Annotated in this window: 48 protein-coding genes and 2 pseudogenes (2 of these 50 cut by a window edge); 29 read left to right on the forward strand and 21 right to left on the reverse strand. The window is 58.4% G+C overall.

The window, feature by feature from the left end:
* The 3 genes and pseudogenes from K787_RS0103930 to K787_RS25455 all read left to right on the forward strand — a co-directional run.
* On the forward strand, nt 1-316 hold the end of the coding sequence (locus K787_RS0103930) for a cation diffusion facilitator family transporter (RefSeq protein ID WP_022961490.1). Its footprint begins 593 nt before the window's first position; the window shows 316 of its 909 coding nt (coding positions 594-909); its start codon lies off the left edge, out of view; the stop codon is at nt 314-316.
* A 99-nt stretch (nt 317-415) separates the two neighbouring features.
* Nucleotides 416-723, forward strand: a pseudogene (locus tag K787_RS25450) (transposase); the annotation flags it as partial.
* A gap of 77 nt (nt 724-800) precedes the next feature.
* Nucleotides 801-1,554 (forward strand): annotated as a pseudogene (locus K787_RS25455) (transposase); the annotation flags it as partial.
* Here K787_RS25455 and K787_RS24225 read toward each other — a convergent pair.
* Nucleotides 1,526-1,729, reverse strand: coding sequence for a hypothetical protein (locus K787_RS24225; protein ID WP_052185307.1), 204 nt, complete (start codon nt 1,727-1,729; stop codon nt 1,526-1,528). The pseudogene K787_RS25455 and the gene K787_RS24225 overlap by 29 nt on opposite strands.
* A 247-nt stretch (nt 1,730-1,976) precedes the next feature.
* Nucleotides 1,977-3,407: a tyrosine-type recombinase/integrase gene (locus K787_RS22095; protein ID WP_022961494.1), complete on the reverse strand. Its 1,431-nt coding sequence runs from the start codon at nt 3,405-3,407 to the stop codon at nt 1,977-1,979.
* Between the two features lie 638 nt (nt 3,408-4,045).
* On the opposite strand from K787_RS22095, the gene K787_RS0103965 reads away from it, so the two are divergent.
* The gene (locus K787_RS0103965; protein ID WP_201765092.1) at nt 4,046-5,056 is read left to right on the forward strand and encodes an SLAC1 anion channel family protein; all 1,011 of its coding nucleotides are present in this window, start codon (nt 4,046-4,048) and stop codon (nt 5,054-5,056) included.
* A gap of 77 nt (nt 5,057-5,133) precedes the next feature.
* Here K787_RS0103965 and K787_RS0103970 read toward each other — a convergent pair whose 3' ends face one another.
* A complete protein-coding gene (locus K787_RS0103970; RefSeq protein WP_022961496.1) occupies nt 5,134-8,637 on the reverse strand; it encodes an AAA domain-containing protein in 3,504 nt (1,167 codons plus the stop codon).
* Between the two features lie 281 nt (nt 8,638-8,918).
* On the opposite strand from K787_RS0103970, the gene K787_RS0103975 reads away from it, so the two are divergent.
* Together K787_RS0103975 and K787_RS0103980 are read left to right on the forward strand one after the other, a co-directional pair.
* A complete protein-coding gene (locus K787_RS0103975) occupies nt 8,919-9,566 on the forward strand; it encodes a c-type cytochrome (protein WP_022961497.1) in 648 nt (215 codons plus the stop codon).
* Nucleotides 9,563-10,480, forward strand: coding sequence for a c-type cytochrome (locus K787_RS0103980; protein ID WP_022961498.1), 918 nt, complete (start codon nt 9,563-9,565; stop codon nt 10,478-10,480). Before K787_RS0103975 ends, K787_RS0103980 begins: the two co-directional genes overlap by 4 nt.
* A gap of 194 nt (nt 10,481-10,674) precedes the next feature.
* Here the strand turns inward: K787_RS0103980 and rnk are convergent, their stop codons facing one another.
* Nucleotides 10,675-11,082 (reverse strand): nucleoside diphosphate kinase regulator, encoded by a 408-nt coding sequence (gene rnk, locus K787_RS0103985; RefSeq protein WP_022961499.1) that lies wholly within the window; start codon nt 11,080-11,082, stop codon nt 10,675-10,677.
* Between the two features lie 372 nt (nt 11,083-11,454).
* Between rnk and K787_RS25945 the strand changes: the two genes are divergently transcribed.
* Complete coding sequence (locus tag K787_RS25945; protein WP_442345781.1) at nt 11,455-11,541, forward strand: small membrane protein YohP; 87 nt, start codon at nt 11,455-11,457, stop codon at nt 11,539-11,541.
* Between the two features lie 7 nt (nt 11,542-11,548).
* On the opposite strand, the gene K787_RS0103995 is transcribed toward K787_RS25945, so the two are convergent.
* Nucleotides 11,549-12,475: a LysR family transcriptional regulator gene (locus K787_RS0103995; RefSeq protein WP_022961500.1), complete on the reverse strand. Its 927-nt coding sequence runs from the start codon at nt 12,473-12,475 to the stop codon at nt 11,549-11,551.
* Between the two features lie 116 nt (nt 12,476-12,591).
* Between K787_RS0103995 and K787_RS0104000 the strand changes: the two genes are divergently transcribed.
* The 4 genes from K787_RS0104000 to rfbC are packed head-to-tail and all read left to right on the forward strand — an operon-like array spanning nt 12,592 to nt 16,379.
* Nucleotides 12,592-13,638, forward strand: coding sequence for an NAD-dependent epimerase/dehydratase family protein (locus tag K787_RS0104000; RefSeq protein WP_022961501.1), 1,047 nt, complete (start codon nt 12,592-12,594; stop codon nt 13,636-13,638).
* A gap of 45 nt (nt 13,639-13,683) precedes the next feature.
* Complete coding sequence (rfbF, locus tag K787_RS0104005; RefSeq protein ID WP_022961502.1) at nt 13,684-14,457, forward strand: glucose-1-phosphate cytidylyltransferase; 774 nt, start codon at nt 13,684-13,686, stop codon at nt 14,455-14,457.
* A 30-nt stretch (nt 14,458-14,487) separates the two neighbouring features.
* Nucleotides 14,488-15,795, forward strand: coding sequence for an NAD(P)H-dependent oxidoreductase (locus tag K787_RS0104010; protein ID WP_022961503.1), 1,308 nt, complete (start codon nt 14,488-14,490; stop codon nt 15,793-15,795).
* 35 nt (nt 15,796-15,830) lie between these two features.
* Nucleotides 15,831-16,379, forward strand: coding sequence for a dTDP-4-dehydrorhamnose 3,5-epimerase (gene rfbC, locus K787_RS0104015; protein WP_022961504.1), 549 nt, complete (start codon nt 15,831-15,833; stop codon nt 16,377-16,379).
* Here the strand turns inward: rfbC and K787_RS22100 are convergent.
* Nucleotides 16,323-17,387, reverse strand: coding sequence for a glycosyltransferase family 2 protein (locus tag K787_RS22100; protein ID WP_022961505.1), 1,065 nt, complete (start codon nt 17,385-17,387; stop codon nt 16,323-16,325). The genes rfbC and K787_RS22100 overlap by 57 nt on opposite strands.
* 446 nt (nt 17,388-17,833) lie before the next feature.
* Between K787_RS22100 and K787_RS0104025 the strand changes: the two genes are divergently transcribed.
* Complete coding sequence (locus K787_RS0104025; RefSeq protein WP_022961506.1) at nt 17,834-19,582, forward strand: sulfatase family protein; 1,749 nt, start codon at nt 17,834-17,836, stop codon at nt 19,580-19,582.
* 27 nt (nt 19,583-19,609) lie between these two features.
* A complete protein-coding gene (locus tag K787_RS22105) occupies nt 19,610-19,876 on the forward strand; it encodes a DUF1145 domain-containing protein (RefSeq protein WP_022961507.1) in 267 nt (88 codons plus the stop codon).
* A gap of 199 nt (nt 19,877-20,075) precedes the next feature.
* On the opposite strand, the gene K787_RS25460 is transcribed toward K787_RS22105, so the two are convergent.
* The 11 genes from K787_RS25460 to K787_RS0104085 all read right to left on the reverse strand — a co-directional run bounded on the left by K787_RS25460 (nt 20,076) and on the right by K787_RS0104085 (nt 30,140).
* The gene (locus K787_RS25460; protein ID WP_022961508.1) at nt 20,076-20,207 is read right to left on the reverse strand and encodes a putative transporter small subunit; all 132 of its coding nucleotides are present in this window, start codon (nt 20,205-20,207) and stop codon (nt 20,076-20,078) included.
* Nucleotides 20,208-20,261: 54 nt separating this feature from the next.
* Nucleotides 20,262-21,914 (reverse strand): sodium:solute symporter family protein, encoded by a 1,653-nt coding sequence (locus K787_RS0104040; protein WP_022961509.1) that lies wholly within the window; start codon nt 21,912-21,914, stop codon nt 20,262-20,264.
* A gap of 320 nt (nt 21,915-22,234) precedes the next feature.
* The gene (locus K787_RS0104045; protein ID WP_022961510.1) at nt 22,235-23,887 is read right to left on the reverse strand and encodes a complex I subunit 5 family protein; all 1,653 of its coding nucleotides are present in this window, start codon (nt 23,885-23,887) and stop codon (nt 22,235-22,237) included.
* Nucleotides 23,884-25,395 (reverse strand): proton-conducting transporter transmembrane domain-containing protein, encoded by a 1,512-nt coding sequence (locus K787_RS0104050; RefSeq protein WP_028614565.1) that lies wholly within the window; start codon nt 25,393-25,395, stop codon nt 23,884-23,886. The genes K787_RS0104045 and K787_RS0104050 overlap by 4 nt, the downstream gene beginning before the upstream one ends.
* A gap of 2 nt (nt 25,396-25,397) precedes the next feature.
* Nucleotides 25,398-26,822: a complex I subunit 5 family protein gene (locus K787_RS0104055; RefSeq protein WP_022961512.1), complete on the reverse strand. Its 1,425-nt coding sequence runs from the start codon at nt 26,820-26,822 to the stop codon at nt 25,398-25,400.
* Nucleotides 26,819-27,103, reverse strand: coding sequence for an NADH-quinone oxidoreductase subunit K (locus K787_RS0104060; protein WP_022961513.1), 285 nt, complete (start codon nt 27,101-27,103; stop codon nt 26,819-26,821). The genes K787_RS0104055 and K787_RS0104060 overlap by 4 nt, the downstream gene beginning before the upstream one ends.
* The gene (locus K787_RS0104065; RefSeq protein ID WP_022961514.1) at nt 27,100-28,011 is read right to left on the reverse strand and encodes a hydrogenase subunit MbhD domain-containing protein; all 912 of its coding nucleotides are present in this window, start codon (nt 28,009-28,011) and stop codon (nt 27,100-27,102) included. Before K787_RS0104065 ends, K787_RS0104060 begins: the two co-directional genes overlap by 4 nt.
* Complete coding sequence (locus K787_RS0104070; RefSeq protein ID WP_022961515.1) at nt 27,998-28,315, reverse strand: cation:proton antiporter; 318 nt, start codon at nt 28,313-28,315, stop codon at nt 27,998-28,000. Before K787_RS0104070 ends, K787_RS0104065 begins: the two co-directional genes overlap by 14 nt.
* A complete protein-coding gene (locus K787_RS0104075) occupies nt 28,308-28,556 on the reverse strand; it encodes an MrpF/PhaF family protein (protein ID WP_022961516.1) in 249 nt (82 codons plus the stop codon). The genes K787_RS0104070 and K787_RS0104075 overlap by 8 nt, the downstream gene beginning before the upstream one ends.
* Nucleotides 28,553-29,071: a Na+/H+ antiporter subunit E gene (locus K787_RS22110; RefSeq protein WP_022961517.1), complete on the reverse strand. Its 519-nt coding sequence runs from the start codon at nt 29,069-29,071 to the stop codon at nt 28,553-28,555. Before K787_RS22110 ends, K787_RS0104075 begins: the two co-directional genes overlap by 4 nt.
* 211 nt (nt 29,072-29,282) lie before the next feature.
* Nucleotides 29,283-30,140, reverse strand: a complete 858-nt coding sequence (locus tag K787_RS0104085; RefSeq protein WP_022961518.1) for an acyl-CoA thioesterase — start codon at nt 30,138-30,140, stop codon at nt 29,283-29,285.
* On the opposite strand from K787_RS0104085, the gene K787_RS0104090 reads away from it, so the two are divergent.
* Complete coding sequence (locus K787_RS0104090) at nt 30,139-30,375, forward strand: hypothetical protein (RefSeq protein WP_022961519.1); 237 nt, start codon at nt 30,139-30,141, stop codon at nt 30,373-30,375. The genes K787_RS0104085 and K787_RS0104090 overlap by 2 nt on opposite strands.
* Before the next feature lie 27 nt (nt 30,376-30,402).
* On the opposite strand, the gene K787_RS0104095 is transcribed toward K787_RS0104090, so the two are convergent.
* Nucleotides 30,403-32,040, reverse strand: a complete 1,638-nt coding sequence (locus K787_RS0104095; protein WP_022961520.1) for a methyl-accepting chemotaxis protein — start codon at nt 32,038-32,040, stop codon at nt 30,403-30,405.
* Between the two features lie 383 nt (nt 32,041-32,423).
* Here K787_RS0104095 and K787_RS0104105 point away from each other — a divergent pair, with 383 nt between their 5' ends.
* The 13 genes from K787_RS0104105 to cydC (K787_RS22115) all read left to right on the forward strand — a co-directional run bounded on the left by K787_RS0104105 (nt 32,424) and on the right by cydC (K787_RS22115) (nt 48,462).
* Nucleotides 32,424-33,602, forward strand: a complete 1,179-nt coding sequence (locus K787_RS0104105; RefSeq protein WP_022961522.1) for an acyl-CoA dehydrogenase family protein — start codon at nt 32,424-32,426, stop codon at nt 33,600-33,602.
* Between the two features lie 19 nt (nt 33,603-33,621).
* A complete protein-coding gene (locus K787_RS0104110; RefSeq protein ID WP_022961523.1) occupies nt 33,622-34,764 on the forward strand; it encodes an acyl-CoA dehydrogenase family protein in 1,143 nt (380 codons plus the stop codon).
* A 136-nt stretch (nt 34,765-34,900) separates the two neighbouring features.
* Entirely contained in the window at nt 34,901-35,263 is a 363-nt protein-coding gene (locus K787_RS0104115) for a CidA/LrgA family protein (RefSeq protein WP_022961524.1), read from the forward strand.
* Complete coding sequence (locus tag K787_RS0104120; RefSeq protein ID WP_022961525.1) at nt 35,260-35,982, forward strand: LrgB family protein; 723 nt, start codon at nt 35,260-35,262, stop codon at nt 35,980-35,982. Before K787_RS0104115 ends, K787_RS0104120 begins: the two co-directional genes overlap by 4 nt.
* Nucleotides 35,983-36,165: 183 nt before the next feature.
* On the forward strand, nt 36,166-37,566 hold the full coding sequence (locus K787_RS0104125) for a cytochrome ubiquinol oxidase subunit I (protein WP_022961526.1): 1,401 nt from the start codon (nt 36,166-36,168) through the stop codon (nt 37,564-37,566).
* 8 nt (nt 37,567-37,574) lie between these two features.
* Nucleotides 37,575-38,576, forward strand: coding sequence for a cytochrome d ubiquinol oxidase subunit II (gene cydB / locus K787_RS0104130; RefSeq protein WP_028614568.1), 1,002 nt, complete (start codon nt 37,575-37,577; stop codon nt 38,574-38,576).
* Nucleotides 38,560-40,242 (forward strand): thiol reductant ABC exporter subunit CydD, encoded by a 1,683-nt coding sequence (gene cydD / locus K787_RS0104135; RefSeq protein WP_022961528.1) that lies wholly within the window; start codon nt 38,560-38,562, stop codon nt 40,240-40,242. The genes cydB (K787_RS0104130) and cydD (K787_RS0104135) overlap by 17 nt, the downstream gene beginning before the upstream one ends.
* The gene (gene cydC, locus K787_RS0104140) at nt 40,235-41,914 is read left to right on the forward strand and encodes a thiol reductant ABC exporter subunit CydC (RefSeq protein ID WP_022961529.1); all 1,680 of its coding nucleotides are present in this window, start codon (nt 40,235-40,237) and stop codon (nt 41,912-41,914) included. Before cydD (K787_RS0104135) ends, cydC (K787_RS0104140) begins: the two co-directional genes overlap by 8 nt.
* A gap of 386 nt (nt 41,915-42,300) precedes the next feature.
* Nucleotides 42,301-43,857 (forward strand): cytochrome ubiquinol oxidase subunit I, encoded by a 1,557-nt coding sequence (locus K787_RS0104145; protein WP_022961530.1) that lies wholly within the window; start codon nt 42,301-42,303, stop codon nt 43,855-43,857.
* Complete coding sequence (gene cydB, locus K787_RS0104150) at nt 43,857-44,996, forward strand: cytochrome d ubiquinol oxidase subunit II (RefSeq protein WP_028614569.1); 1,140 nt, start codon at nt 43,857-43,859, stop codon at nt 44,994-44,996. Before K787_RS0104145 ends, cydB (K787_RS0104150) begins: the two co-directional genes overlap by 1 nt.
* 10 nt (nt 44,997-45,006) lie before the next feature.
* Nucleotides 45,007-45,120, forward strand: coding sequence for a cytochrome bd-I oxidase subunit CydX (gene cydX, locus K787_RS24230; RefSeq protein ID WP_022961532.1), 114 nt, complete (start codon nt 45,007-45,009; stop codon nt 45,118-45,120).
* A complete protein-coding gene (cydD, locus tag K787_RS0104160) occupies nt 45,098-46,816 on the forward strand; it encodes a thiol reductant ABC exporter subunit CydD (protein WP_022961533.1) in 1,719 nt (572 codons plus the stop codon). The genes cydX and cydD (K787_RS0104160) overlap by 23 nt, the downstream gene beginning before the upstream one ends.
* The gene (gene cydC / locus K787_RS22115) at nt 46,813-48,462 is read left to right on the forward strand and encodes a thiol reductant ABC exporter subunit CydC (RefSeq protein ID WP_022961534.1); all 1,650 of its coding nucleotides are present in this window, start codon (nt 46,813-46,815) and stop codon (nt 48,460-48,462) included. Before cydD (K787_RS0104160) ends, cydC (K787_RS22115) begins: the two co-directional genes overlap by 4 nt.
* On the opposite strand, the gene K787_RS0104170 is transcribed toward cydC (K787_RS22115), so the two are convergent.
* Nucleotides 48,463-51,756: a carboxyl transferase domain-containing protein gene (locus K787_RS0104170; protein WP_022961535.1), complete on the reverse strand. Its 3,294-nt coding sequence runs from the start codon at nt 51,754-51,756 to the stop codon at nt 48,463-48,465.
* Nucleotides 51,756-53,462 (reverse strand): AMP-binding protein, encoded by a 1,707-nt coding sequence (locus tag K787_RS0104175; RefSeq protein ID WP_022961536.1) that lies wholly within the window; start codon nt 53,460-53,462, stop codon nt 51,756-51,758. Before K787_RS0104175 ends, K787_RS0104170 begins: the two co-directional genes overlap by 1 nt.
* Before the next feature lie 168 nt (nt 53,463-53,630).
* Here K787_RS0104175 and K787_RS0104180 point away from each other — a divergent pair, with 168 nt between their 5' ends.
* Nucleotides 53,631-54,551, forward strand: a complete 921-nt coding sequence (locus tag K787_RS0104180) for a LysR family transcriptional regulator (RefSeq protein ID WP_022961537.1) — start codon at nt 53,631-53,633, stop codon at nt 54,549-54,551.
* Here the strand turns inward: K787_RS0104180 and K787_RS22120 are convergent.
* Nucleotides 54,536-56,947 carry a penicillin-binding protein 1A gene (locus tag K787_RS22120; protein WP_052185309.1) on the reverse strand — a complete coding sequence of 804 codons (2,412 nt, stop codon included), beginning with the start codon at nt 56,945-56,947 and terminating at the stop codon, nt 54,536-54,538. The genes K787_RS0104180 and K787_RS22120 overlap by 16 nt on opposite strands.
* Nucleotides 56,948-57,132: 185 nt before the next feature.
* Between K787_RS22120 and K787_RS0104190 the strand changes: the two genes are divergently transcribed.
* Nucleotides 57,133-57,671 carry the 5' portion of a pilus assembly protein PilM gene (locus K787_RS0104190; protein WP_022961539.1) on the forward strand. 526 nt of this gene lie beyond the right edge of the window, so the window shows 539 of its 1,065 coding nt (coding positions 1-539); its start codon is at nt 57,133-57,135; its stop codon lies beyond the right edge, outside the window.

The raw sequence follows: 57,671 nt of genomic DNA on the forward strand, positions 1-57,671 counted from the left end.
CGAAATTGGTGGCACAGTCCGGACGCTGATGCTGGGAGTCCCGGTTGATCTGGATGTTGAGGTTGTCATTACCGCGCTCTCAAGGGTCGATGGTGTTATTGATCTACACCATGTGCATTTTTGGCAAATGGAGGAGCACAAGGCATCGCTGGAAGCTCATGTGGTCATCGAACAAAATGCATGGAATCACTTTGAAGAGATAAAGCGCGAGATAAAACAGCTTTTGAAGCAGGATTTCGATATAAAACACTCTACGCTGGAGTTCGAACATTCCGGCCATGTCGATATTGATTCGGAATTTTGTGAGCACGGTTAATCCGGCAGACTAATTGAAATCCGGAGCGCTGGTCGCCAAATAGCCATGTAAACTGCGCCCTGGCAGCAAACGCTCAGGCGCTGTAGTTCCCGTTACAGGCTGTTCAAGGCACTGTCCTGCGATACGGTCCCGCACTTCACTTCGCTAGCGAGCTTTCTCAGCGAAAATGCCGGAGCTATCGAAGCCGTATTTGAGCAGGTGCTACTGGTTTGTCATCAGCGGGTTTGCTGGGTAACGAGCTGTTTGCCATCGACAGTTACAAGACCTCATCCAATGCCGCCAAGGAGTGGTCAGGCACCTTCAAGGTATTGAAGGCCAAGCGCGACAAGTTACGCAAGCTGATACGCCACAATTTGGATGAACATCGTCAGCATGACTCCGCCGAGACGGAGGCCGAGATGGAACGGGCCTGACCTTTCCCCCAAAATCCGCGCCATGAACTCGATGAGATTTCCAGCTAACCTAGCAAGATGGAGATCTCGATATGAAGAAGACGCGATACACCGAAGAGCAAATCATTGGCGCTATCAAGGAGCATGAGGCCGGCGCCAAGGTCGACGACATCTGCCGCAAGCTCAGCATATCCAGTGGCACGTTCTACAACTGGCGGAGCAAATACGCCGGTTTGGAAGTGAACGAAGCGAAACGGTTGCGCGAGCTGGATTCAGAGAACAACAAGCTCAAAAAGCTCTTGGCAGACAAGCTGCTTGAAGTTGAGGCGATGAAGGACGTGCTCTCAAAAAAGTGGTAACGGCTGCAGGCCGAAAGGTAGCCGCCCGGCACTTGATTGAGCAGCACCGAGTCAGTGACCGGAGCGCCTGCCAGCTTGTAGGCATTTCCCGTAGCGCGTTTCGGTATCAAGCCAGGGCCAGGAATGACCATGCCTTGAGAGCGCAGCTCAGAGAGCTTGCTGCGCAGCAGTCAGCCTATGGCTATCTGTTTCTGCACAGCATGTTGAAGACCGAGGGCTTGGTGATCAACCGCAAGCGAACGTACCGGATATATACCGAGGAAAACTGCAGGTCCGCACCAGGCGACGTAAGAAGCTGCAGCGTCTTCGGCAACCACTTGAAGTCCCTAGGGCCGTCAACGAGCCTTGGTCTATGGATTTTGTCTCTGATCAGTTGGCTAATGGCCGCCGCTTCCGAGTGTTGAACGTGGTGGATGATTTCCTCCGCGAAATGATCGGACAGCTGGTAGCAGTATCAATCAGTGGGCGCCACGTGGCGCGTTTCCTGAGGTGTAGCCGCCAAAATCCGCAGCTATTTTTTCAAACCAATCGGCGTTGTCTCGGTTGAAACGCGCTTTATCTTCTGCCGTCATTGACGCCAGCAGCGCAATTTTTCGAGCTCGGTTTTCAGCCTTAATGCGGCAGCCCGCTTCAAAGCCAGCGGGAATCTTTTCAAATTTCACCGGTGCCGTCCCCCAACTCCTAACGTCCATCTCGGAATGTATTGCTGTTGTGGTTTTCGTATGCCGCTATGAGTTCTTGCGTTTGATGTCGAGCAGCCCGCTCAGCATAACCCTCATTGAGAGTAGCCGCGTGATCAAAGTGCAGGATGCTGCACTTTTCTTGATGAAGTGAATGGAAAGTGCAGCATCGTTCACATTCCGGTTCGTATGGGGTGTGAAAGCGGTTGCTGATGCGTTCTGGCAGCTTTCAACTGATCTTAGGCTCTGACAATACGACTTCCCGGCCTCCGACCATGATGGTGCGAGGCGTATTGGGCTCGATCTCAGCGGGTTTCGCTTTGCTTTTATTAACCTGAGGCGCTTCTTGGCCGTAAACCTTGATCCAATTCTTGTGGCCAAAGGCCTCTTTGAACAGATCGAGCAAGTATGCGTGCCAGTCGTTCAAGGCAGTCGCTTTTTCGTCGAAGTAGGCATACCTGTCGTAAATCGCGTCCACGCTCAAATCGGCGTGGTTCAGAATCCTGCCCCTTATATCTTTGCCTAGGCCCCGGCCGGACATATGGGTTGTAGCGGTTCTGCGTAAATCGTGAGCAGTGGGCCTTGGGTATCCTTCAGCAATGCGCAGCAAGCCTTCCGATTTTACTAGGTCGGAGTTGGCGACATAGGTGTCATAAAGCCTGCGCATTGCTCGGTTTAAAGAAGGCTGGGTCTGGTGGGATGTCCGGTCTCTTCCAGGTAAAACCCAGGGGCTCGGTTCTTCGATATTGCCGTTCTTTTCAAGTTTTACCGCTTGAAGATGATGGAGGTGCTGCAGGATCTTGCTCACAGGGAAGGATAGGGGAGTCGCGATTGGGTTGTTGTTTTTCTCGAAACTGCCGGATCTGTCCCAAATCCCTTGGTCAAAATCCAGGTCTACCCAGCGCATGGCCGCGATAGTCCCCGAACGCTGCGCAAGCATCAATGAAAGCAATAGCGCGAAACGAGTGGCGACGGTGATCGTGGGGCTCGCTAAACGTTTTAAAAACCACACAATTTCATGCCGGTTGAGAGCTCGCTCTCTGGGCGTTTCTTTCGCGATGCTTTTCATCTTTACCAGTGGTGTGGCTTCGATAATGTCGCGCTCTACGCAGAAATTGAACAGCTTCCGAACTACTGCTTGCAGGCGGTTCGCTGCGACTGGAGCGGTTTTGGCCTTGTCATCCAGTAGAGCCAGAATCTGTTTGCGTTTAACGTCTTGGAGTTTCATGTCCCCAATCGACTTTACAAAATCGTTTTTGAGCATTCGCTCGTCTTCTTTCCAAGATTTTTTGTTGGCTTTGGCCCATACGAGGTAAGTATCCACCGCATCAGCTACGGAAGGGCTTGTGCGGTACTCGAACAGTTCGAGAGTTTTTTTCTTACCCGGATCGATACCTTGCTCTACCAACTGGGCAGCATGCGTTGACTTCGCTCGGGCATCCGCCAATGACATTTTTGGATAGGAGCCTAAAGTCAGCCTCCTTGGCTTGCCATGAAAGCTGTATAGCAGAATGTACGCAATTGACCTCTTGTTAACCCGTACGCCAAAAGTCCCCTGGCCATAAACAGGAGGGTCGAGGAATTCTTGGCGGGGGTTCTTCGGGTCATATTTCAGCCGCTTCAGAAAATGTTCTTTCAATGCAGAGCGATTGCTGCTCATGGCCGATCCTTTTTGGGGTAGGTTTCGGGTAGGAGTTTAGCGTTTCGGGTAGGATTGGGGTAGGAGTTTGACCATTTTTCTTTCGTGGTTATATATTGCCTGTTTTGGGCGTTACGGCGAATAAATCGTTTAGGAACATGAGGTTGGGATGGATTGATTTTGGGATATGGTCTCTAAGAGCCTCTGATTCCGTAGCAATAACACTGACTTGTAATCAGTAGGTCCCGAGTTCGACTCTTGGTGCCGGCACCATTTTGAAAGGCCCTCTCGAAAGAGAGGGCCTTTTTTTTGCTCACAGTTTCACCTTTTACCTGCACGAGCTTGGGTAGGGGGGTATGGCTAGGATAACGCGCCGCGCTCTGGCAAGTTTGGCTTTAAGCCCGCAACGGGTCTGGTCCTCAATGTAAATTTAGTTGGTGAACTGTTTCTTCGTCAGCAGGAAAATACAGCTGTCCGGTTTTTAATCCCTGGAGGTCGCTGCCAGGGAATGAAAGTGACTTTGTCACTGAAGGACACTCTGTAGTGGAGTAGCTTGGACATGGGATTTATCGATTAACGAACGACGTCACGCCCGGTCAGACACTGAACCCCGAGATGCGCACGTTCACGTTATGAGTGTGTAGGCTTGAGTTGGTCGGGTGGCCTCTGGACAACTCGGGTCGATTCCAGGAACTGGAGGTGAACGGATGACCAAGATACAGCCTTCCCGATTGCAGAATTTTCCGATCTCGTGGTTCGCGGTGGTGATGGGGATGAGCGGTTTCAGCATCGCCTGGCACCGTGCGGAAACCTTGCTGGGACTGTCAGTGAGCCCGAGCCCGATTCTGCTCGGGGTGACCATTGCTGCGTTTGTCATTCTCTTGGTGCTCTACCTGAGCAAGATCCTGAAGTATCCCGAGCAGGTAAAAGCCGAGTTGGCCCATCCGGTGAAGCTGAACTTTTTCCCTACCATCTCCATTGGCCTGATTTTAATAAGCGTTGCTCTTCTGCCTTACACTAACGAGCTTTCCCTGATGTGTTGGGCTATTGGCGCAGCACTGCATCTTGGCTTTACGCTTTATGTCCTATCGGCCTGGCTACACCAGACCCACTTTGAGATTACCCACATTAATCCGGCCTGGTTTATCCCCATCGTCGGCAATATTCTGGTGCCCATTGCAGGCGTACGGCATGCATCTGCGGAAATCTCGTGGTTTTTCTTCAGTATCGGGCTGGTGTTCTGGCTGGTGCTGCTGACCATCATTTTTTACCGGATGTTCTTTCATCAGCCGCTGCCGGCCAAGCTATTGCCGACACTGTTCATCCTGATCGCACCACCAGCGGTGGGTTTTATCTCGTGGTTCCAGCTTGTCGGAGAGATCGATTCCTTTGGTCGCATTCTTTACTACGTGGCAATCTTCCTGACGTTGATGTTGTTGACCCAGGTGAAAAGGTTTCTACGGCTGGAGTTCTTCCTGTCATGGTGGGCTTACTCTTTCCCCATGGCCGCGATCACCATTGCGACTTTTCTCATGTACGAGCAGTTGCAGCTGCCCTTCTTCAAGTGGCTCGGCGTAACACTCTTGGGGCTGTTAACGATCCTCATCGCTATGTTGATCGGCAAGACCGCCAAGGCGGTGCAGCGCCGGGCGATCTGCATTGAGGATTAGCGGGCATCTTCTATGGTCAGCCCCCATGTTTAATCGCAGTTGAACAGTGCGCTGTCAGCCCTGATGCGGCCTCAACATCAGGGCGGCCCGTGCGTCACCCGTTGAGCTAAACTAGTGCGGTTGATTGCAAGTTCTCCGTTTACATCCGGGCCACGATAGACCATGGATGTTTCATGGTGCACATAGTCGCCGTAGCGTTGCGCGCTCAGCCAGTTGAATGAGCCGATACACAGCAGCTCTTCATCGGCCATAACGATTTTGCTATGCACCTTGTTGACCACGCACACCTGAACATTAGATGCTTTCAGCGTGGCGATCGCCTGCTTGAATTCGGCAATTCTCTGGGGGTCACCCTCAGGCTGGGTGCGCTTGATGCCCGTGTTGAAACCCAGGTCGGTATACACCACCACCTGGACGCCACGTTGCACGGTATTGCCCATGAGTTCCAGGGCACCGCTTTCCTGCATCCAGCGCAACACCACCCAGGGCGTCACGATCTGAACCTGATGGCGAGCCGTTTCCAGCGTTTGCATTAGAAACTGATCATGCTCTTCAACGTCATGCAGGTAACTCAGCCCAGTACTCGGCGTTTGTAAGTCTTGCCTGGGTTGATAATCGAAAATCAGTTCGTTCGCCGAATCCGAGAACAGGAACTGGGACAGTCGACCGCGCGGCTTGCTGATGGGCAACTGGCTGAACAAGTCCATGTCGCCGAATACCAGGAAGCTGTCTTTGGCCCGAGAGACGGCCACGTTAAGCATGCTGTCCTTGCGGTCGATGAACGCACCGTCGGCATGTTTGGAATAGACCGCCGAGAAGATCACCACCGGCCGCTCGGCACCCTGGAAGGAGTGAACCGTGCCGACAGTCATCTGGCCATCGCCTTTACCGGTGTTGATGCCTAGTGCTGCGCAGGCCTGGACGATGGCTTGCGTCTGTGCGCCGAACGGCGTGATCACGCCAATGATTTCCCATAGCTCTTTGTTGTAGTGATCTTTCAGCTCGGCTTGATTTGCTTGAATCCACGCAGCGATCGTCTGCGCCTCCAGCAGGTTCTGACGGCTACCGCCATTGCTCTGCTGACACATGCCGTCCACATGCAGGTAGCCCAGGCCTGGCAAACCCCCGTTCGGTTTTGGACCTCGTCGCGGTTGCAGTTTGCCCTTGTAGCAGAGGGCATTGCAGTACTCGATGATCGAGTCGTAGCAGCGGCGGTGCTCGTACAGATACATGCCCCGCGCGAGGTCAGGATCATAGTGATACCGGCTGGTAGCCTGGGCGATGGCCATGACGCTGCCGTTGGCCGCGCTACGGCCGCTAGCGCAAAAGGCAGCGTAGTCGTCATCGACGTTGTCGTGCGAGAGCAGGCCGGCGCTCATCAGGTTGCCGATATCAACCGCAGCGGGGATCGACCAGATGGGTTCGATCTGCTCGGTGTCGCCGATCACCAGGGCCTGCTTGGCGAGTGCGAACGATGCTGCGGCGACTTCAGGCAGAACTTGGCCGGCTTCATCGACGATTAGCAGATCAATTAAATTCAGTGCGTAATCATCGACGAAGCTATTACCATCGTGCCGCTTGCAGTGCAGTTCCTTCGGTAACCTGAAGAAGGTGGCGACCACGCAGGGTGTGAGCTTCATCCAGCGCCGCCAGTTCTTTTCCAAGGTCTTGCGCCCCGTTTTGCCACGGCTTTTGAGAATCTCTGGTAGGCTTTCGGCGACCTCCATGAGCCAGCGGCCTTCCCAGTAGTGGGTGGTTAGCAGGAAGATTTCAAACCGCAGAGAAGTGTCCGCCCAGCCGTCGCAGTCGTTGAGGGTGATCTGCGCAGCAGGCTTGTCGGCCGGGGTCGGCAGAGCAGCGATCGCGGTCTGCCAATTCAATAGCTGACGTTGCTCGGTCTGCAGCCGTTCTCGCGCTTGCTGCAGCTGGGCTTCGAGTGTTTTCTGGGTTTTGCTGGCTTGCGCGACAGTGGTTGTCAGTCGGGTTTCGATTTCGCCAACGCTGGTGGCGTCTTGCAGTTCGGAGTCGATTTCGTCGAGGTGTAGTTTCGCCAGGCGCAGACGTTTGGCCGCGACCGGACCTAGCCAGCCAAATAGCGTGTAGAGCAGCGGTTCATGGGCCAGGTGGTGCTTAAATATGTTCAGACGCGCTTGCGCGTTTGCAAGTTGCTTGGCCTGGTTAAGGTGCTGTTCGTCGAGACGCGCAATGCCTGCCTGCGGATCGTCGCCGAGCCGCTCCTGGACAGCCTTGCGGGCGCTGGTCAATTCGGTCCAGGCATGCTCGATGTTGGTCAGTTGCTGCTGCCTTGAGCGGATTGCGGCCTGGAGCTGTTTGACCGTGCCGTGGACGCTTGGGCTTGGATCTTCCGGGAAAGCGCAAGCGGCGTGGGCGAGATAGGCTTGTTGCGCCTTGTCCAGATAGTCTTGCGACTCGAGCCCAGTGAAAAAGCTTTTGGTCTGGTAGCTGCGCGCCATGTCTGCTTCGGCCGAGGATTTGGGAAAGTAAGCGCCAAAGCTTTTGATATCTGGCAGCCAGCGCCCGGCAAAGGGGCCGCTACCTTCTGAGAAGTCCTTGCCAAAGGCTTTGATAATGTTGGTCACAGCCTGGTTGTTGGTGGAGCTGGCGACGATGACCGGTGGCTCCCCACCGGCTGCGGCGGCCTTGGCCCAGAGCGATGCGACAACCGAAAGCAGCAAAGTGGTTTTACCGGTACCCGGCGGCCCGTTTACGGCCAGTACATCCCCCGCCTGAGCGACGAGCAGGTGAGCCAAGCCATCACGCTGGGCAGGCGCCAAAGCATATAGGTCCCCGGCATGGCCAAGGCGCGTGGCGAACTGGCTGTTGCCCGGCAAGCAGGGTTCGTCGGGGCTAGGCTCACGCTGTGCGAAGCGCTCGAATAGCGGGGCCTTGGGCTTGCTGTCACGCAAGTGGTCATACAGACAGACGATATTGCGACTGAAGCCGTCCGCTTGTTCTTCCTTGAACAGATAGCCGAAATCGGCTAGTTCGAAGCCATTCTCCGCCCCATCCCAACCACTGCTGACCTGGCGGAACATCTTCATGCAGAACTGCAGATAGGTATTCCACATGGCGCGCTGCTCGTCGGCGCTTAGTTCTGCCCCTTCGGCGGAAGAATCGAACTGCGAGACGTTTTCGGCGGACAAGAACGTGTCCAGGTCGGCTTGGGTGCCAATGGCGAAGCTGTCGCGGTCCAGTGGTTCGAGAATGTCGCGGGGCATCAGCGTTTGTGCGGTTGGATAAAGACGACCATCGCGGGTAACTAATACTCGGCAGACAACCGGAGTTATTACCGCAGGTACACCGTTGCGGGCTTTGCGGTGCTCCAGGCGTGACTGGTAAACCCAGGGGCGCAGGGTGATTTCAACGCTGGGCAATTCAGCGGGTTCGTTGGCGAATAACGGACTCACCTGCTCTGCTGGTACGCAGCCTGCAGTTAAGGCCTCAGGGGTTAAGGCCGTTAGCTTTTCGGCTTGGCTGGTGGATAAGGCACCGTTGCCATTTTCGGCATCGGCTAGGGAGTTACGCCAGTAGTTTGCGAGCTTGAAGGTATAGTCGTTCATCATCCTGAATCAATGCAGACCGTGACTCACTGTAACGGTCGATGGGTGAAAAATGGGCGGCTAGGGTAGCCTGTTAGGTAGGGCTGGCCAACCAGGGGCATGCTGCGGGTCGGTGACTGCTAAGCGCCGTCTGGGCGAAAGGGCTATGCTACAAGTTATAGGGTCAAGTCTGCACTCCTGCATGCCAAATAAATTACCCAGTCTTTATCAGTTGAACCTTGGCTAATAGGCGGTAGAGCGGGTGTGGGCACTGAAGTTAAAACAAATAACAAGAGGCTTTTATGAACGTCTTTCGCGGGTTCTTCGGGTTGCTCTTTGCGGTAGCAACAGTCCAGGCCCACGCCGTCGATCCGGCATCTGTGTATATAAAAGGCGGAGCCAATCCCGCTGCGATGGCATGTGTCACCTGTCATGGAGCAGATGGCGAGGGGCTGGCTGCAGCGGGATTTCCTCGGCTTAGTGGCCTGTCCGCCGAATACATGAAAAAGCAGCTGGCCGATTTCGCTTCTGGTAAGCGCGCTAACCCGATCATGCAGCCTATCGCGGCCGCCTTGAGCGCTGAAGAATCACAGGCCGTTTCGGCTATGCTGGCCGACAAACCAGGGCCGGCAGTCGAACGAATCGGCCGCGCAGCTTTGGTTGAGGGGCTTGGCGAGACCCTGGCATTGCGCGGCGCCTGGGAACGCAATATTCCTGAGTGCGTCGCCTGCCACGGACCGAGCGGGGTTGGCGTCGGCGATGCCTTTCCTCCGCTGGCTGGGCAGTCGACCCAGTATCTGTCCGCGCAGCTTAATGCCTGGCGCCAGGGTACTCGCAAGAACGATCCCAACGACTTGATGGGGCACATTGCCCGCAAGCTGAGCGACGCCGAGATCAAGGCGGTCTCGGACTACTTTGCCAGCTTGACCGAAACAGGAGCTGGAAGATGAAAGCTTATTCAAGCGCCTTTCTGCTGCTCGCGCTGGCGATGCCCGCTTATGCTGATGACATTGCCATGGAAGATCAGTCGCAGATCCCTACCGCTGCGGCGGAACTGGCGAGCGAGCATTATTTCCAGCCCCCGCTAGAAAGTGAGCTGCCAGACAACGCCTATGGAAAGCTGGTTCAGGAAGGGCGGGCGCTATTTGTGGATACTAAAAATCGAGCCCCGGAACACGTAGGCAACGGTCTCAGCTGCGCCAACTGCCACCTTGATCAAGGGCGCAAAGCCAACTCCGCGCCGCTCTGGGGGGCATACACCATGTACCCGGCGTATCGGAGCAAGAACGATAAAGTGAATAGCTACGCTGATCGCATACAAGGTTGCTTTCAATTCAGCATGAATGGGAAAGCACCGGCAGCTGATGGGCCCATTATTGCAGCGCTGTCGGCGTATTCGTACTGGCTTGCTACGGGCGCACCGACCGGCCAGGAGTTGCCGGGGCGTGCCTATCCGGAAGTACCTGAGCCCGAGGGGGGATATGACCTTGTAAAGGGCGAGCAGATCTACGCGGCACAGTGCGCGGTCTGTCATGGAGAAAGTGGCGAGGGACAGAAGTCGGGCGAAGACTTTGTTTTCCCGCCGCTGTGGGGCGCGGATTCGTTCAACTGGGGCGCTGGCATGCATCGGATTAACACCGCCGCTGCCTTTATCAAGGAGAGCATGCCGTTGGGCAAGGGCGGCACCTTGTCGAATGAAGACGCCTGGCACGTGGCGGCTTTCATGAATAGCCATGAACGGCCACAGGATCCGCGGCTGGTTGATGGATCGGTGGAAAAAACCCGCGATAAATACCACGCCAATGACGGGGTGAATTTATATGGCAAGACCGTAAACGGGCAGATGCTCGGCAAAGGTCTATAGCTTGGCTGAGGGGGTTGCCCGTTCGATCTGGCTCTTGGTTCTGCCCTGCTGGAGCCAATTGGCAGGGCGGCGCCGAATCATTCCCCGCAAAGGCTTGCGGATGACAGGGCGCTGCTGCTTGGAGTCAAGACGCTGACAACGGAGCCCCTGCTGGCGCAGACCGAGTCAGTCACTTTGCGTTAGCCCTAGCCCGCTTAGAGATCATATTCCTGGTGGGCCTCAGGCTGGTAAGGGATATCCAATACTTTCAGCTTCAGCGGCCGGCATTGGGGTGACGTCCATTCAATACTCTGACCAATCTTGAGCCCGAGGATAGCCGTGCCGACCGGGGCGAGAACGGAGACGGTATCAGGATTGCCAGCGTTGTGTGGGTACACCAGCGTTACCAGAAATTCACGCGCAGTAGTCTCATCCAGTAGGCGCACGGTGGAGTTCATGGTTATGACGTTGGGCTGGATGCGCTTATGGCTGACGATGCGTGCGCGGGCGATTTCGTTTTCCAGTGTTTCCAATATATCCACCGGGTATTTCATCGGATCCAGCAGTTTGTCGAGACGCTGAACGTCCAGTTTGGTCAGGGTGATCTGGGGCATGGTATTCATGGTGTGGCTTCTTCTTTAGTCTGTTACGGCTTGATTCAGGCAGGCGCTCAGGCTGCGTGCCCTAGTGGCTGAGCGCAGGTTCTGGAGTGTCTGATTCTGATAGGACAATACGGGAGTGGCGCAGCCGGGTACGCGAACGCGCCCCGGCTTAAATGAGGAAGTCCTGAGGTGTTCTGTGTGCAATCAGGGGGTAATTCATGTCTGTGGTGCGTGTTCCTGTAGTAGTAGCTCTACCATAATCAATCTGCCGGTGAATGCAAGCCTGGCGCAACAGTGGCATCGCCAGTGCCCGTACTGCCGTTCGGGAGCTGGGGAACGATGGGTCTTATAGCGAGTCCTAATGAAGAGCCATTAAAAACCAGGAGTTTGATTATGTTGAAGTTTCTTGCCAGTACAGTCGGTATCATTTTTCTGATCGGCCTGGCCGTTGTCATCGGTTTGTTGATGTTGATTTTCTGAGTTCGGATTAGACGTTTTGCGGCACGGAGTGCCGCTCTTCTGCCACGCGCTCATCTTCCAGCACATGCCTGCGCAGCATCTGCGCTGCTGGTGAGAGCGTATGGCCCGCTCGGCTTACCAGCCCATAGGCGGAGGTCTGTTGGAAGATGCCAATCTCTAGCGGCAAGATACTTAACCTACCTGCAGCTACGTCCTCTGCCACCACGTCCCAGAAAGCCATGGCGAGTACGTCGCTCTGCGCGACCAGCGCCTTGAGCACCATAAAATTATCGCACTGAATACTGATCGGCTGTTCTCGCCCGCTAAGGCTATTCAGTTCGTGGGCTATTTTGTGTGGCAACTGGGTCGCGGCGAGTGGGTAGGCGAACAGCTCTTCAAGCTTGAGTGTGGAGCGCTTGGTCAGCGGGTGATCAGGTCGGCAGCAGATTACGCCCTTGTGCCGGCTGAGTGCTTCGATATGCAGCAGCGGGTCGTGCTCCAGATCGCGGATATCCGCAACAAAGAGTTCCAGGTCGTCATTCAACAGACGCGTACGCAGCCCCCTCCAATTATCGATCAGCAAGGTCATCCGTACCCGTGGATAGGCTCGGGCAAGCTTGCCCATCGCTTGGGGCACCAGGCGAGCCGCAGGATAGGGCCCGCTACCCAGCAATAGTTCGCCTGCTTCCAGATTACCTAGTTGGCTCACAGCATTTTTCAATGCGTGGCTGCCTGCCAATAGCCGTTGCGCATGCTCGAGTACCAACTGGCCATGCGCTGTCAGGCTGATGCCGCGGCTGTGGCGGTCAAGCAGGCGGCAATCCAGACTCGATTCCAGCGCTTGTATGCTGCGGCTTAAAGCGGGTTGGCTAAGATGCACCGCTTCGGCGGCGCGGGCGAAGTTGCCATGCTCTGCCAAGGCGGCAAAATGACGTAACTGCTGTAAGTTATTCATGCATTCTATGCCTTTCGTCGGAAATTGCTTTGTTCATAAGATAGCTCTTGACCTAAATGGATTGTTAGATTCATTTATAAGATGTTTCAAAATATGAACTGCTCAAGGAAGGCTGCATGAAAATGCTAGTGCTGGGTAATCTAGGATACGTAGGACCTTCGGTGGTACGGGAATTGGCTCAGCGTCATCCCCAGGCGCAGATCGACGGGTACGACAATGCGTATTTTGCGCACTGCCTGACCGGTGCTATCAGTGCACCCGAGCGTTATCTGAGTCAACAATTCTTTGGTGATGTGCGCTCCATAGCGGCAGACATGCTGCAAGGCTACGATGCTGTCGTGCAACTGGCTGCCGTATCCAATGATCCGATGGGCAACCGCTTCGCAGCCGTGACTCAGGAGATCAATCAGGATGCCACCCTGGCTATTGCTCGTGCCTGTGCTGCGGCAGGTGTTGGCAATTTCGTTTTCGCTTCCAGTTGCAGCGTGTATGGCGTAGCCGACGGCGCGCCGCGCCGCGAGACCGATCCGGTTGCACCTATGACCGCTTACGCCAAGTCCAAGATCGGCTCCGAACAGGCGCTGGCTGAAATAGAGAGCGACATGGTAATCACCTGCCTGCGCTTTGCTACCGCTTGCGGCATGTCCGACCGCCTGCGGCTGGATCTGGTGCTCAATGATTTCGTTGCCTGTGCACTAAGCGAAGGCCGGATTACGGTGCTCAGTGATGGCTCACCGTGGCGACCTTTGATCGATGTTGCGGACATGGCGCGTGCGATCGACTGGGCTGTGCAGCGTAAAGCCGATACCGGTGGCCGGTTTCTGACCGTCAACACCGGGTCCGATTCGCGCAATCATCAAGTGCGTGATCTGGCGGCGGCGGTGGCTGACGCAGTGCCTGGCACTACGGTCAGTATTAATACCGATGCGCCAGTCGACAGCCGTTCCTACAAAGTCGATTTCAGCCTGTTCGCCCGTCTGGCGCCGGATCATCAACCGTTGATGAGCTTGTCCGACTCGATCGAGCGTCTGGTCGAAGGTCTCACGCGCATGAAGTTCAACGACGCTGACTTTCGCTCATCACCGCTGATGCGCCTGCATGTGCTGCAAAGTCATATTGCACAACAGCGGCTGTCAGAGGATCTGGTCTGGCTTAAGCAATAACCGTTCTATCTTCTCCACCGCGTAGCAGCCAAGGAGTGTAGCTATATGAAAGTAGCGATTTTTGCAGGTGGTTTTGGCACCCGATTGAGTGAAGAGACAGCAGTCAGACCCAAGCCGATGGTAGAGGTGGGTGGAATGCCGATCATCTGGCACATCATGAAAATGTATGCGCATCACGGGTTCGATGAATTTGTTGTGCTGGGTGGTTACAAGGTCGATTTCATCAAGGATTACTTTCTCAACTACCGGGGTATCCGCAGCGATTACACCATTGATCTGCAGAGCGGCAGTATCGAATGGCATGACAAGCTGAAGGAACAGTGGAAGGTCACCGTGCTTGATACCGGTGGCGAGACCATGACCGGGGGGCGCCTCAAGCGCGCTCAGCAATACCTTTCTGACGGGCCCTTCTGTTTGACCTATGGTGACGGTGTGAGTGATGTGGATATCACTGCGTTGGTAGAGGCTCACCGGCAGTCGGGGCATTGGTGCACCTTAACGGCGGTGACGCAGCCCGGCCGTTATGGCGCGTTGCGCCTGAACGAAGAAATGACTCACGTGGAGGGCTTCCGTGAAAAGGGCGCCGCTGATGGCGGCCTGATCAACGGTGGCTTTTTTGTCTGTGAACCAAAAGTGTTCGACTTGATTGACGACGACCAGACGGTTTGGGAAAACGAGCCCATGAATCGCTTGGTCGACGCGGGCAAGTTGGGCAGTTATCACCACAAGGGGTATTGGCAAAGCATGGATTCGCTGCGCGACAAGGTGGTGCTGGAAGAGACCTGGTCCGCAGGGGCGCCCTGGAAGCTCTGGAACTGAGAACGTCAGCGCGGCATTCGGAGAAATACAATGATCATTGTCGATAACGCCTTGGCCAAGCGTCAGGCAGAAGGGCGGCCCATTCGCGTGGGCATGATTGGTGCAGGTTTTCAGGCTAGCGGTATTGCCCTGCAGATCATGACCGCCACTCAAGGAATGCAGCTGTGCGCGGTAGCGAACCGACACTTGGCGCCAGCCATTGCGCTTTATGGCCAGGTTGGGGTCGATCCGCTCTGTTGCGATACCCAGGCGCAATTGGAGAATGCCATTGCCGCTGGTCGTCCGGCGGTCACTGAGGATGCTCAAGCGCTGGCCAGAGCCGAGGGGCTGGATGCAATTATCGAGGTGACCGGATCAATCGAGTTTGCTGCGCGAGCCATTCTGGCGGCACTGGAGAGCGGCAAGCATGTCGTGCAGATGAACGCGGAGCTGGACGGCACCATAGGGCCCATTCTCAAAACGCGTGCCGAGGCCGCCGGAGTGATCTACAGCTTTTCCGACGGGGATCAACCTGGCGTGCAGATGAACCAGTACAGATTCGTTGCTGGTCTCGGCCTGAAGCCGGTGTTGTGCGGCAATATCAAAGGGTTGCATGATCCCTACCGGAATCCGACGACGCAGGAAAGTTTTGCCAAACGTTGGGGGCAAAAGCCAGCGATGGTTGCTTCCTTTGCCGATGGCACCAAGATTTCCTTCGAGCAGGCCATTGTTGCCAATGGAACCGGTATGCAAGTGGCGCGACGTGGGATGCTGGGGCCGGACTTTTCGGGAGGTGATCCCGGTGCGCCGTTGGTGCCCATAGAAGACACAATCGTAGCGTTCGAGCCGTATTTGGACCCCACGGGCCCTGGATTGGTAGATTACGTGGTCGGTGCGCGACCCGGGCCTGGGATCTTTGTTCTGGGCACTTTGGATAACCCCCGGCAGCGTCATTATCTGGAACTCTACAAGCTCGGCAAGGGGCCTTATTACTGCTTTTATACGCCTTATCATCTGTGCCATTTCGAGGTGCCGAACTCGGTCGCCCGGGCGGTGTTGTTCAATGACGCAGTGCTGACGCCACTCGGCGGGCCTAAGGTAGGTGTTATTGCGCTGGCCAAGAAAGATCTTTCGCCAGGCGAGGTGATCGAAGACTTCGGCGGATATGAGGTCTACGGCGTGGCGGAGAATATGACAGTGGTGCGTAGCGACAAGCTGCTGCCAGTTGGCTTGGCCCTGGGGTGTACGGTGCTAAGGCCTGTAGCAAAGGACAGGCCACTGACCTTCGACGATGTCAGCATTCCGTCAGGTCGTCTGGTTGATGCTCTGTATGCCGAGCAGGAACAGCTGTTCGCCTGAGTCGCTTTGCTCTTGTCTACGAAAAGGAGTTTTCCATGATCTACCGAGAGACCACTCTAAAGGATGCCTGGTTGATCGAGCTTGAGCCGCGCGGCGACGAGCGCGGCTCTTTTGCGCGCAGTATGTGCCGCGAGGAATTTCTTCAGCACGGTATGCAGGGTGATTATGTGCAGCAGAATACCTCGATATCTGTCCAGCGCGGTACGTTACGGGGGTTGCACTATCAGATTCAGCCTTACGCCGAAGCCAAGCTCATTCGCTGTATCAGAGGCGCTATCGTGGATGTGATTGTCGATCTGCGAGAGGACTCACCCAGTTATCTACAGCATGAGGCATTCGAATTGAGTGATCGCAATCGACATCAGCTCTATGTGCCGCCGGGTTTTGCGCATGCGTTTCAGACCTTGATGGACGATACCGAAGTCAGTTATCTGGTCTCGGCGCCCTACACGCCCCAGGCGGAGCGTGGTTTGCGCTATAACGATGAGCGTCTGGCGATCGCCTGGCCTTTGCCGGTCAGTACCCTATCAGACAAGGATGCGACCTGGCCCTTGATCAGTGAGCGAGTCGACAAGCTCTTCTGAGGTCAGCTGCAGGGAGTCGAGCGCAAAATCCCTCTGCTCGACTTCCTTGGGTTTTAAATAGGACGTCGGCGAGCGTACGGTCACGCCCAGATCCTCAACCGGCGCGGCAGCCGACTCGGCCGTTGGGAAGAACCGCCAGCTTTCAAGCAACCCCTGAAACACAATCCGAGCTTTTGTCGTCTTGCGCATGCGCAGTAATCTGAAAATCAATACCAACTGATTGAACACGGACATGATCAGGCGACGAGTGCGGTAATACTTGCGCGCCACAAAGATCTCATTGCGAAAGTAGTGCCGATGGTATTGCAGCCGCGAGGGACTGTTTTCGGCCATGATGCTGATCGCACCGTTTTCCTGCCGCAGATGCTGTACCTTGCTGTTCCCCACAATATAGCCGGGCACCTTGCTGGTGACGCGCAGAGTGAATTCGGTATCCTCTCCCCAGATGAACATGGACGCGATGGGTAGGCCGTATTCCTCTAGCGTGGCACGAGGTACCAGAATGGAGACGAAGGTCGCGCGACGGACCGGCAGAATTCCGAGCTCAAGCGTCAATGGCCAGTTTTCGTAATCTATTTTATTGCGGCGGTTATCGATGCTGGGCGAATTGGTCACCAGCCCGTTCTCGGTAAAGGCTGTGGACAGCAGGAATGCGCGTTCTTCAGTCCTGCTCTCTAGCAGCGCGTCGGCCTCCAGTAGCCGTTGCAGTGCATCGGGCGCGGCAATTACATCATCGTCCATCATCCAGACAAGGTCTGCTCCTTCCTGGAAGGCCATGCGAAAGCCGACGTTGAAACCGCCGGAGGCACCCAGGTTGTGGGACAGAACATAGAGTTGCAGGCCGGGATAACCTGCTTCCAGCAGCATGGATTCAGTTCCATCACTGCTGGCGTTATCAATGACAATGACCCCGTCGCAACGCCGAGTCTGGGCGTAAATGGCATCCAGGCTGCGCTCGAGCAGGTCCTTTCGGTTGTAGGTGAGAACGACCGCAAATACCTTCTTCATGTCGGATCCTTGAGAGCTAACTGTCTTCCTTAGGAGCATAAAGAGCAGATTACAGCGAGCAAATCAAGAGGCTGAAAAGGCACTGTGCGGCGAAGCTGGAGTGATGCAAATAAATATCCTAGTGCCTGCTAATTTTATTTTTGAATACATACAAATAGTTGCTGAATATTTCTAAATACTAGCTATATGCCTTTATAGTAATTTCATCTGTTTACTCCCTCGCATATGAATAAATGATTTTTCAAACCTTATTGGCCCGGTAAGGTTTCAACCCTATTTATCTGCCACCCCCCACCCAAAGAACTGAAACGGCTAACTGACTCGATGCGAAAACCGCATCAATTCTTTGAATAAAATGCATTGGAATTATTCTGAGCTAGTTGTCAGCCTGTTGATGTACTTCAAATAGTCATAATAAGAGCACCACGAGGTGCAAGGAGCCGTGGATGAAGCGCCGTGATTTATTGAAATGGGCAGGTGTCGTATCGGCTACCAGCTTGACGCCTTCATTGGTCGCGCAAACCGGTAGTCCGAATGCCACGGTGCCTTACGCCAGCAGCGCAGCCATTGGTTCGCGCAGCGCCGGCCGCAAGCTGAACATTCTGCTGATCGTCACCGACCAGGAGCGCGCCATGGCCGATTTGCCCCGCGTGCTGCATTTGCCGGGCCATGAAGCCTTGATGCAGCGTGGCGTGAGCATGGGCAATTTCCATGTCAATACCACGCCCTGTTCGCCATCGCGGTCGGTGATTTTTACCGGCCAGCATACCCAGAAGACCGGCATTGTCGCCAATCTTGGGCTGCCGCCGTTCAGGGAGTTGTCTTCATCGTTACCAACGCTGGGGCACATGCTCAGTGACCTGGGTTACCACACCGCCTACAAGGGCAAGTGGCATCTGTCGCATATCGCTGAAGCCTCTGACCTGACCTACGGCGAGGTAAAGACCACCACCGATGCACTACTAGCGTTCGGCTTTGCTGATTACAACCTTAACGGCGATCCGCACGGCTCGCACATGAGCGGTTTTATCTTTGACAAGGTCACGGCCAGCGATACGGTCAGTTGGCTGCATGAACATAAGGATGACGAGAAGCCCTGGTTTATGGCGGTGAATTTCGTTAACCCGCACGACATCATGTTTTACAGCTCAGGCCCGGCTCAGCAACGCAGCCGTTTGCGCGAGAATTACCTCGGGCCAATTTCGCCCGGCCCGGCGACAGGCGTGTATGCCAAACAGTGGGATGTGCCGCTGCCCGCGAGTTTCTATAGCGAAGATCTAGGCACCAAGCCCTGGGCGCATCAGACCGATGTACATATCTGCAATCAGGTTTACGGCCATATCGACCCACATGATGAGCAGCTTTGGCAGGGCCTGCAGAGCTACTACTTCAACTGCATTCGCGATGTCGACCAGTCGATTGCCCAGGTACTGGGGGCGTTGCAGGCTAGCGGCCGGGACCAGGACACCATCGTTATTCTCACCGCCGACCATGGTGAAATGGCCGGGGCGCACAAGCTGCGGCAGAAAGGCCCGCACATGTACAAGGAAAATACCCGGGTCAATTTCATCGTCAGCCATCCGGATATCCAGTATGCCCGCGAAACGCCAGCACTGGGCTCGACGGTCGACATAGTGCCGACGCTGCTGGAGCTGGCAGGCATGTCGGCCGCGCAGCAGACTGAGCGTTTTCCGGATTTAGTCGGCGTGAGCCTGGTCAGCAGCCTGGGCGGGGCCGGTCAGCGTTCAGCGCGTGACGAGCGTGGCCATCTGTTCAACTACGGTGTGAGCATGTATCTGGATCCGGAGTTTACCGAGTCGGTCATGCTTAACGCCGATAAGGTCACGCCCTGGACACTCATCCGGGAATCGCTGCGCCAGGGGCGGCTGGGCCCTTCACGTGATAATCGAGCATTGTTCCGCGGTATTCATGACGGGCGCTACAAGTTCGCGCGCTATTTCGCACCGAGTAACCACCATACCCCGGCTGATATCGAGAGCTTGATCGCCCACAACGATCTGGAGCTCTATGACCTGCACAGCGATCCGGACGAGCTGATCAATCTGGCTAACGAACCCCACGAACACCGTCAGTTAATCGAAGGCTTGAATAGCCGTCTCAATGACCTTGTGGCGGTGGAGGTGGGTGAGGACGATGGCCGAGAGCATCCGGGACCTACCTTTTTGTATAACTGATGCGATCATTCGCACAAGGAAGATGACATGACGTTTTTTACTCTAGGCAAGGTATTGCTGGCGTTGCTTTGGGTGGCTGCGCTGGTGACGGCGCTGTTTCCGTCCATGGCAATGGGGGGCGGTTTGCTTATCAAGGCGGCGGCCATCACCCTGATCATTCACGTGATCGAGCTGGTCTTTATCGATGGACGGCTGCGGCAGTTACCCAACCCGCTTTGGCAGCGCGTGCAGGTATTGCTGTTCGGCTATTTTCATTGGGGGAGGTTGGGCAAAGGGGCGGAAAAGCCAGCTTAATGGACGCTGTGGCACTTGGCGATTAGACCAGCAGATGTTTCAGAATGCGCCAGGATGGAGTTCCTGGATCTGGGCCCTTTGCCGCAGATTCAGGAGCCCTAACGTTTCCATAAGGAGCTGCTCAAAGGTTAGCGGAGATGTAACTGGCGGGCAAATAACCAGACCTTTTCCTCAACCCCAACCGTGCTGGCGTGAGCTGTTAAACCAGCTCGCGCTTTGCGCGTCGGGCAGCGCGAATATCCTTCAGGGTGGCGGAGCCAATGACCGCCAGTACGGCCAGTGACACCAATGGCCAGATCAGTACATATAAGGCCAGCATGAATGTTTGCATGTTCACTCCTGTTGCTTGGCTGGCGCACCCAGGCGCACCAGCCAGTGGGTTGGATCAGGCCTGGGTGACAGGCTCGATTGGATCGTAGTTGATGACTTTCTGATCGATCTGCGCAAAGTCGAATTTGCTCGAACTCAGCAGACTGACGCCGACGCAAACGATGGTGCTGACGCCGTAGGCCATCAGCGAGGCCAGCAGTACCGTGTAGTCCCGGAGGAAGCCGACGGCGAAGAATGCCAAGGCGATGGCGCAGACAGCGCCGACGATCAAACCGACGCGGCGACCGCAGAATCCGAAGGCCATCAGGCCAAGCACCACGCCGCCACCTACCGCAGCCAGCAGTTCGAACAGCACGGCGATCACGCTGATCATCGGCAGCAATTCAAAGCGGGCAACGCAGAACATCAGCAAGCCGGCGATCACCGCCGAGGTAAAGGCCGCGTTAGTTACCCGGTCCCAGAAACAGCTGGCGATTACCGGAAACACAATCGCGCCCCAGAGTGCGCCAACAAACACCAGCATGATTAGAATGTCCATTGAAAAGCTGGCGAGGATCACCCCGATCAGCGTCGCGACAATCATGGTCAGCCGGCCGATAAACAGCATCTTGGTTGGGTCGGGTTTGTTTTTGGCGATGTTCTTGCCGTACACGTCGGCCATGACAATCGCTGACATGGCGGACAGGTCCGAGTCGGCGGTCGAGGACAGCGAGCCGATCACCAGAATGAAGAACAGCCCGATAAATACCGGTGGTAGATACATCGAGACCATTTGTGGGATCAGGTTGTTCATGTCGCCATCGATGGGCTCCATGCCGGTCATCAAGGCCATCAAGCCAATCATGCCCAGGCCGATAACGATCGCGCCGTAGCCGATGGTGGCGGTGATAAAGGTCGGTTTGATGTGGTCTTGACGCACGGCAAACAGCCGTTGGGAAATGGTCTGGTTGCCAATCGCATAGGCCAGTACCGCAACGAAGAACGGCGCACCCTGATTGAGGATGGCGTCCATCGAGAACAGGTTGGCCTGTTCCGGTGTCAGCAGGCTCATGCCGTCGGATAGCGTACCCGGTCCGCCGAGGGCGAACAGCACCGCAGGGATGATCAGGATCGCCACCGCCATCATCGCCATCAACTGGGCAAAGTCAGTCAGTACCGAGGCGCGAAAGCCTGACCACAAGGTGTAGGACAACACGCCGATCCCGGCAATGACCACCCCAGCCTGAAAGGACAGTGGCGAGAGTACCGAGACCAGTGCGCCCGAGGCGGTGAAGTTGACCATCAGACTGATGATGCTGCCCAGCACGTTAGAGGAGGCGAGGATCAACTGACTGGAAGAGCCATGCCGAGCGTGAATCAGCTCACCCAGGGTATGCGCATTGGGCGCCAATTCGCGAAAGCGCCGGCCGAAGGGATAGATAAACAGAATCATCAGTGCGCCCCACAGCCCGTAATGCAAGGGGCCAGAGATGCCATAGGTATAACCCGAGGTCGCAGCGCCATAGAACGAGGCCGCCCAGATCCAGGTCGCAGTCATGCTGGCGGCGCCCAGGCCAAAGCCAATCTGGTGATTGGAGACCATGAAGGCGTCGGTATTTTCTTTCTTCTTTTTGATCAGCAAGGTGAGCAGATAAGTGCCGCCGTAAAAGGCAACCAGCAAGGCGAGGACGGTCAGTGTCGAGAACTGATAGAAACTGTGTTCGTTCATTGAATACCCATAGGCTATGCAGCCCGATCATCCTTCGCAGGGGCCAGAATTCCGGGTACGGAGCGGCCACCGCAGGACGTAAGCAAAAACAGAACATCTTTCTAGGAATGTCTGTAGCGAGATAAAGGCCGCTGTTAACGGCCTGATAGTGCAAGAGTTCGGCGCTGGAGCGCCGGGGTACAGCGGCCAGATCAACGCACGCAGTCAAGCGCAAAAAACGCTGTAAGGGTCGATCCGGTGGCGGCTACCCTAACGTTTTGGGGTTGCCCCGTCCAGCCATCATTCCCCGGGGAGCTGCGGCTGGCGGCTGAAAGGCGACCTCAGGATAGCCACCCCAGCAGTAGGAGCGCACCTATCAGCCAGGCGCTGGCAGCCACCGCCTCTGGTTGAAAAAAGCGATTCCAGCGCCGTTCCAGATTACGCCAGCGTTGCGCGTTGCTCGCTGGGACTGGAGCCTGTTTGGGTGGCCTGGACATCCAGCGTTTAAAGCCAATCGAGACAACCCTGGCGGGGTTGGGTAGATGGCTCAGGGGTGCGGGTATCCGCCACTGGAGCTTGATGGCCATGACGCTCAATGCCAGACCCAGTGCCAACGGCCAGACGGCGGCCCAAAGTGCGTAGCCAGACAGGCTTTGTTGCAGGGCTTCGCGCATCTCTGGCCACAGCCAGGGCAGTGCGATGGGTATCAGGCACAGCAACGCCCAGGGCAACACCTGGCTGGCTAACGGCGCGGGTAGCTCTTGCGTCTTCTGTGATTGGCGCATTAGCCAGAGCGCGCGCGCCACGACGAGAAGCGTGGCCAGCGAACCGATGCTGAGCAGCGTCAACCAGATGCCAGGCAGGCTGTTCTCTACGCTGTTCTTGAGCAATACCTTGAGCGCCGCGCCGCTGCTTAAAGGCAGGCCGGCGAGTGCCAGCGCGGGTATCGCCATCAGTACCCAGTGCCAGACCTTGAGCCGTACGTGGGTACTCAAACCGGCACCCATAAATAGCGCGCCCTTGGCCAGGCCGTGGTGTACGCCATACAACGCCAGCATCAGTGCAGCGGCTGGGCGCGCTTCGGGTTGCTGCCAGCCAAGGGCGAGAATGATCAGCAGGTAGCCCATTTGGCTGACAGAAGAATAGGCCAGTGTGGCCTTGGCTTGGTGTTGCAGTAACCCAAGTAGAACACCATAGATGGCACTGATGGCGCCGATCGCCAGCAGCCAGAGGGCCCACTGCTGTAGCAGCGCATCCTCCGCCGGTAGAAAACGCCAGATGCCAAGAATGCCGGCCTTGATCATCGCACCCGAGAGCACCGCGCTGGCCGCCGCCGGGGCAGCCGGATGCGCCAGCGGGAGCCAGACGTGCAGTGGCCAGAACCCGGCCTTGAGGCCAAAACCTATCAACAGTAGGCCTGCGGTCAGGCCGCTGGTAGGGATGTTTTGCCAGTCCGCAAAGCCGAGCAGGCCACCGGTCTCATGCATGCGCAGCAGCATGCCGGCGTAGATCAGCATCTCGCCGAGCACCGCTAACTGCAGATAGATGCGGCCCGCCTGACGGGGCGCCGGGCCGCGTAGATGCACCACCAGGCCGTAGGCGCTGAGGCTCATCAAGGTAAAGCCGATATAGAAGCTGGCCGCATCCTGGGCGATCACCAGCAGCAGATTGCCGGTTAGAGACAGCAGCCAGAACAGCCAAAAGCGGCGCACATGTCGGCCGTCGCTCAAGTCGGCCACGGCAAAGCGGCTTGCGCATGCCCACAAGACCGCGCTGAATCCCAGCCAGGCGCGCGCGAGCAGATCATCGGCGCCCCAGGTGGCGCCGGGCCAGAGCATCGCCAGCTCCAGCGCAGGGGTGGGCCAGATACTCAGCAGTAGCGCCGGGACGCAGGCCAGCCAGTACCAGGGTGCCACCTGCTGCGGCCTGAGCCAAAGCAACACGCCGGCCAACAGGGGTAAGAAGGGCACGGTCAGCCACACCAGGGGGCTCATAGGCCGAACTCCCGGTTGATGATCAGTTGACTCCAGGATAGCGGGCTCAATGTGGTGCCCGCGAAGATGCCCACCAGTAGCGCCAGCGCTGCCGTAACGAGTACCGGTGCGAGCAGCATCCAGTGAGTCTCGCCCCAACCGGGTTTGCCGGTGCCCAGGTTGGCTTCAGCCGGCCACTGTCTGGGCGCCTTGGCAAACCAGCCGCGGTACAACAGCGGCAAGAAATAAGCGGCGTTCAACAGACCGGAGAGCACAAAGACCAGCAGCACCCAGTCATGCCCCGCATCCAGTGCGCCATAGCCCAGGTACCATTTGCTGATAAAGCCGGCAGTCGGCGGCACGCCGATCATGCCCAGCGCACCCAGGGTGAAAGCGGTCATGGTCAGCGGCATGCGCCGACCAACGCCGTCCATTTCGCGGATATGGTGTATGCCCAGGGTTTCGGCGAAGTTGCCAGCACAATAGAACAGGGTGACTTTCATCAGCCCCTGATGGACCAAATGTACCAGCGCACCCACGCCAGCAATAGGCCCCAGCATCGCCACCCCCAGAGTGATGTAAGACACCTGGCTAATCGTTGAGTAGGCCAGGCGTTTCTTGATTTCGCGCTGCTGCAAAGCCTTGAACGAGCCGTAGAGAATGGTCGCGGCTGCCAGTGCCATCAGCGGCAGGCTCAACCCCAGCGCTTGCATCGGCTCTACCCCATAGACGTCGTAGACCACCCGCACTATGCCAAAAGCCCCGGCCTTGACCACTGCCACCGCATGCAGCAAGGCGCTGACTGGTGCCGGTGCGACCATCGCCTGGGGCAGCCAGCCGTGCAGCGGCAGCAGCGCTGCCTTGACGCCCAGCCCGGCAATGATCAGCCCGAAAGCCAGCATCAGGCTGGCATCGTGCTGCAGCAGCAGAGGCTTGAGATAACCCCCAGCGATAAAGTCCGGGCTGCCGGTCAGGCTGTGCAGCAGCGCTACGCCCATCAACAACAGTGCGCCGCCACCCAGGGTGTAACTCAGGTAGATGCGCCCGGCACGCAAGGCTTCGCGCGTTCCGCGGTGCACCACCAGCGGGAAGGTCGCCAGCGTCAACAGCTCGTAGAACAGCAGAAAGGTCACCAGATTGCCCGCTAGGGCCACGCCGACGGTGGCGCTGACGCACAGGCTGAAATAACCAAAGAAGCGTGAGCGCAGGGGCGAATCTTCCAGATAGCCAATGGCGTAAACGGTGGTTGCCAGCCAGAGCACCGCAGACAGGGCAATAAACTGCAGTGCCAGCGCATCGCCCTGCAGCACCAGCCCGCCGCCGGGTAGGAAGGGTACGCTGAACCGGAACTCCAGCCCCTGGCTTACGCCGAACAGCATCAGTGCGACCAGGCCTAGCTTGAGCAGCGCGCCGGTCAGGTTGAGGGTCACGCGCAGGCGTACCTGATCCTCGCGCAGGGTGAAAATGATTAGTCCCGGGATCACCGAGCTGAGGATGATCAGCAGCGGTAGCAGGTTGGTCCAGGACAGGTTCACAGACCCACCTGCGCAAACCAGATGATCAGCGGCTCGCTGAACAGCGCCATGGCCCACACCACCAGCGCTGGCAGCATCGCCAGCCATTGGGCAAAGGCGTCCGGGTCGTAGTCGGGTTGGGTGGGCGCGGCGCGATCAAAGGCAATGGCCACCACGCGAAACACATAGGCGGCGCTGGCCAGCGTGCCGAGCAGCACGCCGAAGGCCCAGGGCCAGTTGGCTGGCTCAACGAACAGGGGTTGCAGCAGTACCCATTTGGCAACAAAGCCGCCGCTGGGCGGCAGACCGATCAAGCTGCCGCCGGCCACCGCAAAGGCGAACATCGCGAGCGGCATGGTCTGGCTGGCACCCTTGAGCGAGCTCACCCGCTTGCTGCCGAGGGTTGCCTGCATTTCGCCGGCAGCCAGGAACATACTGACTTTGGCCAGCCCGTGGGCCAATACGAACAGCCACAACGCGGTGGATAGCTCAGCCTGCTGCCAGTGCAACAACAGTCCCAGCGCCAGCAGTGCATAGCCCAACTGCGCCACGGTGGAATAGGCCACCAGCACCTTCAGCCAGGGCGTGCGCAGGGCCGACCAACCGCCGGCCAGTAGCGCGACTATGCCAGCCAGCGCAAACAACAGACCCGCCTGCTGGGCGAAATCGACTGGCGCAATGCGGCTCCACAGTAGCCAGAGAATAAACAGCGGCCCCTTGACCACCAGCGACGAGAGCAGCGCACTGACCGCAGTGGGAGCGGCCGCATGGGCGGCGGGTAGCCACATATGCAGCGGCCAGAAGGCCGCCTTGAGCATCAGGCCCAGGGTAATCAGTGTCAGGGCCATGCGTGTGGTTGGGGTGTTGGCGGTCACCTCTGCCAATAGCTCAAGGTCCAGCACGCCGTATTCGCCATACAGCAGCGCGACGCCGAGCAGATAACATAGTGATGCCGCGAGGGAGAGCAGCAGATAGCGCAGCGCTGGCGCATGCGCCTTGCGCCCGGACAGAATCACCATGGCCACCGCGACCAGCCCAAGCAGTTCCAGTGTGACGTACCAGTTGAACAGATCGCGGGAAAGCCACAGCGCCGCGAGACTGGCATGCAGCAGGCAAGACAACGGCCAGAAGTCAGTGTCGCGGGTCTGGCTATGCCGGCTGCGTTCGGCATAGACCGCCACCAACAGGTGGATCAGCGCGGTAAAGACCAGCAGTACCGCAGTCAGTGGGCTGAGTTCGAAGCGAATGCCCAGTGGTGTGTCCCAGCCACCCAACGCCAGTTGTTGGCTACCTTGCTCGACTACCGAATGGAGGGCCAAGCCCGCTGCCGCCAGGCTCAGAGCATTTGCGATAATGACCAATGCACCCGCGCGCGAACGCAACAGTAACAACAGCAGACTCGCCACCAGCGGAATCAGCAGGCTGAGCAGAGCAAAATTCATTGCGGCCCCTGCTCTGGGCGATCTGCGCTGGTGGTGGCCAGCCGCAGCGCAAAGGCGCTGGCACTGGCAGCCACCACCAAGCCGGTTACCACCAGCGCCTGCAGTACCGGATCAATCGGTTGCACGCGGCTGGCCAGCGCGACCATGACCATAAAGACCCCGCTGCCCATGACGTTGACCGCAATGATACGTCGCAGCGCATGGCGCTGGTAAAGCAGCCCGTGCAGGCCAAGTAGCCACAGAACCACTCCCGCCAGCAGATACAGCAATACGCTGGTCATGCTGCCAGTTCCTCGGTATCACCGATGACCAGCAGCATTAGAGCCGCTGCAATTGACAGCGTCGCGGCAATTTCGATCATCAGGATCAGCCCACCACTCCACTGCTGCGGATATACCAGCCAGCCATCGCCCAGCCAGGCGCTGGCTGCAGCGACCAGGCTGAACAGCGCTACGCCGAGTAATACCAGTGCCCGTAACCACCAATGCTGCCAGCCGATGTGAGGCAGTATCCCGCCCAGGCGTAGTATCACCGCGCCGGCGGCGAGAATGGCACCGGCCTGGAATGCGCCGCCGGGCGCATGGCTGCCACGCCAGAGCAGGTAGCCGCCGACCATGACGGTCAGCGGGGCGAGCACCCGACTCCAGGCACGCAGCAGCGGCCAGGCAGCCGGTAGCGCAGGCGTGTGGGGGCGCAGCTGACGCACACCGAGCAGAGCTAACAAGAGTACGATTAGCTCCAATAGGGTGTCCCAGGCGCGAAAGTTCAGCAGCACGGCGGTGACCGGGTGACTGGCGCCGCTGTCGTCCAGCGCACGCATGACCTCACCCGGCAGCGATGATTGGCCCCCGGGCAGAGGCATGACCGCCTGACCCAGCAACACCAGCACCAGCAGACCCAACACCAGGCCAGCAATGCGCTGCGCTGGGCGTATCGGATTGGCGGATTCGGCTGCACTGCGGCCCAGGGCGCCAAGCAGCAGCACCCCGATCAGCCCGGCGCCGATGGCCGCTTCAGCCAATGCCAGATCCATTGCGCCGAGCCGCGCCCAGGTCAGGGCCAGCATCAGCCCGAAGACAATAAATGACACCACGGCGGTATACAGTTGGGATGCGTGTATCGCCGCCGTAGCCAGCCCAACCAGCAGCAGAACCAGCGACAGATCAAAAACCAGTTCAGGGCTGATCATGTGGCTCCCGTGGCTTATCGGCCTCGATTTCACGCTGGTAGCGGGCGAGCAATTGGCAGGCTGTGGCGCCCGACGCCATCACCAGGACCCAGACCAACAGCATCTGCAGTCCCGGCTGCCAGCCGTCACTACGCAACGCCAGCCCGAAGGCTAACAGTCCGAGCCCCAGAGTATCTGCCTTGGTGACGGCATGCAGACGGCTATAAACGTCAGGGAAGCGCAGCACCCCGAGGGTGCCGGCGATGAAAAAGAAAGTGCCGCCGATCAGCAACGGCCAGCTTAACCACATCAGCCAGTCACTCATGGTGCCTCCGCAGCAACTGTACCAGAGCCCCACATACCACCGCCGCGAGGAGCGCCAATACTAGCGCCGCGTCCAGCAGTGCGGGCTGATCCTGTGCTTGCGCCAGCAGCATTAGGATCGCTGCGCCGCTGGTGCCAAACAGTTGCACGGCCATCAGCCGGTCGGCGCGCGTGGGTCCGCGCCACAGCCGCCACAACCCGGCGCCAACGCTCAGCAGCAGTATGCAGGCCAGCCACATCATGACTGTGGGCCTTGCAACAGGCGGCCTAGATGTCGTTCAAGACGCCCTACCGTGTTGCGCCAGTTCTGCTGATGGTCCAGCGCATGCAGGTGGAGTGTCTGACCTTCGAAGTGTGAAGCCAAGGTTCCAGGCAGCAAACCGACCATGGCCGACAGCAGCAGCTGAACGCGGGGCTCAGTACAACTCATCTGGTAACGAACCCATTGTGGCTTGATCGGTAGGCGTGGATGCCAGGCGCGGCGGGCGACATCCCAGCCGCCGATAAAGAGCTCCGCGATAAAAAAGCCAAGAAAGGCGGGTAGATATCGCAACTGAACTGGCCCGACGTGCAGGCTCGCACGCACCCCGGCCCAGGCTGCCAACAGCGCCAGAGGTAGTCCGAGCAGCCATCCCTCGTTGCTGCTAAGCAAGGCCCAGAGGGCCAGCCAGACAGCCAGACTCAGAGCGAAACCGCGCAGTTGAGCGCCACTGTAGGCCGTAGAGGCTGGTGAAGGGGATTCGCTAGGTAGCGGCACTGGGGCTCCTGGGGTTAGTTGCGTCTGCATCTTAGAAGAAGCGCGCGCCCGGCTCAAACCGGGGAGGTTGCCGAATGAGACCGTGCAATCTGGGCAAAAGTCCCTTGATGCCCAAACCGCAGGTTTTGCAGGGTGCGAGGCCTGTGCCCAGGCAGTGCCCGGACAACGGTGGCACCGGAGGGAGGGGCGGCAGATAAAAAACTGAGTGAACCTACACTTTCAATTTTCCCAGTTGCTCGCGAATGGCGTTGGTTAGTGGCGCCGGGCGGCCACTCGCCTGATTGATGACCACCATCACACTGTTGGCGACTGCCTGCAGACCATGCTCGCTGGTAGCGCAACCGGTGAAGATGAATGAGGTATTGCCCATCCGGGTAATGCCTGATCCCAGTTCCACCGGCTCCCAACCGGGGCGATAGTGCAGAAAGCTGATATCGGCTGCGGCAATCAGAATGCCCAGGTCGCCCAGGTCTATACCCCGTATCGCGCCAAAGCGTGCCTGTTCCATATAACGGGCAAGTGCCGCTTCACTGCGTTGGCTATCGGCATCCAGATCAGCATAACGGCCGCTGAGCTGCTGGCGCATGGGCCACTGCTCAACAGCCTTGGCTAGCTCGACATAGTCATTGGCCGGCAGCGGCTCGGCGGTGCCGGTCGCTGCGTGCTGCAACTGCTCGCGGACATCCTCCGGCAGATCGACCCGTTGGCCTTTGACGAAGGCGCCCATCACACACTCCTGCGACCCTACATGCTGACCGTTCTGTGACAAGTCGCTACGCACCCGGTAGGTATCCTGCTCGCAGCTGAGCACCTGCACGCGGGCCTGCACGTCACTGCCGTACCAGGTGACTTGCCGGTACTGGGTGATGCTGCGCAGCGGCCGCAGCCGGACGTCGTCGGAAAACCAGGCATCGGCACCGAAGCGGGCGATATGCGCGAGGATGCGGGCCTCCTGATGCAGCTGGTAAATGCGTGAGTTGTTGACGTGGCGCCAGGTATCCAGGTCGGTGTAGCGAGGAGTGATGGCGCATTCAAAGACCGTATTGGCCGTTGTTATGGAATCGGGCATGGGTGCAGGGCATCCTCAAGTGGGTCCGCAGACGGCGATTGCTCTTTTCCTCATCATCGGTATTTGGCTCGCGCGACGCAACCAGGAGGCGGCCTCGATAGATATGCCAAATGCAGCTTCATTTCAGCGTGGATTGGGCGCGTCTAATAGCGACATCGCGCTGCGTGCTGCAGGGCGGCTGACGCAGTTGGGCCGGAGCAGCGCCCAGCAGGTGCCGAAGATTATTGTGGACTAACGCTAGCGCGCCTTTCCAGATCGACTTTCAGAGTGAGAAAAAGCTGACCTGTTGCTTCAACTGATCCGCCAGCTTGGCCAGCACCTTGCTGGAAGACGCGACCTGATTGGAGCCTGCAGAGGTTTCCACTGTGGCATCGTGAATGCGGTTGATGTTCTGGTTGACCTCCTCGGCTACCGCACTTTGCTCCTCCGACGCGCTGGCAATCTGCGCGTTCATATCGTTGATCGCGCCCACCTCGTTGCTGATCTGCTGCAAGGCGCCCTCGGCCAGCAGGATCTGTTCAACGGTCTTCTGTGCCAGCTCTCTGCTGGTTTCCATGACACTGGCGGCGTTGCCTGCGCCGTGCTGCAGGGTACCGATCATCTCGCGGATCTCACGGGTTGAATCCTGGGTCCGGTTGGCCAATGAACGAACTTCGTCGGCGACCACGGCAAAGCCTCGGCCATGTTCTCCGGCCCGCGCCGCTTCGATTGCGGCATTCAGCGCCAGCAGATTGGTCTGTTCGGCGATGGCGTTGATGACTGCAGTGATTTTCTCGATGCTGGCGCTATCACGGGATACTTGTTGAACGGTATCCGCTGCAGTTTCCAATGTGCGGGCCAGGTTCTGAATAGCACCGGCTGTGGCGGTAACAATGCGGCTGCCGGTTTCCACTTCAGTGTCGGCATTACGCGTGGCGGAGGCGGCGCTGGCCGCGTAGCCGGCTACTTCATTGACGGTCGCTGCCATCTGGTTGATCGCCGTAGCCATCTGTTCAGCTTCGCGGGATTGCAGGTGAATCTGCTGGTTGTTGTTTTCCGAGGTGGCGAGTAGTTGAGCCGACGACACGCTAAGTTCCACTGCGGCGCTACGCACCTGAGCAATAGTCTCGGACAGATGCTGAATCATGTCGGCGGTTGCACCCATGACGCTGTTTGGATAGCGGGTGTCTATGCGTTGATTCAACTCGCCATTGGCCAATCGACGTATAACTTCTGCAACTTCATGGGGCTCGGCCCCCAGCGTCGAGCGCATCTGGCGGATGATGAGTACCGACACCAGCACGCCGAGCAGCACTGCGATGCCGGTGAAGGCCAGGATAAGTAGCTGGAAGCCGCCAGCGACGGCCCGTACGGTGCCGATTTCATCACCGATGACCTGTTCCTGAAAGTCGATAAACGCGTTTACCCGGGCCAACCAGTCTGTATAGGCGGGCGAAACCTCAGCTATCAGCAAGGTCCGGGCTGCTGCGGATTGATTTGCTTGTCGCAGGTCGATCAGTTGGCTGGTGAGCCTCAGGGCGCTGCGTTCGATGTCCTTGATCGCGGCCAACAGTCTTTGCTCTTCGGCAACGGCTCCGCTGGAGGTAAAGAGCGCGTCCATGGCGACGGCCGAATCCTGATAGAAAGCCTTTAGCTGGTCGATCTGTTGTAGCTGACGAGAGACGGCCTGGTTGTTGGGTGCTAGTACAAGGTCGCGAATAGCGATAGCGCGGTCGTGCACGCTGCCACGAAAGTTGATTGCGTAGCGTTGCTTTACGGTGGCGTTGTCACTTACGGAGGTGAGCGTGTTGTCTATCACGCCGACGCGGTTAATTCCGATTAGCGTGATCAAGATCATCAGTGACAATATCAGGCCGAAGCCAAGCCCCAGGCGTTGAGCGATCGTGAGTTGTTGGAACATAAAAAATCGGATCCTGTGTATTCATGCGGTGCGCTCAGAGCCAATACAATAATTTGGCGCCAAATATGCGTACCAATCTTATACATAATGTATTTATTGTACAATTAAAATAATGGCGTTTTGATGTTTCTGCGCCCAGGCGGTTGTGATTTGCAGTACAGGATTATTGCGCAGGTGCAGACGCAGGCAGTAAGTCCAGGCCTTTGCCATGCTGGGTAGCTGCATTCGAGGAAGGCAGGCCGTAAGCAAACCGGCGAAACAGCTAATCTATTCTCCTGACTGATGGATCACCATTCCGCAGGTCAAGTGAAAGGCCGTAGCCCCCGCCACTAGGGTATTCTGCGTTTTTGTCCCATTAGCCGATCAATTGAGGAGATTTTCCCGTGACCGATCTGCACGCGTTCCGCGAGGAAACCCGGGCCTGGCTGGAAGAGAACTGCCCGCAGAGCATGCGCACGCCCTCTACTGCTGACGATGATCAGTGCTGGGGTGGCCGCAACTTCAAGTTCAAGAGCGAAGACCAGCGCCTGTGGCTCGAGCGCATGGCGGACAAGGGCTGGACCGCGCCGGATTGGCCGCAGGAATACGGTGGCGGCGGGCTGTCGAATGCCGAGTGCAAGGTCTTGCGCGAGGAACTGGCGCGCATCCAAGCACGGCCGGCACTGTCCAGTTTTGGTGTCTGGATGATCGGCCCGGCGATTCTCAAGTTTGGCTCAGAGCAGCTCAAACGCCAACATTTGCCGCCAATCGTGCGGGGCGAGATCCGCTGGTGCCAGGGTTACAGCGAGCCAGGCGCGGGCTCAGATCTGGCTGGTTTGCAAACCAAGGCGGTGGATCAGGGCGACCATTTTATTGTCAACGGCCAGAAAATCTGGACCTCCTATGCTGACAAGGCGGACTGGATGTTCTGCCTGGTGCGCACCAATCCTGAGGCCAAGAAGCAGTTGGGTATTACCCTGGTGCTGTTTGATATGGCTACCCCGGGTGTGTCCACGCGGCCGATCAAGCTGATCTCGGGCAGCTCGCCGTTCTGCGAATCCTTCCTCGACAACGTGCGCGTTGAGAAAGATCAGGTGGTTGGTGAAATCAATGCAGGCTGGACCATTGCCAAGTACCTGCTGACCCACGAGCGCGAGATGATTGGCGGCATGGGCAAGACCGCCGCAGGCCAGAAAACCCTGCCGCAGGTTGCGGTCGAGGCCATTGGTCTGGACAACGGCAAGCTGGCTGATGGATACCTGCGCAGCGAAGTGACGCGCTGGGAGCTAGACGCACGGGCGTTTGAGCTTACCTCTGAGCGGGTGCTGGACGAAGCCAAGGCTGGGCAGGGTGTAGGCGCCGCATCGGCGATGCTCAAATATTACGGTACCGAAGTGAACAAACGCCGTCAGGAGTTGCTGGTTGCGCTGCGCGGCAGTGACGCGCTGGTCTGGGAAGGTGCAGCCTGGAAAGAGGGAGCCGTGCCGCGTGCCTGGCTGCGCTCCAAGGGCAACTCGATCGAGGGCGGTACCTCGGAAATCCAGCTCAACGTGATTGCCCGCAACATTCTTGGGCTCCAGTGACCGAATCGAGGTAAAGACAATGGCAGCTTTGGTACTTAATGAAGAACAGCAAATGCTCAAGGACGCCGCGAAAGGCTTCCTCAGCGAAAATGCGCCGATCAGTCAGTTGCGCCAGTTGCGTGATCATCGTGATGAAACCGGCTTTTCCCGCGAGTTGTGGCAGAGCATGGTGGAAATGGGTTTTGTCGGCACATTGATGCTCGAAGAGTTTGGCGGTTCGGCCTTCGGGAATGTCGGCATGGGCCAGGTATTCGAGCAGGCTGGGCGCAATCTCAGCGTGGCGCCGTTGCTGTCGACGGCGGTGATCGGTGTTTGTGCGCTGCAACTTGCCGGCTCTGATCAGCAGAAACAGACGCTGTTGCCAGCCATCGCCGGAGGGCAACTGCTGACTGCACTGGCGGTGGATGAAGCGCCGCGGCACAATCCTGCGCGCGTTGCCACCACGGTGACGTCCCAGGGTGGCGGTTTTGTGCTCAACGGACAGAAGTCCCTGGTTATTGATGGTCATGTGGCAGACAAACTGATTGTTTCTGCCCGCACCAGCGGTGCAGAGCAGGACAGAGCGGGCATCAGCCTGTTTCTGGTCGATCGCCAAGCGGCAGGAGTCAGTGTTGAGCGGACCATCATGGTCGACAGCCGCAACGCTGCCATTGTGCGTCTGGATAATGTGCAGGTGGACGCCAGTGCGCTGTTGGGCGAGCAGGGCCAGGGCTTTGAGATTCTCGATAGGGTGCTGGATGTGGCGAACGCGCAACTTGCCGCAGAACTGCTGGGTATTGCCTCCGAGGCCTTCGAAGTCACGGTAAAGTATCTGCAGGAGCGCAAGCAGTTTGGCGTTGTGCTGGGTTCCTTTCAAGGCTTGCAACACCGCTGTGCGCATCTGTTCAGCGAGCTGGAGCTGGTCAAGTCGGTAGTGCTCAAGGCGCTGGTGGCACTGGATCAAGGCGCAGACGATGCCTCCCAACTGGTCAGCCTGGCCAAGGCCAAGAGCTGCGAAGTGGCGGAGCTGGCGACCAACGAAGCGGTGCAGATGCACGGCGGGATGGGTATGACTGACGAGTTTGACGTGGGTTTGTTCATGAAGCGGGCACGGGCGGCGCAGTTGTTGTTCGGCGACTACCGTTACCACGCTGATCGTTTTGCCAGCTTGCGCGGGTACTGAGCGGCAGGGGTTAGGCAGGAGTGAAGCGAGCCGGGCAAATGCCCGGCTTTTTTATCGGGTCGCGCACGCAAGGGCTAGGCACTGGGAGATTCAGTGTTTAACCTTGCAGGTTACCTGCTAGTAAGTGGATTGACCTATGCTGTTACGCGGATTGACTTGGCTCATCGTTTTTCAGTTGCTTGGTACCGGTTTGAACGTCCTGTTCCTGCCCTTTTTACCAGGCCCGATCATTGGCATGGTGTTGCTGCTGATCTATCTAGTGTTACGCGGCGAAGTCGGCGAGCCGCTTGAGCATGCTGCCGGTGGATTACTGAAATATCTGCCGCTGATTCTGGTGCCGCCGGCTGTGGGCGTGATGGCCTACGGCGCGGAAATGGCGCGTTATGGCTTGGCGATGGCCGTCACTTTGTTCGTTTCGCTGTTTCTGGCACTGCCGTTATGCGGCTGGATAATGGAACGCCTGATGCGTCGCAAACAGGTTGAGGAGTCCCAGCCATGAGCGGCAGTTTATTATTAGCCTGGCAGGCCGTGATGGATCACCCGCTATTTTGGGTCGGCGTCACGCTGGCGGCTTATCAAACCGGGGTAATGCTCTACGAGCGCAGCGGTATACCGGTGTTCCATCCGGTGCTGGTGTCCATTCTATTGCTCATCGGCATTATTCTTCTGCTCGGTGGAGAGCTGAGCGCTTACCAGCAAAGTGTGACGCCCTTGATGGTGTTGATCGGTCCGGCGACGGTCGCTCTGGCGGTGCCGCTGTATGTCAACCTGCGACGCATTCGCGAGTTTCTGTCCCCGGTATTGATCACGCTATTGGTCGGCGGCACATTTGCGACCCTCGCGACCATCTTGATCGCCTGGGGCTTGGGCATTGAGCATTCACTGGTTATGACCATGGCGCCAAAGTCGGTGACCACGCCCATTGCCATGTTGGTAGCTGAACAAACTGGCGGCATTGCTGCGTTGGCGGCGGTGTTCGTAATGATCACTGCGGTTATAGCTGCGGTATTCGGGCCCTGGCTGTTGCGCATTGTCGGTGTCCGTTCCGAGGCGGCGTGGGGCTTGGCCATGGGTATCTGTGCGCATGCCATAGGTACTGCGCTGTCACTGGAAAGGAGCGAGGAAGCGGGCGCGTTCGCCGCCCTTGGGATGAGTTTGATGGGCATCACTACCGCGGTATTGCTGCCATTGGCAGTGACGCTGTGGGTATTGGTTTAACGCGGACTCGCGCTGCGGCAATCCACCACCTGGCCCTGGCCGTTGCGTCGGGGCACACTGTGACCTGGAACATTTCCTGCCTCAATACAGTCACAGCTTCGTCCTTTTTGACTAACCTCTACTGACCCGCTATCTGTATACCGCACAAGCGGCATAAACTATTTCCATCAAGGAGCTTTGCTCATGGAACTGGACCCTCTCTTGCTGTCGCGCATCCAGTTTGCGTTTGTGGTGTCGTTTCACGCGATCTTTCCGGTATTTACCATCGGTCTGGCGTCCTTTATTGCCTTTCTGGAAATACTCTTCTTCAAAACCGGGAATCCGGTATGGGAGCGCCTGTCCGCTTTCTGGGTGCAGGTGTTCGCGGTGGTGTTTGGCATGGGGGTGGTGTCGGGTATCGTCATGTCCTTCCAGTTCGGTACCAACTGGAGCAACTATTCCTATGCGGCGGCCAACTTTCTCGGGCCGGTTCTCAGCTACGAGGTGATCACTGCGTTTTTCCTGGAGGCGGCGTTCCTCGGGGTGTTGCTGTTCGGACGCAATCGGGTCCCTAAGGGAGTGCATCTGTTCGCGGCCTGTATGGTCGCACTGGGCACCTTCATTTCGTCTTTCTGGATTCTCTCCGCCAATAGCTGGATGCATACGCCGGCCGGTGTGGAGCTGCGCGATGGCGTATTTTTCGTTACCTCCTGGTCGGAAGCAATCTTTAATCCTTCCTTCCCGTACCGCTTTGCGCATATGGGCCTGGCTTCGTTCCTGACCGGTGCTTTTGTGGTCGCGGGGGTAAGCGCCTGGTATTTGTTGCGTGGGCGTGAGGTGGAGATTAACCGCAAGGCGCTGTCCATTTGCCTGTGGCTGATTCTGATCGTGGCCCCGACCCAGGCGGTGGTAGGCGACTTTCATGGCATCAACACGCTGGAATACCAGCCGACCAAAGTTGCAGCGATGGAAGGCAATTGGGAGACCTCGACCGCTGTACCGTTGCTGTTGTTTGCCTGGCCTGATCAGGAGACTCAGAGTAACCGCTTCGAAATTGCTATTCCCAAGCTGGCCAGCCTGATTCTCACCCACGATCCGGAGGGCGAAGTGCCCGGCCTCAATGCCGTGCCCGTAGACGAGCAGCCGCCGGTAGCGCTGGTGTTCTGGGCCTTCCGCATCATGGTTGGGCTGGGTCTGTTAATGATTGCCTTCGGCTTTGTCGGTCTGTTGTTGCGCCGCAAGCAGCGCTATTGGCAGACGCCCTGGTTCCTGCAAGGGCTGCGGCTAATGAGTATTACGCCCTTTATCGCGGTGCTGGCCGGCTGGATCGTGACGGAGGCAGGGCGTGCGCCGTGGCTGGTCTACGGGCTGATGAGTCACGCCGAAGGTGTAACGCCCTCGCTGACTGGTGGTATGGCGCTGTTTACTTTGCTCGGTTATATCCTGGTCTACGCGATGATTTTCAGTGCGGGTCTGTATTACCTGATGCGGGTATTGCAGGACGGTCTGGAGATCGGCGAGCGGGCCTCCGATGTGGATGAAGTACACCGGCCGGCGCGTCCACTCTCGGGCAGTGATGTACCACTTGAACAGAAGGGGTCCTGAATATGGAAATGGAAATCTTCGACCTGTCGATGATCTGGGCGGGTATCATCGCCTTCGCGGTGATCATGTATGTATTGATGGACGGCTTTGATCTGGGCGTGGGTATGTTGTTCCCCTTTGCGCCGGACGAAGACGCGCGCGATGTGATGATGAACTCGGTGGCGCCGGTATGGGATGGCAACGAAACCTGGCTGGTGCTTGGCGGGGCGGGCTTGCTGGGTGCTTTTCCGCTGGTTTATTCGATCCTGTTGCCAGCCTTGTATATTGGCGTGTTCCTGATGCTTGCGGGTCTGATTTTTCGTGGTGTGGCGTTCGAGTTCCGCTTCAAGGCGAAGAGCTCGCGCTATCTGTGGAATTGGGCCTTTGCTGGTGGTTCCTTTCTCGCCGCCTTTGCCCAGGGCGTGGTGGTCGGTTCCTATATTCAGGGCTATGAAACCGAGGGGTTGGCATACGCGGGTGGTGCCTTTGACTGGCTGACCCCGTTCACCGTGATGACCGGGCTGGGACTGATGGCAGGTTATGCGCTGCTCGGCTGTACTTGGCTGATTATGAAAACCGAGGGCTATATTCAGGACTGGGCCTACGGTCTGGCGCCCTGGTTGCTCGGCGCGGTGCTGGCGGTATTTGCCATTATTAGTATCTGGACGCCGTGGGTCGATCCAGCTGCCTATGAACGCTGGTTCGCGGTGATTCGCTGGATCTGGGTTTTCCCGGTGCTGGCACTGTTCTTTGCCTTCCAGATCTGGCGCGGCCTACGCAAGCGCAGGCAGGCGATACCCTTTCTGGCGACGATGGCGATGTTTGCGGCGACCTATTTCGGTCTGCTCTGGACTCGCTGGCCCTACGTTATTCCGCCGAATTTCACCGTGTGGGATGCGGCCTCGGCGCCGGAGTCGCAGTTGTTCCTGCTGATCGGGATGCTCTTCGTGATTCCAATTATCCTCGGCTACACGGCCTGGACTTATTGGGTGTTCCGCGGCAAGGTCCGCGTGGGTGAAGGCTATCACTGAGTCTGGACGCCGCAGCCGCGATTGGTTGCGGCAGCAGGGCCTGGTGGTCCGATCCTGGCACCACGCTGCGGTACTCCTGGGGTTGGCGCAGACGCTAGCCATCATGGCCCAGATGGGTTTGATTGCCTGGCTGGTTCATGCGCTAGTGGTTGAGCAGGTGCCGTATTTCAACCTGTTGTGGCCCGGCGCCGGGCTGGCGCTGGTCATCCTGCTGCGAGCCTTGGCGCAGGCCGCTCAGGAACGCTGTGGTCAGCGTGCCAGCGCCCGGGTACGCCAGCAGGTGCGCGAACAACTGGCGTCTTACTGGGCTGAACTGGGCCCGGTACGCTTGGCAGACCGCTCCAGTGCGAGCCTGACCAACCAATGGGTCGAGCAGGTCGAGGCGCTGGATGGTTATTACGCCCGCTACCTGCCGCAGCAATGGCTCGCGTTATTGTCTCCCCTTGCGATCCTGCTGCTGGTGTTCTGGCTCGACTGGCTGGCCGCGTTGTTCCTGCTGTTTGCTGCGCCGTTGATTCCGCTGTTCATGGCGCTGGTGGGTATGAGTGCGGAGAAGATCAGCCAGCAGCATGTGCTCGAAGCCGGCCGTCTGGCTGGGCATTTTCTCGATCGGGTGCGCAGCTTGACCAGTTTGCAATTGTTCGGTCAAGTCGGGGCGGCAACGCACTCGGTAGCGCTCGCAGCCGAGCGCTATCGTGCGGTGACCATGCGCACCCTGCGAGTGGCTTTTCTATCCTCGGCGGTGCTTGAGTTCTTTGCCTCCGTCGCCATTGCCGTGGCGGCGATGTATATCGGCTTTGGTCTGTTGGGCTATATCCAGTACGGTCCGGCAGCGCAGCTGACATTGTTTTCCGGTTTGTTCATTCTGCTCTTGGCGCCAGAGTTCTTTCAGCCGCTGCGCAGTCTGGCGCAGTCCTACCATGACCGCGCTGCGGCGTTGGGAGCGGCGGACGGCCTTTGCGCGCTGCAACTCGAATCGGCGGCCAACCGCGTCCAGACGGGTAGCCTCACTCCTGGCGCAGATGCCAATAACATCCATATTCAGAACCTGGCGCTGGCTTATCCAGGGCGTGGTCGTGTGCTGGAAGGCATCACTTTGGAGATTGCCCGTGGTCAGGTAGTGGCGCTGGTGGGCCCTTCGGGGTCAGGCAAGTCCAGCTTGCTGCATTGCATCGCCGGCTTCGTGCAACCTGATGATGGTAGCCTCAGCTTGTTCGGTCAGGCGCCCGGTCAGCAGGCCATTGCCTGGCTGGGGCAGCGGCCGTTTCTGATCCAGGGCAGTTGGGCCGACAATCTGCACCTGACCGCGCCGCAAGCCGATGCGGCTGGGATGTTGCGTGCTATTGACGCCGTCGGTCTTGGCCCGCTACTGGCAACTCAACCACGGGGCCTGGAGACGCCGCTGGGCGAAGGCGGGCGCGGGCTGTCCGGTGGGCAGGCGCAGCGCTTGGCACTGGCGCGAGTCTGGTTGTCTGACGCCGAGTTGGTGCTGTTGGATGAGCCGACCGCGAGTCTCGATCAACAGAGCGAGGCCGAGGTGATAGAAGCCCTGCGCGGCCTGGCGGGCAGCGGCCGGACGCTGATCATTGCTACGCATCATCCGGCACTGATGGCGCTGGCTGAACGGCGTATTGAACTGGTCAAGGGGAGGCTCGTAGATGGATGAGCTAAAACCCTGGTTAAAACTGATTATGCAGCGCCGCGGCCGCTTATGGCTTGGTGCGTTGCTGCTGGCATTGACACTATTCAGCGCGGTGGGCCTCCTGGCGCTGTCGGGCTGGTTTATCACAGCCACCGGCGTTACGGCGCTGCTATGGGCGGCGGGGCAGCGCGTCATGTTCGATGTATATATGCCGGGCGGCGGTATTCGCTTTTTCGCCCTGACACGCACCGTAGCGCGCTATTTCGAGCGGGTGTTCAATCACAACACAGTGCTGAGTCTGCTCGCGGATCTGCGCGGGCGGCATTTCGCCGCGCTGGCGGCGCTGGACGGCGCGACCCTGAGTCGGCTGCGTGCGGCCCAGTGGCTTAACCGCCTGACCGCAGATATCGACACCCTGGATACCCTTTACCTGCGCTTGCTGGCGCCGCCGCTGGTGGCCTTGCTCGGCATAGTGCTGGTCTGCGGGTTGATCGCGGTTTTCCATCTGTCGCTGGCCGGTTTGATTGGTGCTGTGCTGCTGGCGCTGTTGTTGGCCCTGACACTGGGTATGGCGTTGTTGGGTTTGCACTACAGCGCCCGGCGAGTAGAGCAACTGGATGGCCTGCGCGTGCTTGCAGTAGAGCAGCTACAAGGTCTGGCGGAGTTGACCGCAGCCGGCACCCTGGCGTTGCATCGCCAGCAGTTGTTGGCCGGCAGTCAGCAGATGGTGGACGATCAACTGGCGCTGCAGGGCCGGATTGCCTTTGGTCAGGCGCTCGCGACCCTGGGCATAATGGGCGCAGTGATGGTGGGTCTGTTTGGCGCCATCCAGGCCTATATTGCTGGACTTTTGTCCGGCCCGGTGATGGTCATGATCCCGCTGGCACTGATGGCGCTAAGTGAGGGTTTCGCTGGGCTGCCTGCGGCCTTCGCTCAATTCGGTGGCACCCGCACGGCAGCCAGACGCTTGAACCAGCAGACGGCGATGAGCACAGCGCTTGTAGATCCGGATCACCCTGCCACCCCGCCAGTCGAGCTAACGTTGCATTGGCAAAACGTCGGCGTGCGGTATGCGGGCCTGCAGCAGCTGAATCTGACACTGAGCCAGGGGGAGCGCTTGGCAATAGTCGGTCCGTCCGGTTGCGGCAAATCGACTCTGGCGGCATTAGCTGTACGCCTGATCGATCCTGATTCGGGGCGCTTGATTGCGGGCGGCGCATTGTCGGACGGCACCTCGCTGGGCGGCACTCCGCTGGACCAGCTGTCGCTGAGCCAATGGCGCGCGCAAGTCGGCTACCTGACACAACAAACCGAATTGCTGCATGACAGCATCGCCGCTAACTTGTTGCTGGCCAAGCCTTCCGCAACCGACGAGCAGCTCTGGCAGGTGCTGGAAATGGTCGATCTGTCTGAGCTGGTCAGTGCCTTGCCTGCCGGGATCAATACTTGGATCGGCGAGTCGGGCAAACAATTGTCTGGCGGTGAAGGGCGACGATTGGCTTTGGCTCGAGTGCTGCTCAAGGACGCGCCATTGGTTGTTCTGGACGAGCCCTTCAGTGGCCTGGATGCGGCCACGCGAGAGCGGGTGAGTAAGCGCCTGGAACCCTGGCTGGCAAACCGAACGGCACTGTTTCTGGGTCATGACGCTGTGTTGTTGCCCAGGGCGGACCGGGTGATCGCGCTGACAGGTTTGTGAAGCACTATCTGCTGCGTTAGAAATGGCCTCACGGAACGTGCTTGAGCGCGGACTCGAAGGGCTGAGCAAAGCGAAAAGCTCATTTATAACGCCTGCACTCTGCTTTTTTGGCCATTTTTACTATGTCTTGCCTGCGTCGCCCAGGTTTTCAACCGCCTGCTGCGCGAGCAGCAATGCTTGCCCGGCGCCCATAACCCCCCTTTTTTTGCACGCCCAACAGGCCGCGTGCACAGCGATTGATGCGCCGCCTTGACATGCGTCAATTCGCCTAATCCCGAGCACGCCTAAAGTGCGTCACACTAGCATGGCAGGTCCCGGCTATGGCCCCTGCCGCGTAGTTGATTCGAATGACCCGCGTTTCACCATCCTCCGAGCGGAGTACGCAGATGGACATTGTAGAGCTCTCCCGCATGCAGTTTGCCTTCACGGCAATGGTTCACTTTCTATTCGTACCACTGACTCTGGGTTTGTCGGTTTTGCTGGCGATCATGGAGTCGGTCTACGTGATGACCGGCAAGCAAATTTACCGTGACATGACCCAGTTCTGGGGCAAGCTGTTCGGTATCAACTTCGCTCTGGGCGTGACCACCGGCCTGGCGATGGAGTTTCAGTTCGGTACCAACTGGTCATATTACTCACATTACGTTGGCGATATTTTCGGCGCGCCGCTAGCCATTGAAGCCCTGATGGCTTTCTTCCTTGAATCGACGTTGTTTGGTCTGTTCTTTTTTGGCTGGGAGCGTATGAGCAAGGTGAAGCACCTGACAATCACCTGGCTGATGGCGCTGGCAACCAACCTGTCCGCGTTGTGGATATTGATCGCCAACGGTTGGATGCAGTATCCAATCGGCTCCGAGTTCAATATCGAAACCATGCGTATGGAAATGACCAGTTTCGCCGAAGTGCTGCTTAACCCGGTGGCGCAGGTCAAGTTCGTACATACGGTGTCAGCCGGTTATGTAACGGGCTCCATCTTCGTGTTGGCGATTTCCAGCTGGTATCTACTCAAGGGACGCGATCTGGCTTTTGCCCGGCGCAGCTTTGCGATTGCCTCGGCCTTTGGTCTGGCCAGCGTGCTTTCGGTGATCATTCTGGGTGACGAATCCGGTTATGAGTTGGGCGAAGTGCAGCAGGTCAAGCTGGCGGCGATCGAGGCCGAGTGGGAAACCCAGCCGGCACCGGCGGCTTTTACCCTGATTGGCTTTCCCAATAAGGAAACGCAACACACTGATTACGCCATCAAGATCCCCGCCGCACTCGGTCTGATAGCGACCCGCTCTCTGGATGAGGAAGTGTCCGGTCTGCGTGAGATCAAGGAGGGTAACCTGCAGCGGATCATCCGTGGGCAGGAAGCCTATGACCTGATGCAACGCATTCGTGCCGGAGACAAGTCCGAGGCCACTGTTGCTGCGTTCAACGAGGTGCGTGATGACCTCGGCTATGGTTTGCTTTTGAGTGGTTTTACCGATGACGTGCTCAATGCCACGCCCGAAGAAATCGCGCTGACTGTGGAAGCTACAATCCCCGAGGTCTGGCCACTATTCTGGGCTTTCCGCATCATGGTGGGCTGCGGCGTGTTGATGTTAGTGCTGTTTGCTTTCGCCTTCTGGCACAGCGCTCGGCGCACCGTTGACAAGCCAAGATGGCTGCTCAGGTTTGCCCTGTTCAGTCTGCCCTTGCCGTGGATTGCCAGTGAGACCGGCTGGTTTGTTGCCGAGTACGGCCGCCAGCCCTGGGCGATTGGTGAGATTCTGCCGACGCACATGGCCGCATCCAATCTTGCTGCGGGCGAGATCTGGTTCACCCTGATTTCCATCGCGGTGCTTTATACCATCTTCGTTGTCATCGAAATGTGGTTGATGACCAAGTACGCACGCAAGGGGCCGTCAAGCCTGCATACCGGTCGCTATGACCTTGAAACCACCATTGCACAGGAGGCCTGATCATGGATTATGAAGCGCTGCGGTTTATCTGGTGGTTGCTGATTGGTGTGCTATTGATCGGCTTTGCGGTTACCGATGGGTTCGACATGGGGGTGGCGGCGCTGCTCAAGGTGGTCGGCAAGAACAACGATGAGCGGCGGGTGATGATCAACGCCATTGCGCCGCACTGGGACGGCAATCAGGTCTGGCTGGTGACCGCTGGCGGTGCGCTCTTTGCGGCCTGGCCGACGGTCTACGCTGCTGCGTTCAGTGGTTTTTACCTGGCCATGATGTTGACCCTGTTTGCGCTGTTCCTGCGACCCCTGGCGCTGGAATACCGCTCCAAGATCGACAATGAACAGTGGCGCAGCCGCTGGGACTGGCTGCTGACGCTGGGTTCTGTGGTGCCAGCGCTGGTGTTTGGTGTTGCCTTCGGTAACCTGCTGCTGGGTGTGCCTTTTCAGTTCGACAATTTGTTGCGGCTGGAATACACCGGAAATCTGTTGGGCCTGCTCAATCCCTTTGCGCTGCTGGCCGGGGTGCTCAGTCTGCTGATGTTCGTCAACCATGGCGCAACCTACCTGCAGCTCAAGAGTGAAGGGCAGATCAAGGCGCGCAGCGAGCGTATTTCCAGCCTGCTGGCGCTGATCTGTGCGCTGCTCTTTGTACTCGGCGGTGTCTGGCTGTGGCTTGGTATTGACGGCTATCAGGTGGTCAGTGTGATTGATACCAATGGCGGCAACCGCACCACCGATAAGGTGGTAGAGGTAGTGTCTGGTGCCTGGTTCAACAACTATGGCAAGCAACCGCTGCTATGGCTGGTGCCGGCGCTGGGGGTTATCTGCTTCGTGCTGTGTTCGTTGTTCAGCCGCTTGCGCTGGCACGCACCGGCCTTTGTCAGCTCGGCGCTGGCGATGGCGATGGTGCTGGTAACCACTGGTGTGAGCATGTTCCCCTTTGTCATGCCGTCTTCGCTGATACCCAATCACAGTCTGACCATGTGGGATTCCACTGCCAGTGAAACCACCTTGTACATCATGTTAGCAGTGGTCTGTGTGTTTGTGCCGCTGATTCTGGCCTACACCGCCTGGGGCTACTTCGTGATGCGCGGCCGCTTGAACGAGCAGCACATCCGTGACAACTCTCACAGCCTGTATTAAGGAGAACGCAATGTGGTATTTCACCTGGATTCTTGGTGTCTCGCTGGCCGCTGCTTTCGCGATCGTGAATGCGATGTGGTTGGAACTCAATGGCTATGTTGGTGAAGAAGATCAGACCGACTGAGGCCACCCCCGGCGGCGTACAGTACTGGCTTGCTCAGGTGCTGGCGCCGCACAAACAGCTTTTGAATAACGCCTTGTTGCTGGCCTATGTCGCCGCTTTGTTGCTGGTATGGCAGAGCTGGCTGCTTGCGCGCTTGTTCTCCGATTGGCTGGTCGACTGGCAACAGCAGGGCTCTGCTGCGTTGAACCTCAACCTGTTGTTAGCACTTCTGCCCTGGCTGTTGATCTGTCTGTTGCTGCGTCCGCTGCTGCAATACGCCCGTGAACGGCTGTGCCAGAAGGCCAGCGTGCAGGCCCGCACCGGCTTGCGCCAACAGCTACTGGCGCAGTTGGCTGCGCTGGGTCCGGGCCGGCAGGCATTGGGCGCTGATGCAGTGCTTGCTAGCCGCTTGCTGGAGCAGGTGGATGCGCTGGACGGCTATATCAGTCGGTATCACGTGCAGCGCTATCTGGTGCTGCTGGTGCCGCTCACGCTGCTGGTCTGTATTTTCTACTACAGCCCGCTGGCGGCGACCCTGATGCTGCTGACTGCGCCGCTGGTGCCGCTGTTCATGATTCTGCTAGGCAAGGCGGCGGCGGCTGCCAGCCAGAAGCAGTTCGTCGCCCTGGCGCGTATGAGCGGCCGCTTTATGGATCTGTTGCGCGGTCTGAAGACGTTGCAGCAACTGCAAGCGGTGCCGCAAGCGGAGGCTGAGGTGGCGCAGGCGGCAGAGCATTATCGTGCCGGTACCATGCGGGTATTGCGCATGGCCTTTTTGTCTGGCGCCGTACTGGAATTCTTCTCTGCGCTGGCAATTGCTTTGGTAGCGCTCTACCTGGGTCTGGGCTTGCTGGGGATTCTACCTTGGGCCAAGGGTAGCGTTCCGGTGGCTTATCAGGGCGCGCTCTTTATTCTGCTGCTGGCGCCGGAGTTTTATAACCCGCTGCGCCAACTGGGCACTGACTACCATGCCAAGGCGGAAGCTGAAGCGGCGCTGTCCGAGTTGCTGCCGCTGCTTGAATTGCAGGTTTGGCAGCATCCGGGGGAGCGGCCATTGCAGTTGGCTGCTGCGCCGGCACTGGAGTTTCACCAGGTGGAAATAGCCCAGCGTCTGGCACCTTTCACTCTGCAGTTGGCTGCCGGAGAGCGGGTTGTCCTGCGAGGCGTCAGCGGCAGTGGTAAGTCCAGCCTGCTGCAGGCGGTGCTGGGCTTTCTGCCCTACAGCGGTGAGATACGGATTAATCAGCAGTCGCTGATGATGTTACGACGCGCAGACTGGCATCAACAGCTGGGTTATCTGGCGCAGCAGCCGCAACTGCTGCACGGCACTCTGGCCGAGAATCTGCGCCTGGCGGCACCTGAAGCGGGCGATGAGCAACTGGTGACGGTACTGGATCAAGTCGCACTCTGGCCGCTGATCCGGCAATTGCCGCTGCAGCTGCAGACGCCCCTGGGCGAGCGGGGGCTGGGCTTGTCCGGTGGTCAACTGAGCCGCCTGGCGCTGGCGCAGCTGTTGTTGCGTGATACTCCGGTCTGGTTGCTGGACGAGCCGACTGCGCATCTCGACCCGCAAACGGCAGCACATATCAACAGGCTGCTTGAGCGCCTTAGCCACGGGCGTACCCTGCTGTTGGTCAGTCATGAACTGGAAGGATTGGACTGGGCCGATAGAGTAGTCAATCTGGATACGCCAAGCGCAATGCAGGTAACAGCATGAGCCGGCAAGCGCAGCCTCTGCGTCTGCGAGGCCTGCTGCGCAGCCGGCTGGGTGAGTGGCATCTGGCGTTGTTTCTGGGCTCCTGCACACTGTTCGCAGCCATTTCCTTGCTGGCAATATCTGGCTGGTTCATCAGCGCGGCAGCCCTGGCCGGTTTGGCAACTACAGCCGCTTACGGCTTTGATTATTTTCGTCCGGCGGCACTGATCCGCCTGTGCGCCATAGTACGCACCAGTGGGCGCTACGCAGAGCGGCTTACATCGCACCATGCGGCGCTGGGGTTGCTGAAGGATCTGCGCATCAGCTTGTTCGCTCGCGTGACGGCGCGCGGTCATGCTGCATTAACGCGTTCTACCAGCACTATGCACCGCCTGGTAGCGGATATTGATTTGCTCGATTTCTTCCCATTGCGCGTGGTCGCGCCCTGGTTCTGGGCGTCACTATTGGTCTTGCTGCTGTTGGGCGGCTGTTATCTGCTGGCGCCTGTGCTGTCGTTGGCTGCACTACCGGGCTTGCTACTGGCCTGGTTAATCTTGCCCTTGCTGGCGGGCCGGCATGCGGCACGTCTGGCGCGAGCGGACGTCAGTCTCGCCGAGCAGCGGCGTATTCTGTTGCTGGATAACCTGCAGCTGCTGACGCCGCTGCTGTTGTGGCAGCGCTGGTCGGTGCGGCAAGCGGTGTTTGACAGCGAAGATCATGTTTTCAATCAACAGCGCTTGCGTCAGCAGCAATTGGGCAGTCTGATAGCTGCGGGTCAGCAACTGGGGCTGGCTCTAAGTCTGTTGGGGCTGCTCTGGCAAGGCGGTTTACTGGTGCAAGCCGGCGAGTTGAGCTTGCCCCTGCTGTTGGCTGCGGTGCTGGGTCTGTTGGGTTTGACAGAGGTGCTGTTGCCGCTGGCGCAGAGCTTTATTGCACTGGGTTTGAGTCAGGCCGCGCGGGACAGGCTCAACCAACTGACCCGCTCACCTGCAAGCCGGATCGAAGAAGGGGCTGCGCCTCTGACGGAACTGCCGAGCCTGAGCCTCAAAGATCTGAGTGCCCGGCACGGCGGCGCCTTGAGTGGTCCTCAGCGAGTCGATCTGCAGCTGAGGGCTGGTGAGGTGCTGCTACTGAGTGGCCCATCCGGCTGCGGCAAGTCAACGTTGCTTGATGTGCTGGCCGGTGAGCCACTGCCTTTCACCGGTGAGCGACTGTTGAACGGCGAAGCGTACGAGCATTGGCAATGGCGCTCAGTGATTGGATATTTGCCGCAGCAGCTGGATATATTCGATATGACGTTGGCCGAAAACCTGCGTCTTGGCCAGCCAGAGGCGACAGAGCAGCAGCTCTGGGAGGTGCTGGAGGATGTTGCTCTGGCGGATTGGGTGCGCGGCCGGCCGGCGCAGCTCAGCACCACGCTGGGCGAGTACGGAGCACAGGTCTCAGGCGGGCAGGCGCGGCGCATTGCACTGGCGCGTCTGCTGCTGGCGCAGCGCCCGGTGCTGTTGCTGGACGAGCCCTTTGCCGGGTTGGATGCAGCCACCCGTGAGCAAGTGTTGGTTACGCTGTTACGCCGGCAAGCACAGGGTATTCTGGTCATTGTCAGCCATCAGTCGCTGGCGTTGGAAAACGCTCAGCGGCTGCAGCTGCAGATGTCCGAAGCCTGACTACCAGGTGTCCACAAAAGGTCGCAGGCCCTTGGTCAGGGATTCCGGTGGCGCGGAGCTTAGGCCACGTAGCAGCCAGTCACGGGTTTCCATCGGGTCGATCACCGCGTCAATTTCCAGGAAGCTGGCCATACTCACGCCCTTGCCGCGGCGATAGAGTTCGGCCACCCACTTGTCGAACTGCAACTGGCGTTCACCTTCATCCTCAATGGCTGCCAGCTCCTTGGCGTAACCCAGCCTGACCGCGCCTTCCAGCCCCATAGCGCCAAACTCGCTGCTGGGCCAGCCGATGGTGAACATGGGCGCCATAAAACTGCCCGCCGCCATGGCCTGAGCACCCAGGCCGTAGCCCTTGCGTAGCACTACGGTGAAGAACGGCACTTTCAGGCTCGCGGCGGTGACGAACATGCGCGAGACATGGCGCACGGTCGCCTGGCGTTCGGAATCCGGCCCGACCATAAAGCCGGGCGTGTCGCACAGCGATACTATCGGCAAGCCATGCGCCTGGCACAGCTGCATAAAGCGCGCTGCCTTGTCGCCAGCCGCGGCATCAATGGCACCGCCCAGATGCATCGGGTTGTTGGCGATCAGGCCGAAGACCTTACCGTTGATACGGATCAGCGCGGTAATCAGTCCCGGCGCGAACTGCCGGCGCAGCTCCAGGACCGAGCCGGTGTCAGCCAGCGTCTCGATTACCTGGCGGATGTCGTAGACACGCAGGCGGTTTTCTGGAATCAGGTGGCGTAGCTGACGCTGGTCTTTGCTGTCACCAGTTGGCAGATCACCCTGGAAATAGGCCAGGTATTGCTTGGCTACCCGGGTGGCTTCGGCTTCATCCTTGACTAGTACATCGATCACGCCATTGGGTCCGTGCATGCTCATCGGCCCAACCTGCTCGGGCGTATAGCTGCCCAGGCCGCCGCCCTCGATCATCGCCGGGCCGGCCATGCCAACGGTGGCATTCTCGGTGGCAATGATTACGTCGCAGCAGCCGAGCAAAGCCGCGTTGCCGGCAAAACAGCGCCCGGAGACCACGCCAACCAGGGGTACCTGACCGCTCAGGCGGGCCATGCGCATAAAGGTGGTGCAGTCGAGTCCGGCCACGCCGACCTTATCGATATCGCCGGGCCTACCGCCGCCGCCTTCGGTGAAGAACACCAGCGGCAGCCGCCACTGCTCGGCCAGTTCGAGCATACGGTCGGTTTTCTTGTGGTTCATCGCACCCTGGGTGCCGGCGAATACCGTGTAGTCGTAACTCATGGCCATGCAGCGCGCGGTTTCGACGCCGAACAGCTCGGCGTTGACGGTGCCGATGCCGGTGATGAGCCCGTCTGCCGGGCTCATCTTCAGCAGATCTTCGTGGCTGCGGCGGGTACGTTGAGCCGCCAGCGCGAGGCCGCCGTATTCCATAAAGCTGCCGTTGTCGAGCAGATCGGCGAGGTTTTCCCGTGCGCTACGCTGTCCGGTCTTGCGCCGCTTGGCCACCGCGTCGGGGCGGCGCTCGTCAGTCAGATTGGCGTGCAGCTCAAGCAGTTCAGCCAGATCGGCGCGGATATGCGCGATATCGACCTGTTCCTCATTTAGCGCATCGCCGCCTTGCACTTCAGCGGGCTCGAGAAACAGCAGCGGGTTGCCTTCAAACAGGTTGTCGCCCGGGCTGCAGGTTAGCACCCGGACGATACCGCTGCGCTCGGCCTTGACCACAAACTCCATCTTCATGGCTTCCATTACCGCCACCTGCTGACCCGCAGCAATGCTGTCTCCGGGCTGCACGTCGAGGCTGACCAACACTCCCTGGACTGGCGCATTCAGCGGTTCTGTTCCGGGCGGCGCATCGACCGCTGTTGTCTGCACTGCCTGCGCTTGCCCGATGTGCTGGAAATACAGGTGGGGGTGAGCCCGTTCTTCCCTTTGGCGCGCTGCGATCAGTTCCGCAGCATGATTTTCAATAAAGCCTGTGGTCACCTGATTGCTTTGCACTTGCGGGTGAGTCAGCAGATTCTGCAAAAAATGCAGGTTGCTGCTGACACCTTCCAGGCGGAATTCGCAGAGCGCGCGATAGGCGCGGCGCAGCACTGCCGGATACTCGGCGTTGGCGTGCACGATCAACTTGGCCAGCAGCGAGTCAAAGCTCGGGCTGGTGGTGTAGCCGCTGTAACCGTAGCCATCAACGCGCACGCCAGGCCCGCTGGGCGGTTCATAGGCGCCCAGCGTGCCGCCTGCGGGCTTGGCGCTGCCGTCGCTGCTCATGCTCTCCAGGTTGATGCGCAGTTGTACGGCGTGGCCCTGGGCGGCGGGGATCTGCTCCTGGGTGAGTTGTAGCTGGTCGAGAGTGGCACCCGCTGCGAGGCGTATTTGCGTTTGCGCGAGGTCGATGCCGGTGATGGCCTCGGTGACGGTATGCTCGACCTGAATGCGTGGGTTGGCTTCCATAAACACGAAGTCGCCGGTGTCCTCGTCCAGCAGAAACTCCACGGTGCACAGCCCGCGATAGGCGACTGCACGGGCCAGCTTGACCGCGGCGTCGAGCATGCGCTGGCGTATTGCCGGGTCCAACCCAGGCGCCGGGGCGATTTCCAGCAGCTTCTGGTTGCGCCGCTGCAGGGTGCAGTCGCGTTCCCACAGGTGACTGACCTGATGGCCATCACCGATGATTTGTACTTCGATATGTCGCGCTCGGCGGATCAAGCGTTCGGCATAGAGATCGCCATTGCCGAAGGCGGCCTTGGCTTCGGAGCTGCAGCGGGCGAAGGCGTCTTGCAGGTCGGCTGTATCCAACACCGCACGCATGCCCCGTCCACCGCCCCCGGCCAGAGCCTTGAGCATGATGGCACTACCGCTCCCGAGCTCCTGCATAAAGGCCTGCGCCTGCTCCAGGCTGGTCGCCTGATTGGTGCCCTGCACCAGCGGTACCTGCTGCTCAAGCGCCAGGCGGCGTGCGCTGGCTTTGTCGCCAAAGGTCTCCAGCACCTTTGCCGCCGGGCCGATAAAGCAGATGTCGGCCGCATCGCAGAGCTTGGCGAAGCGGGCATTCTCGCTGAGAAAGCCGTAACCCGGATGAATCGCATCGCACTGGTATTCAAGTGCCAGCTTGATCAACTGCTCGGCATCTAGATAAGCGCTAGCGCCGCGCCCGCTCAAGGCGACGGACTGGTCGGCCTTGCGCACATGCAATGATTGAGCGTCGTCTTCAGCAAAAACCGCGACGCTGAGAATATCCAGTTCGGCTGCGGCGCGGGCCAGGCGAATAGCAATTTCGCCGCGGTTGGCGATCAGTATTTTCTTGAAGGTCATCAAAGCCAGCCTTGCAGTTCGTTCTTTTTCACTTTTCCGGTGGCGGTCATGGGCAGAGAGTCCACCAGCCGCACCTCCGGTACCTTGTAAATAGCCATGGCCTGCTTGCACCAGTGGACCAGCTCCTGTGCCTCCAGGGCGCTGCCTGGTTTACTCACTACAAAGGCCACCGGACACTCGCCGCGCTTGTCGTCCTGGCGGCCGATCACCGCCGACGCGAGAATGGCTGGATGCTGACCGAGCATGGCTTCCAGCTCGCTGGGAAACACGCTCATGCCGTTGACCTTGAGCATTTCCTTGCGCCGGCCGAGGTAGCGGATAAAGCCTTGCTCGGTAATCACGCCGCTATCGCCGGTATGCAGCCAGCCGTCACGCAATGCTTCGGCGCTGGCCTCGGGCCTGTTCCAGTAACCCTTGAGCAGCGATGGTGAACGCACACAGAGCTCGCCTTCGCTGCCCAATGGCAGTAACTCGCCGGTGGCAAAGTCGCAGACCTTGAACTCGGTGCCTGGCACTGGCAAGCCGACAAAGGTCGGCGCGGATTTGAGGTCGAAGTCGTCGTCCTGCAGGCCGGCGGTAAAGGTATCGCAGGTGTGGGTTTCGGTCATACCAAAGCTGGTTTCAAACAGCGTACAGCCGGTCAGCTGGCGCCAGCGCTGACGGTATTCCGGGGTCAGCTTCTTGATAAAGGACACGCAGCTGGTGATCTGCAGCGAGCTGAAATCGAAGTCGTTGACCTGCGGATGGTCGAGCACTTCCGACGCGCTGTCGACTAGTAGACCGGCGTGGTTGACCCGGTAATGCTGCACCGCGCTCATGAACGTCAGGGCATCCCAGCGGGCCAGCAGCACCAGCGTGGTGCCGGTGAACACTGGGAATAACAACCCGGCGTTCTCGCCAGCAATCCAGAACTCCGGCATGAAGTTCAGGCTGACGCGCTCAGTGTCCAAACCCAGTGCGGCTGGGACAAAGCTCGCGCAGGTATAAAGCATGTCGCCATGGGTATGAATGCAGCCTTTTGGCAGGCCGGTGGTCCCGCCGGTGTAGTTCAGCGCGGCGATATCGTCTAGAGCAGGGGCGGGCAGTTCATTGGCGGGCTGGATGCCTTTGAGCGAGGGCAGCATATCGATATAATCGATGACCGGCAGTTTGGGCGTGCGTAGCAGATCAGGTGCCGGGATGGACGGCTCTTTGGGGCAGATTTCCGAAAGGCTGGTGGCGATTGCCAGCCGCACTTGGGTCTGCTCACCAATCTCGCGAAACACTGGTAGCAACTGATCGAAGCAGATAATGACGCTGGCGCCGCTGTCCTTGAGTTGGTAGCTCAGTTCCATCGGCATCGCCATCGGGCTGACCGGGGCGTGAATGGCGGCAGCCTTGAGGATGCCGTAAAAGGCGATATGCAGTTGCGGACAATTGGGCATGAACACCGCAACCCGGTCGCCGGGGCGTACCTCCTGCTCGATCAACAGCGCGGCAAAACGGTCGCTCAGATCATCCAGTTCGGCGTAGCTGAGGTCATAGCCGTAGAACCGTACAGCGGGTTTGTCCGGCGTGGTCTGGGCCCAATGTCGCAGGTACTCGGTCAGCGGTTTCTCGCCGAGCGGATATACCGGTTCGCGCGCGCTGGAGGCCGGCCAGGCCTGTTGCTGCAGCGCCTGGAGTTGCTGAAGATAGTGTTGCTCGTGCGTGACGTCGTCGCCCATCGAAGTACTCCTGGTGGCATCCGCTAGCTGTTTTTTGTCAGCCAAGGGTAGGGCGATGACGGGTTTGGGTGAAGCGATCATTATTCATTCGGTATAATGAATCTAATTCATGCAATGGGGTTATAAATCAGCTTAAATGGCTGGTTCATTGTGCATCCTTGAGGTTTCATGAGCGACGAACATGTCAGTCCTGCCCTTTCACGGATCGATCTCAATCTGTTCCGGACCTTTGAGGTTATCTACCGCGAGCGCAGCCTGACCCGTGCGGCTACCGTCTTGCATGTCAGCCAGTCCGCGGTCAGCCATGCCCTGGCCCGGCTACGCGCGCATTTCAATGACCCGCTGTTTGTGCGTGACGGACGCGGCGTCTCGCCCAGCGCATTGGCCGTGCGGCTGGCACCGGACATCCTCGATGGACTGGAGCGGTTGCAACAAAGCCTGGGTCGCCTGCAGTCGTTTGATCCGCAACGCGATAGCCGGATGTTTACCCTGAACTTGCCGGAGCAGCTGGAGCCGTTGCTCTTGCCCGAGTTGTTACTGCACTTGCGACGCGCCGCGCCGTTCTGCCGGGTGAAAACGGCCGGCGTCCGCTGGCAGGATCTGAAGCTGGAAATGGCCTCTGGGCGGGTGGATCTGACTATACAGATTGCGCGTCCAGTCGAGCCCGTGCTGAGGCAGACGCAGTTGCTTGCAGAACCCCTTTGCGTGGTCGCCGGGCCGGACTTTAGCGGTAGCCTGAGTGCCGAACGCTATCTGGCGGCTGAACACATTGCGGTGGCGTCGTGGCGTCGGGGTTTATCGTTCGAAGATCTGGCATTGGGGCATCTTGGGCTTGAACGACGGATTGTCCAGCGTTGCCAGAATTATCAGGCGGCCGCCATGGTGGTCGCCCAGAGCGATCTGTTGCTGACCATGTCCCGGCGGCATGCCGAGCTGGTCAGTCTGCCGCTGGGCAATCGATTGCTGCCGATGCCGCTACCTTTGCCATCTATCGGTTTGAGCATGTACTGGCATGAGGAGGTTGACCAGGATCCGGTCAACCTCTGGTTACGGCAGCAGGTGATGCACCTGGCTCAGAACAGCCCTTGAGGTATAGCGTCGCTGCCGCCAGACGGGTAGGCGCCGCTTTCTATTTCGTCCCAGGGCGGTGGTGCATCTTCTTCCTTGAAGACTTCGAAAAAGCCATTTGAGCTGCCAGGGCGCGCGGTACGACCGGTCGCAGGGTCAATCCGCACCGTCGTCAGCCCCTCTGGCATTGCTTGGCTATGTTCAGGCCGGTCTTTCAGCGCCCCGGCCATGAATTCCATCCAGATCGGTAGCGCGGCAGTACCGCCGTATTCGCGCCGACCCAAAGTGCTGGGCTGGTCAAAGCCGACCCAGGAAATGGTGACAAAATCGCCGTTGTAGCCTGCGAACCAGGCGTCTTTCTGATCATTAGTGGTACCGGTCTTGCCCGCCAGATCTCCGCGTTGCAGCTCCCGTGCGCGCGAGGCTGTGCCTCGGGTGATCACATCCTGCAGCATGCTGGTGAGCTGGTAGGTGGTGCGCGGGTCGATGACCTGCTCAGCCTCAGGCAGTTCGGGAAGGTTGAAGTTCGGATCGGCAAAATTGGCGGCCTGGGCGTAGCGCGCCAGTCGTTCCTCATGGATCTTCTTGGCGCCCGGTGTCACTGCCGCAGTAGAGACCTCAAGAATCTGCCCGCGATGATCCTCGATACGTTCGATCAAATAGGGCTTAACTGCATAGCCACCATTGGCGATGGTGGTGTACCCCTGGGCTATTTGCAGCGGTGTCAGTTCAGGGGTGCCCAACGAGGCGGACAAATTACGTGGCAGATCAGCACGGCTAAAACCGAAGTGTTCTATATAGCTCAGTGCCTTGTCGACGCCGAGGTCCTGCATCAGACGAATGGATACCAGGTTGCGTGATCGATACAGGGCCTCTCTGAGTCGGATCGGGCCGAGAAAATCACCGCCTGAATTCTGTGGGCGCCAAGCGGAGTCGAGATACTCATCGACGAACACCAGGGGGGCGTCATTGACCATGCTCGCCGGGCTATAGCCGTTGTCGAGCGCCGCAGCGTAAAGGAAGGGCTTGAAGCTCGATCCGGGTTGGCGGCGCGCCTGGGTAACGCGATTGTAGTTGCTCTGCACGAAGGAAAAACCGCCGATCAGTGCCTGCACGCTTCCATCTTGGGGTGACAGCGCAACCAGAGCACTCTGTGCGGTAGGTACTTGGCTAAGACGAAACTGGATATCTTCCAAACCGACTACGCGAATGATATCGCCGACCGCCAGCACATCTGCGGGCTGACGCGGATTTGGGCCCATGCTGTTGGCGTTGAGGTAAGGGCGCGCCCAGCGCATGGCGTCCCAGCTGATCTCACCCATGGCGCCGCCGCGCAGTTGGATGGTCACCTTGTCTGTTCCAACGCTGGTGACGATAGCGGGCAGCAAGCCCCCCATGCCTCGATAGCTGCGCAACAGGTCGGGCCAGTCTGCAGGGTTGCTATCGGGATGCTGAGCTTCCGGGCCGCGATAGCCATGACGCTGATCGTAGCTCATCAGGCCACCGCGCAGCGAGGTATTGGCTAGCGTCTGTAGCTTGCTATCGACGGTGGTATATACGTGATAGCCGTTGATATAAGCATCCTCGCCGAATTTGCTTAGCATCTCCAGACGCGCCATTTCGGCTACATAAGGTGCTTCCAGTTCAGGGTTGGAACCATGGTTGGTCGCGGTGATGGGGTTGGCTACAGCCAGGTCGTACTCGTCCTGGTCAATGAATCCCAGGCTCAGCATGCGGCCAAGAATCCAGTCACGGCGTAGCAGGGTTCGCTCCGGGTTGGAGATAGGGTTGTATCGGGACGGCGCCTTTGGCAGGCCGGCAATCATCGCTAGATCAGACAGCGGGAGCTGGTCAATCGAGGTGCCGTAGTAAACTTGCGCTGCCGCTTCAATTCCGTAAGCTCTGTTGCCGAGGTAGATCTTGTTAACGTAGAGTTCAAAAATCTCGCGCTTGCTCAGGCTGCGTTCAATTTGCAGGGCCAGCAGTATTTCATTCAGCTTGCGCGAAAAAACCCGGTCGCTGGTCAGGAAATAATTTTTTGCGACCTGCATGGTGATAGTGCTGCCACCGGTTTGAATACTGCCGGTTTGAACCAGTTCGGATACCGCCCGCATAAGGCTCATCGGGTCTACGCCGTGGTGGTTGAGGAAGTTATCGTCCTCGGCGGCCAGGATGGCATTAATAAAGTTTTCCGGCACTTGGTCGTAACTAATAGGTATACGGCGCATTTCACCGAATTCTGCTATCAATTTGCTATCTGTGCTATATATCCGCAATGGGGTCTGTAATTGCACGTCGCGAAGGGTCTCGACGTCCGGCAAGCTGGGGCTTAAATAGAGCGCGATAGCGCTGAGGCCCATGATGGGGGCGCTTATCAGAGCGAGAATGGACCAGAATAAAATTTTTAGAAAGCGCATAAGGGACAGGCAAATTCCCTGACAAATGAATTGGTTAGCTGTGTGGTGCAATGAGAACGGGTTAACAGTCTGCATTATAAGCGCATTTTTTTTGTTTTAGCTATTTGCGCTTGTACAAGGACTGTTATTTAATGTAGGAAAACATAAACCGTCCGTAAGTGTCGGATGCTGATAGGAAATTGGCTGTGCTAGGGCTCATAAAGAAAAAAGCGAACACGCTACTGGGCATTGATATCAGCTCCACTACGGTGAAGCTGCTCGAACTCAGTCGCTCGGGTAACCGTTATAAGGTCGAGGCCTATGCGGTTGAACCTCTCCCACCTAGTGCGGTGGTAGAAAAAAACATCGTCGAGCTTGAAGGTGTCGGTCAGGCATTGGAGAAAGTCCTGGCCCGCTCCCGATCCTCCCTCAAGCAAGCTGCGGTCGCCGTCGCCGGTTCCGCAGTGATCACCAAGACCATCGAAATGGATGCGGATCTTGATCCGGAGGAAATGGAAGAGCAGATCAAGCTTGAAGCTGATCAGTACATTCCCTATCCGCTGGATGAGGTTGCCATTGATTTTGAAGTCCAGGGATCCTCCCCGCGCAACCCGGAAAAAGCTGAAGTGCTGCTGGCCGCCTGCCGTCGTGAGAACGTCGACATTCGCGAAGCTGCGCTTGCCCTTGCCGGCCTGAGTGCGCGGGTGGTCGAGGTCGAAGCCTATGCGATGGAACGGGCTTGTGA

Origin of the sequence: Halopseudomonas pelagia CL-AP6, assembly GCF_000410875.1 — a bacterium.
GTDB classification, from domain to species: Bacteria; Pseudomonadota; Gammaproteobacteria; order Pseudomonadales; family Pseudomonadaceae; genus Halopseudomonas; species Halopseudomonas pelagia.

What these genes read in the sequence shown, in the direction of transcription:
- K787_RS22095 (WP_022961494.1), bottom strand. Translation starts at nt 3,407, where the DNA reads ATGAGCAGCAATCGCTCTGCATTGAAAGAACATTTTCTGAAGCGGCTG.
- K787_RS0103970 (WP_022961496.1), bottom strand. Translation starts at nt 8,637, where the DNA reads ATGAACGACTATACCTTCAAGCTCGCAAACTACTGGCGTAACTCCCTA.
- K787_RS0103975 (WP_022961497.1), top strand. Translation starts at nt 8,919, where the DNA reads ATGAACGTCTTTCGCGGGTTCTTCGGGTTGCTCTTTGCGGTAGCAACA.
- K787_RS0103980 (WP_022961498.1), top strand. Translation starts at nt 9,563, where the DNA reads ATGAAAGCTTATTCAAGCGCCTTTCTGCTGCTCGCGCTGGCGATGCCC.
- rnk (WP_022961499.1), bottom strand. Translation starts at nt 11,082, where the DNA reads ATGAATACCATGCCCCAGATCACCCTGACCAAACTGGACGTTCAGCGT.
- K787_RS25945 (WP_442345781.1), top strand. Translation starts at nt 11,455, where the DNA reads ATGTTGAAGTTTCTTGCCAGTACAGTCGGTATCATTTTTCTGATCGGC.
- K787_RS0103995 (WP_022961500.1), bottom strand. Translation starts at nt 12,475, where the DNA reads ATGAATAACTTACAGCAGTTACGTCATTTTGCCGCCTTGGCAGAGCAT.
- K787_RS0104000 (WP_022961501.1), top strand. Translation starts at nt 12,592, where the DNA reads ATGAAAATGCTAGTGCTGGGTAATCTAGGATACGTAGGACCTTCGGTG.
- rfbF (WP_022961502.1), top strand. Translation starts at nt 13,684, where the DNA reads ATGAAAGTAGCGATTTTTGCAGGTGGTTTTGGCACCCGATTGAGTGAA.
- K787_RS0104010 (WP_022961503.1), top strand. Translation starts at nt 14,488, where the DNA reads ATGATCATTGTCGATAACGCCTTGGCCAAGCGTCAGGCAGAAGGGCGG.
- rfbC (WP_022961504.1), top strand. Translation starts at nt 15,831, where the DNA reads ATGATCTACCGAGAGACCACTCTAAAGGATGCCTGGTTGATCGAGCTT.
- K787_RS22100 (WP_022961505.1), bottom strand. Translation starts at nt 17,387, where the DNA reads ATGAAGAAGGTATTTGCGGTCGTTCTCACCTACAACCGAAAGGACCTG.
- K787_RS0104025 (WP_022961506.1), top strand. Translation starts at nt 17,834, where the DNA reads ATGAAGCGCCGTGATTTATTGAAATGGGCAGGTGTCGTATCGGCTACC.
- K787_RS22105 (WP_022961507.1), top strand. Translation starts at nt 19,610, where the DNA reads ATGACGTTTTTTACTCTAGGCAAGGTATTGCTGGCGTTGCTTTGGGTG.
- K787_RS25460 (WP_022961508.1), bottom strand. Translation starts at nt 20,207, where the DNA reads ATGCAAACATTCATGCTGGCCTTATATGTACTGATCTGGCCATTGGTG.
- K787_RS0104040 (WP_022961509.1), bottom strand. Translation starts at nt 21,914, where the DNA reads ATGAACGAACACAGTTTCTATCAGTTCTCGACACTGACCGTCCTCGCC.
- K787_RS0104045 (WP_022961510.1), bottom strand. Translation starts at nt 23,887, where the DNA reads ATGAGCCCCCTGGTGTGGCTGACCGTGCCCTTCTTACCCCTGTTGGCC.
- K787_RS0104055 (WP_022961512.1), bottom strand. Translation starts at nt 26,822, where the DNA reads ATGAATTTTGCTCTGCTCAGCCTGCTGATTCCGCTGGTGGCGAGTCTG.
- K787_RS0104060 (WP_022961513.1), bottom strand. Translation starts at nt 27,103, where the DNA reads ATGACCAGCGTATTGCTGTATCTGCTGGCGGGAGTGGTTCTGTGGCTA.
- K787_RS0104065 (WP_022961514.1), bottom strand. Translation starts at nt 28,011, where the DNA reads ATGATCAGCCCTGAACTGGTTTTTGATCTGTCGCTGGTTCTGCTGCTG.
- K787_RS0104070 (WP_022961515.1), bottom strand. Translation starts at nt 28,315, where the DNA reads ATGAGTGACTGGCTGATGTGGTTAAGCTGGCCGTTGCTGATCGGCGGC.
- K787_RS0104075 (WP_022961516.1), bottom strand. Translation starts at nt 28,556, where the DNA reads ATGATGTGGCTGGCCTGCATACTGCTGCTGAGCGTTGGCGCCGGGTTG.
- K787_RS0104090 (WP_022961519.1), top strand. Translation starts at nt 30,139, where the DNA reads ATGGGTGCAGGGCATCCTCAAGTGGGTCCGCAGACGGCGATTGCTCTT.
- K787_RS0104085 (WP_022961518.1), bottom strand. Translation starts at nt 30,140, where the DNA reads ATGCCCGATTCCATAACAACGGCCAATACGGTCTTTGAATGCGCCATC.
- K787_RS0104095 (WP_022961520.1), bottom strand. Translation starts at nt 32,040, where the DNA reads ATGTTCCAACAACTCACGATCGCTCAACGCCTGGGGCTTGGCTTCGGC.
- K787_RS0104110 (WP_022961523.1), top strand. Translation starts at nt 33,622, where the DNA reads ATGGCAGCTTTGGTACTTAATGAAGAACAGCAAATGCTCAAGGACGCC.
- K787_RS0104115 (WP_022961524.1), top strand. Translation starts at nt 34,901, where the DNA reads ATGCTGTTACGCGGATTGACTTGGCTCATCGTTTTTCAGTTGCTTGGT.
- K787_RS0104120 (WP_022961525.1), top strand. Translation starts at nt 35,260, where the DNA reads ATGAGCGGCAGTTTATTATTAGCCTGGCAGGCCGTGATGGATCACCCG.
- K787_RS0104125 (WP_022961526.1), top strand. Translation starts at nt 36,166, where the DNA reads ATGGAACTGGACCCTCTCTTGCTGTCGCGCATCCAGTTTGCGTTTGTG.
- cydB (WP_028614568.1), top strand. Translation starts at nt 37,575, where the DNA reads ATGGAAATCTTCGACCTGTCGATGATCTGGGCGGGTATCATCGCCTTC.
- cydC (WP_022961529.1), top strand. Translation starts at nt 40,235, where the DNA reads ATGGATGAGCTAAAACCCTGGTTAAAACTGATTATGCAGCGCCGCGGC.
- K787_RS0104145 (WP_022961530.1), top strand. Translation starts at nt 42,301, where the DNA reads ATGGACATTGTAGAGCTCTCCCGCATGCAGTTTGCCTTCACGGCAATG.
- cydX (WP_022961532.1), top strand. Translation starts at nt 45,007, where the DNA reads ATGTGGTATTTCACCTGGATTCTTGGTGTCTCGCTGGCCGCTGCTTTC.
- cydC (WP_022961534.1), top strand. Translation starts at nt 46,813, where the DNA reads ATGAGCCGGCAAGCGCAGCCTCTGCGTCTGCGAGGCCTGCTGCGCAGC.
- K787_RS0104170 (WP_022961535.1), bottom strand. Translation starts at nt 51,756, where the DNA reads ATGACCTTCAAGAAAATACTGATCGCCAACCGCGGCGAAATTGCTATT.
- K787_RS0104175 (WP_022961536.1), bottom strand. Translation starts at nt 53,462, where the DNA reads ATGGGCGACGACGTCACGCACGAGCAACACTATCTTCAGCAACTCCAG.
- K787_RS0104180 (WP_022961537.1), top strand. Translation starts at nt 53,631, where the DNA reads ATGAGCGACGAACATGTCAGTCCTGCCCTTTCACGGATCGATCTCAAT.
- K787_RS22120 (WP_052185309.1), bottom strand. Translation starts at nt 56,947, where the DNA reads ATGCGCTTTCTAAAAATTTTATTCTGGTCCATTCTCGCTCTGATAAGC.